The sequence below is a fragment of the Actinoallomurus sp. NPDC050550 genome, from assembly GCF_040655075.1.
Taxonomy (GTDB): domain Bacteria; phylum Actinomycetota; class Actinomycetes; order Streptosporangiales; family Streptosporangiaceae; genus Actinoallomurus.
Genome location: NZ_JBFAJC010000009.1, coordinates 227,736 through 271,785, shown reverse-complemented (window position 1 = coordinate 271,785; position 44,050 = coordinate 227,736). Strand labels below are relative to the sequence as shown.

At 72.5% G+C, this 44,050-nt stretch carries 32 protein-coding genes (1 of these 32 running past the window's edge); 15 read left to right on the top strand and 17 right to left on the bottom strand.

From position 1 onward, the window contains the following. Positions 1–94: 94 nt before the first annotated feature. Positions 95–1,360 (bottom strand): GNAT family N-acetyltransferase, encoded by a 1,266-nt coding sequence (locus AB0I04_RS15880; RefSeq protein WP_360884569.1) that lies wholly within the window; start codon positions 1,358–1,360, stop codon positions 95–97. A 275-nt stretch (positions 1,361–1,635) separates the two neighbouring features. Between AB0I04_RS15880 and AB0I04_RS15875 the strand changes: the two genes are divergently transcribed. Together AB0I04_RS15875 and AB0I04_RS15870 are read left to right on the top strand one after the other, a co-directional pair. Continuing rightward, positions 1,636–2,082 carry an enediyne antibiotic chromoprotein gene (locus AB0I04_RS15875; RefSeq protein WP_360884566.1) on the top strand — a complete coding sequence of 149 codons (447 nt, stop codon included), beginning with the start codon at positions 1,636–1,638 and terminating at the stop codon, positions 2,080–2,082. A 158-nt stretch (positions 2,083–2,240) separates the two neighbouring features. Then, positions 2,241–3,200 (top strand): hypothetical protein, encoded by a 960-nt coding sequence (locus AB0I04_RS15870; protein ID WP_360884563.1) that lies wholly within the window; start codon positions 2,241–2,243, stop codon positions 3,198–3,200. Between the two features lie 146 nt (positions 3,201–3,346). On the opposite strand, the gene AB0I04_RS15865 is transcribed toward AB0I04_RS15870, so the two are convergent. The 3 genes from AB0I04_RS15865 to AB0I04_RS15855 all read right to left on the bottom strand — a co-directional run bounded on the left by AB0I04_RS15865 (position 3,347) and on the right by AB0I04_RS15855 (position 8,852). Next, positions 3,347–4,612, bottom strand: a complete 1,266-nt coding sequence (locus AB0I04_RS15865) for a nucleotide disphospho-sugar-binding domain-containing protein (RefSeq protein WP_360884561.1) — start codon at positions 4,610–4,612, stop codon at positions 3,347–3,349. 169 nt (positions 4,613–4,781) lie between these two features. After that, on the bottom strand, positions 4,782–7,130 hold the full coding sequence (locus tag AB0I04_RS15860; RefSeq protein WP_360884559.1) for an excinuclease ABC subunit UvrA: 2,349 nt from the start codon (positions 7,128–7,130) through the stop codon (positions 4,782–4,784). A gap of 66 nt (positions 7,131–7,196) precedes the next feature. Continuing rightward, entirely contained in the window at positions 7,197–8,852 is a 1,656-nt protein-coding gene (locus AB0I04_RS15855; protein ID WP_360884556.1) for an MFS transporter, read from the bottom strand. A gap of 186 nt (positions 8,853–9,038) precedes the next feature. Here AB0I04_RS15855 and AB0I04_RS15850 point away from each other — a divergent pair, with 186 nt between their 5' ends. Continuing rightward, complete coding sequence (locus AB0I04_RS15850; RefSeq protein WP_360884553.1) at positions 9,039–12,320, top strand: BTAD domain-containing putative transcriptional regulator; 3,282 nt, start codon at positions 9,039–9,041, stop codon at positions 12,318–12,320. Here AB0I04_RS15850 and AB0I04_RS15845 read toward each other — a convergent pair. After that, positions 12,304–12,972, bottom strand: a complete 669-nt coding sequence (locus AB0I04_RS15845) for a response regulator transcription factor (protein ID WP_360884550.1) — start codon at positions 12,970–12,972, stop codon at positions 12,304–12,306. The two genes, AB0I04_RS15850 and AB0I04_RS15845, sit on opposite strands and share 17 nt — an antisense overlap. A gap of 242 nt (positions 12,973–13,214) precedes the next feature. On the opposite strand from AB0I04_RS15845, the gene AB0I04_RS15840 reads away from it, so the two are divergent. The 3 genes from AB0I04_RS15840 to AB0I04_RS15830 all read left to right on the top strand — a co-directional run bounded on the left by AB0I04_RS15840 (position 13,215) and on the right by AB0I04_RS15830 (position 16,840). Then, on the top strand, positions 13,215–14,369 hold the full coding sequence (locus AB0I04_RS15840) for an epoxide hydrolase family protein (RefSeq protein ID WP_360884548.1): 1,155 nt from the start codon (positions 13,215–13,217) through the stop codon (positions 14,367–14,369). Between the two features lie 30 nt (positions 14,370–14,399). Continuing rightward, on the top strand, positions 14,400–15,629 hold the full coding sequence (locus AB0I04_RS15835; RefSeq protein ID WP_360884545.1) for a cytochrome P450: 1,230 nt from the start codon (positions 14,400–14,402) through the stop codon (positions 15,627–15,629). A 188-nt stretch (positions 15,630–15,817) separates the two neighbouring features. Then, complete coding sequence (locus AB0I04_RS15830) at positions 15,818–16,840, top strand: alpha/beta hydrolase (RefSeq protein WP_360884542.1); 1,023 nt, start codon at positions 15,818–15,820, stop codon at positions 16,838–16,840. A gap of 100 nt (positions 16,841–16,940) precedes the next feature. Here AB0I04_RS15830 and AB0I04_RS15825 read toward each other — a convergent pair whose 3' ends face one another. Then, complete coding sequence (locus tag AB0I04_RS15825; RefSeq protein ID WP_360884539.1) at positions 16,941–18,122, bottom strand: acyl-CoA dehydrogenase family protein; 1,182 nt, start codon at positions 18,120–18,122, stop codon at positions 16,941–16,943. Between the two features lie 195 nt (positions 18,123–18,317). Here AB0I04_RS15825 and AB0I04_RS15820 point away from each other — a divergent pair, with 195 nt between their 5' ends. Both AB0I04_RS15820 and AB0I04_RS15815 read left to right on the top strand, forming a co-directional pair. Then, entirely contained in the window at positions 18,318–18,743 is a 426-nt protein-coding gene (locus AB0I04_RS15820) for an SgcJ/EcaC family oxidoreductase (RefSeq protein WP_360884536.1), read from the top strand. Continuing rightward, the gene (locus AB0I04_RS15815; RefSeq protein WP_360884533.1) at positions 18,733–20,100 is read left to right on the top strand and encodes an FAD-dependent oxidoreductase; all 1,368 of its coding nucleotides are present in this window, start codon (positions 18,733–18,735) and stop codon (positions 20,098–20,100) included. Before AB0I04_RS15820 ends, AB0I04_RS15815 begins: the two co-directional genes overlap by 11 nt. A 44-nt stretch (positions 20,101–20,144) precedes the next feature. Here AB0I04_RS15815 and AB0I04_RS15810 read toward each other — a convergent pair whose 3' ends face one another. Then, entirely contained in the window at positions 20,145–20,786 is a 642-nt protein-coding gene (locus tag AB0I04_RS15810) for a ScbR family autoregulator-binding transcription factor (protein ID WP_360884530.1), read from the bottom strand. Positions 20,787–20,933: 147 nt separating this feature from the next. Here AB0I04_RS15810 and AB0I04_RS15805 point away from each other — a divergent pair, with 147 nt between their 5' ends. The 5 genes from AB0I04_RS15805 (at position 20,934) to AB0I04_RS15785 (ending at position 26,795) form a co-directional block, all read left to right on the top strand. Beyond that, the gene (locus AB0I04_RS15805) at positions 20,934–21,503 is read left to right on the top strand and encodes a DUF5987 family protein (protein ID WP_360884526.1); all 570 of its coding nucleotides are present in this window, start codon (positions 20,934–20,936) and stop codon (positions 21,501–21,503) included. Next, the gene (locus AB0I04_RS15800) at positions 21,500–23,200 is read left to right on the top strand and encodes a GMC family oxidoreductase (RefSeq protein ID WP_360884523.1); all 1,701 of its coding nucleotides are present in this window, start codon (positions 21,500–21,502) and stop codon (positions 23,198–23,200) included. The genes AB0I04_RS15805 and AB0I04_RS15800 overlap by 4 nt, the downstream gene beginning before the upstream one ends. Beyond that, the gene (locus tag AB0I04_RS15795) at positions 23,197–24,315 is read left to right on the top strand and encodes a carboxymuconolactone decarboxylase family protein (protein ID WP_360884520.1); all 1,119 of its coding nucleotides are present in this window, start codon (positions 23,197–23,199) and stop codon (positions 24,313–24,315) included. Before AB0I04_RS15800 ends, AB0I04_RS15795 begins: the two co-directional genes overlap by 4 nt. Positions 24,316–24,677: 362 nt before the next feature. Beyond that, entirely contained in the window at positions 24,678–25,739 is a 1,062-nt protein-coding gene (locus AB0I04_RS15790; protein ID WP_360884517.1) for a ParB N-terminal domain-containing protein, read from the top strand. A gap of 282 nt (positions 25,740–26,021) precedes the next feature. Further along, entirely contained in the window at positions 26,022–26,795 is a 774-nt protein-coding gene (locus AB0I04_RS15785; protein WP_360884514.1) for an AraC family transcriptional regulator, read from the top strand. Between the two features lie 94 nt (positions 26,796–26,889). Here the strand turns inward: AB0I04_RS15785 and AB0I04_RS15780 are convergent, their stop codons facing one another. From AB0I04_RS15780 to AB0I04_RS15735, 10 genes are all read right to left on the bottom strand, one after another. Continuing rightward, a complete protein-coding gene (locus AB0I04_RS15780) occupies positions 26,890–28,263 on the bottom strand; it encodes a cytochrome P450 (RefSeq protein ID WP_360884511.1) in 1,374 nt (457 codons plus the stop codon). Positions 28,264–28,285: 22 nt separating this feature from the next. Next, entirely contained in the window at positions 28,286–28,795 is a 510-nt protein-coding gene (locus tag AB0I04_RS15775; RefSeq protein ID WP_360884509.1) for a flavin reductase family protein, read from the bottom strand. Next, positions 28,792–29,250 (bottom strand): acyl-CoA thioesterase, encoded by a 459-nt coding sequence (locus AB0I04_RS15770; protein ID WP_360884506.1) that lies wholly within the window; start codon positions 29,248–29,250, stop codon positions 28,792–28,794. The genes AB0I04_RS15775 and AB0I04_RS15770 overlap by 4 nt, the downstream gene beginning before the upstream one ends. Before the next feature lie 3 nt (positions 29,251–29,253). Next, entirely contained in the window at positions 29,254–35,034 is a 5,781-nt protein-coding gene (locus tag AB0I04_RS15765) for a type I polyketide synthase (protein ID WP_360884503.1), read from the bottom strand. Positions 35,035–35,102: 68 nt separating this feature from the next. Then, complete coding sequence (locus AB0I04_RS15760; RefSeq protein WP_360884500.1) at positions 35,103–36,080, bottom strand: DUF1702 family protein; 978 nt, start codon at positions 36,078–36,080, stop codon at positions 35,103–35,105. Positions 36,081–36,282: 202 nt separating this feature from the next. After that, entirely contained in the window at positions 36,283–37,272 is a 990-nt protein-coding gene (locus tag AB0I04_RS15755; protein ID WP_360884496.1) for an enediyne biosynthesis protein, read from the bottom strand. After that, a complete protein-coding gene (locus AB0I04_RS15750) occupies positions 37,269–39,257 on the bottom strand; it encodes a CRTAC1 family protein (RefSeq protein ID WP_360884493.1) in 1,989 nt (662 codons plus the stop codon). Before AB0I04_RS15750 ends, AB0I04_RS15755 begins: the two co-directional genes overlap by 4 nt. Before the next feature lie 503 nt (positions 39,258–39,760). After that, positions 39,761–40,741 carry a DUF1702 family protein gene (locus AB0I04_RS15745; protein WP_360884490.1) on the bottom strand — a complete coding sequence of 327 codons (981 nt, stop codon included), beginning with the start codon at positions 40,739–40,741 and terminating at the stop codon, positions 39,761–39,763. Between the two features lie 349 nt (positions 40,742–41,090). Next, positions 41,091–41,897, bottom strand: coding sequence for an amino acid ABC transporter ATP-binding protein (locus AB0I04_RS15740; protein ID WP_360884488.1), 807 nt, complete (start codon positions 41,895–41,897; stop codon positions 41,091–41,093). Further along, complete coding sequence (locus tag AB0I04_RS15735) at positions 41,894–42,862, bottom strand: amino acid ABC transporter permease (protein WP_360884485.1); 969 nt, start codon at positions 42,860–42,862, stop codon at positions 41,894–41,896. Before AB0I04_RS15735 ends, AB0I04_RS15740 begins: the two co-directional genes overlap by 4 nt. A 158-nt stretch (positions 42,863–43,020) precedes the next feature. On the opposite strand from AB0I04_RS15735, the gene AB0I04_RS15730 reads away from it, so the two are divergent. Then, positions 43,021–43,812, top strand: coding sequence for a GNAT family N-acetyltransferase (locus AB0I04_RS15730; protein WP_360884482.1), 792 nt, complete (start codon positions 43,021–43,023; stop codon positions 43,810–43,812). 1 nt (position 43,813) lies between these two features. Beyond that, positions 43,814–44,050, top strand: the 5' end (the start) of a protein-coding gene (gene menC / locus AB0I04_RS15725) for an o-succinylbenzoate synthase (protein ID WP_360884479.1). It continues 888 nt past the right edge of the window; only the first 237 of its 1,125 coding nucleotides appear in the window; it begins with the start codon at positions 43,814–43,816; the stop codon falls past the right edge of the window.

The following is a 44,050-nucleotide window of genomic DNA, read 5'->3' as shown; positions in this document are numbered from 1 at the left end:
GACGACCTCCCGCCCGGGGCGGATCGCGCCGCGGCCGCTCCGCCCGCCGACGGTCCCCTGGGGGGGTGCGGCGGCCGTGGACACGCGGCGGGCGTCAGAACCAGTACGAGATGAAGGGGGCTCGCTCGGGGGTGGCCATGGTGTCCCAGAGGCGCACGTGGCGCGGGTCCTTGGCCTGGATTCGGCCGCTGCGGGCCATTCCGGCGGCGGACGTGCCACCGAGCAGGATCGCGCCCAGCGCGGACACATCCATCTCCAGGTCGGGTGTGGCGGTGTCGCGAGCGCACGAGCCGGTCCCGGCGCCGGCCTCCAGGCGGTAGGTGCCCTCGGCGTACCCCTGGTCGTCGTGGACCCGCAGCGTCAGCGCACCGTCGGCCGACCAGGTGCGCGCCGAGAGCAGCCGGGGCACGTCGATCAACCGCAGCCACATCCCGTCCTTGGGCCGGGTCCGGATCCACCGCGCGTCCACCGCCCACCAGCGCAGCGGGTCGTCCACCGGCAGCCGCCACACGTGGATCTCGCCGATCATGTCGATGGAGAACAGGTGTCGCCAGAGCGCCCCGGCGGTCTCGTCGTCGGCGGCGAGGAAGTCGATGACCTGGAGCACGTTGTTGGGGGCCTGCTCGTCCGTCCAGTCCGGCATGATCCGGTAGGACACCAGGCCGCGGTCCCCGATCGCGGCGCAGTGGCGGGGGCCGCCCGGCCCGCTGAGCGCGAGCATCATCTCCAGCTCGGGCGAGCCCGGGTCCATCGCCAGCCGGTCCCAGAAGCAGTCCGGCGGGACGACCTCGCCCGGGGTCGTCGCGGCCTGCCGGGTGTAGACCCGCCGGGCCACCTCCCGCGCCTCCGCGCCCTCGACCCGGCGCGGCCGGACGCCCTCGCCCGGCACGTCGTCGCGCAGCCGGGTCCGGCGCACGTCGATCTCGACCGAGTCGTACCAGGTCGCGGGCCCGTAGCCGAACCGCCGGTAGATGGGCCACTCCGAAACGCCCCCGGCGCACAGTGCCTTGCCCTCCTCGGCGGCCCGGCGGTGCAGCCGGTCCAGCGTGACGCTCATCAGGCCGCGCCGGGTGAGCGTCGGATGGCAGGAGCCCCCGGTGCAGGCGGCCATCGGCACGGTGGCCCCGCCCGGCAGGACGAAGTCCCGGTGCAGGGAGGTGTTCGTCGCCACGTACCCGCCGTCGTCGTAGATCGCGATGGCCCGTTCCGGCGGATGCGTCCGGCGGTAGAAGCCGACCATCGCCTCGTCCGCGCCGGGCGGGCTGCCGAACGCGCCGAGCCAGCAGTCGAGCCATTCCTGGTAGCGCTCTTCGGGAACTCCTTCGACCATGCCGAATCCGGCGGGCAGCGTCGGGCTCATGGGTGCTTCGTTCCTTTCAGTGGGCACTGGCGTTCGGGGGGCGCTTCCGCCCGTAGCCTCACATTTCAGAAAGTCCCATGCATCTTCGGAATTGCGCCCCGGTCGAGCCATCCGGAGCCGATGCCGGACGCCCAGCGTCATCCCTAGCAGCAGGCCTGACGGAACTCCTGACAAAAACGGACCGGAACAAGTCCGGAACTCATGGAGCGCAGTGTGGAACGCGCCAACCGGGACCGGCGGACCGCCGGTCCAAGCGATCCAGAAGGAGCTCTCACATGTCCCCGACGCGAGTCCGTCTCACCGCCAGGCTGGCCACGGCGACCTGCCTGGCGACCTGCCTGGCGACGGCCGCCGCCCTGCCCGCCTCCGCCGCGTCCCCCGCCCTCGCGCCCGCGGTCACCGCCTCGCCGTCCACCGGACTGTCGGACGGCGCGACCGTGAACGTCTCGGCGAGCGGCTTCGCCGGCGACTCGAACGTCGGCGTGGTCGAGTGCGCCGAGGTCCAGTCCGGGCAGTGGGCCTGCAACCTGTCCGACATGACGCAGGTGACCCTGGACGCCGGCGGCTCCGGCGCCACCACCAAGATCGTGCACAGCACCTTCGACGGCCGCCTCGGTGACGGCACCGCCTGGGGAACCGTCGACTGCGCCAAGATCCAGTGCACCATCAACGCCGGGAACGCCGACGGCGTCTTCGGCAGCGCGCCGATCTCCTTCGCCTGATCGGACACACTCCGGCGAAACCGCGGAGCCGCTCTCATTCCTCCCCCCACCGCGGCTCTGCGGTTTCTCCGTTATTGCGCCATTTCTTCGGACCAGTGAAAATGTCGAGATAAACGGCTAACATCGGGCGCATCACCATCGATGAAAAGGGGAACGGAATGGAATTCTCCGCCGCCGGAACTCCAGGCGAATCGCTGTCGGGTGCGTTCGAGTACCACGGGAACGTGAATTATTGCTATGCCGACGCGGCCGCCATGTTCGTGTCCGGTCAGGGCGTCCAGGGCATCAGCTCCGGGCTGATCGAGGTGCTCACCGGCATCTCACTGATGGGCGGCCACCTGGTCTCGGAACCGGAGTGCGAGAAGCTCTACTTCAGCCTCGTCCCGTCGCCGGACCGGCTCGTCCGGGCGCTGGACCTGCTCGGGCTCGACTGCATGGCGCGCTCGGGCCCGGCGGATGCCGACGTCGCTGCCATCCTGCGCGCGGAGTTGACCACCGGCCCGGTCCTGCTCGGCCCGCTCGACATGGGGTACCTGCGCTACTTCCCCTACCACCAGCACGCGCGCGGCGCGGACCACTACGTGGTGGCGTACGCGATCGACGACGAGCGGGTCTACCTGCACGACCCGCTGGGATTCCCGGCGGCGTCGATGGCCCTGTCCGACCTGGAACGATCCTGGCGGGCGGACGACCTGCCCTGCCCCGGAGGGCCGTTCCACCGCTGGCTCGACCTGCGGGTGCGGAGCACGCCGACGCCGGACGAGCGGTACATGGCGGCGATGGCCTACTTCGACTCGATCCGCCGGGAGACGCCGTCCGGCGGCGAGGTGATCCGCGACTTCGCCAAGCGGCTGCGCAACGACGAGCTCCCCCCGCGCAGCCACGCCTTCCTGACCATCTTCACCTTCCCGGCCCAGGCGCGGCGTGGCATGGACTACGCGGCGTTCTTCAAGGCGGGCGGCGACCTGACGATGGCCCGGTACAAGCAGCGGCAGGCCCGCCTGTTCGGCGAGTGCCTCGTGGCCGGCAACGCGGGCGACTGGGATCCGGTCTGCGACCGCTTCCTCGAACTCGCCGACATCGAGGACGCCATGCACGAGCACACCTTCACCGCCTGACCGGGAACATGAGGGGGCGGGACCGCGCGCGGCGGTCCCGCCCCCTCGTCACTTCGCGCACCCGTTCCGGGCGGTCCGGGCGACGCACTCGCGGCGCACGACCGCCACCCCCTCGGACGTCCGAACGGGCCCGCCCCGGAACGGATTCAGGCCCCGCGCCCGCGGTGCTCGGCCGTCAGCTCCTCCAGCAGGCGGACGATCCCGTTCGGGGTGGGCAGGGCCATCAGGGTGGTGCGCAGGCGGGCGGCGTTCGCCGCGTAGCCGGGGTCGTCCAGGACGGTCCGCAGCGCCTCGCGCAACGCGTCCGCGGTGAGCCGGTCGGAGTCGGCGACGTAGATCCCCGCGCCCTCTTGTTCCAGGCCGCTTGCCTGCGCCACCGGGCCGAACCACTTGTCGGACCAGTAGACGCTCGGCACGAGCAACTGCGGGACGCCGTACTCGTAGCCCGCCGCGAAGGTCCCGGTGCCGCCCTGGTGCACGACCGCGGCGCAACTCGGCAGTAGCGCGTTCAGCGGGACGAAGTCGACGACGCGCACGTTGTCCGGCACGGCGGACGCCCCGTCCGGGACACCGCCGATCGCGGCCACCACCTCCGCGTCCACGTCCGCCACCGCGTCGAGCAGCTCGGCGGTCGAGGCGTGCGCGACCCCCGACTCCTGGTGGGACAGGCCGAGGGTGAGCGCCACGCGGGGCCGGTCCGGGGCATCGAGCACCCAGTCCGGGACGACGGACGGGCCGTTGAACGCCAGGTGCCGGACCGGCAGGTACGCCGGGCCCTCCGGTCGCCAGACCCACGGCGGCATGGTGTCGATCGTCCAGTGCCCGGTCACGGCGTCGTCGGCGTACTCGGCGCCGTACCGGCCGAGCAGCGCGGCCAGCCAGTCCTGCATCGGGTCGGCGTCCGGCTTCTGCCGCCGTGCGCCCGACCGGAGCTGCACCAGGGCGTCCGCGCCGAACAGCATCCGCGCGTGCGCCGCGCCGCACGCGCGCGCCGCCACCGCCCCGGCATAGCAGAGCTGGTCCCAGATGACCAGGTCGGGCTTCCAGCGGCGGGCGAAGTCGACCATGTCGGCAACGATTCGCTCGTCGCACAGCCTGCTCAGGAACTTGTCGACCAGGTAGTCCAGCTCGGCGTGCGGGTCGTCGGCGGCGTAGTCGGTCTGCACGGGCGTCGGCGCGCCGGGCGGGCGGGGCTCCGTCGGCGGCTCGGCCTCGTCGATCTCGGTCAGCCGGTCGAGCATGTTCTCACCCGCCACCACCGCGGTCAGCCCGGTGCCCTGGACGGCCTCGGCCAGGTCGGGCTGGACGGCGACGCGCACCTCATGGCCCGCCGTCCGCAGCGCCCACGCGAGCGGCGTCTGCACGTACATATGGGACTTGAGCGCGGGCGGGGTCACGAACAGGACACGCATGGGGACTCCTCTCGCGATGCCTCCCTGAAGTCTCACGAGCGCCCGCTCGCCCCGCATCTCCGCACTTGCCCATTCGCCCGAACGGCCGCCGCGCCCGCGCGGGAGACACCGCCCCGCGCGGGAGACACCGCCCCGCGCGGGAGACACCGCCCCGCGCGGGCGCGCCGGCTCAGCCGACGCGGGAGGCCACCCGGCGGCGGAGGTATTCGGCGGTGACCGAGTCCTGGGCGTCCAGCAGGGCCGTCGGGGGGCCGGTGAAGACCACGTTGCCGCCCTCGTGGCCGGGGCCGGGGCCCAGGTCGATGATCCAGTCAGCACGGGAGACGACGTCCAGGTCGTGTTCGATGACGATGACCGTGCTGCCGCCGTCCACCAGGCGGTCGAACAGGTCGATGAGCTGGTCGACGTCGTTCATGTGGAGGCCGGTGGTCGGCTCGTCCAGGACGTAGAGGCGGCCGGACTTCCCGAGTTCGTTGGCGAGCTTGAGGCGCTGCCGCTCGCCGCCGGACAGCGTGCTGACGGGCTGGGAGAGGGTGACATAGCCGAGGCCCACGTCGATCAGACGGCGCAGCGGCGCGGTGATGTCGGGCTCGGTAAAGAAGTCGGCGGCCTCGGCGGCCGTCATCTCCAGCACCTGGCTGATGTCCCGGCCGCGCAGGCGGTAGCCGAGCACCTCGTCATTGAACCGGCGGCCGTCGCAGGAGTCGCAGGTGGTCACCACCGGGTCCAGGTGCGCCAGGTCGGTGTAGATCACGCCCAGACCCTGGCAGTCCGGGCAGGCGCCCTCGGAGTTGGCGCTGAACAGCGCCCGGTCCACCCGGTTGACCTTGGCGAAGGCGGTCCGGACGGGGTCGAGCATGCCGGTGTAGGTCGCGGGGGTGGACCGCCGCGAGCCGCGCGGGATGCTCTGGTCGATGAAGACCGCGTCGGGCCGGTGGCGCGGCAGGCACCCCTGGATCAGCGCGCTCTTGCCCGCGCCCGCCACTCCGGTCACGACCGTCAGGACGCCCTCGGGGACGTCGACCGTCACGTCCTTCAGGTTGTGCAGCCGGGCGCGCTCGATGCGCAGCCACCCGCGCGGCTCGCGGGGCTCGTCCTTGATCCGCTGGTGGCGGTCCAGGTGGCCGCCGGTGAGGGTGCAGGACGCGCGCAGGCCCGCGAAGTCGCCCTGGTAGACGATCTCGCCGCCGTCCCGTCCCGCGCCCGGTCCCAGGTCCACCACGTGGTCGGCGATCTCCATGACCTCGGGCTTGTGCTCCACGACGAGCACGGTGTTGCCCTTGTCCCGTAGCCGGACGAGCAGCTCGTTGAGCCGGTGCACGTCGAACGGGTGCAGGCCCGCCGTCGGCTCGTCGAAGACGTAGGTCATGTCGGTGAGGCTCGACCCGAGGTGGCGGACCATCTTGACTCGCTGGGACTCGCCGCCGGACAGCGTGACGCTCTCCCGGTCCAGGCTCAGGTAGCCCAGGCCGATGCCGGTGAGGCCGCCCAGGCGGTGGGTCAGCGCGGAGACGACCGGCGCCACCTCCGGCTCCTCGACCGCCGCGACGAACCGGGAGAGGTCGGCGACCTCCATGGCCATGCACTCGCCGATGTTCTTCCCGTCGACGCGGCAGGCGAGCGCCTCCGGGTTGAGCCGGGTTCCGCCGCAGCTCATGCAGCGGCCCGTCGTCACCACGCGCTCGTAGGGCTCGCGCAGCCGGGCCGCGATGCGGTCCGCGCCCTTGGCCATCCACAACCGCCGGAACTTCGGCAGCAGCCCCTCGTAGGTGAAGTTGGAGACCTTGTCGCCGCGCTCGATGCTCACCTTCCGGCTGGGGCCGTTGAGCAGCAGGTCCCATTCCTCGTCGTCGTAGTCGGCGAGCTTCTTGTCGTTGTCGAAGAAGCCGGAGCTGACGAAGAAGTTCCAGTGCGCGGACCCCGGCTCGAGCGTGGGGAACCGGAAGGCCCCCTCGTTGAGCGACCGGTCCCGGTCCACCAGGGCGTCGATGTCGACGGCCGCCGCCCGGCCCAGGCCCTCGCACTCCTCGCACATGCCCTGCGGGTCGTTGAACGACAGCTTCTTCGGATGGCTCACGGCGGGCCGTCCCACCCTGGAGTACAGCAGCCGCAGCAGCGTGTACGCGTCGGTGGCCGTGCCGACGGTGGAGCGCGCGTTGCCGCCCATCCGCTGCTGGTCCACGACGATCGCGGCCGACAGCCCGGCGATCGAGTCCGCGTCCGGCTGCCCGTACTTCGGCAGGGCGGCCTGGACGTGCGCCGGGTAGGTCTCGTTGATCAGCCGCTGCGACTCGGCCGCGATGGTGCCGAACGCCAGCGAGGACTTGCCGGAGCCCGAGGCCCCAGTGAACACGGTGATCTTCTGCTTCGGGATGTCCAGCGAGACGTTCCGCAGGTTGTTCACCCGCGCCCGCCGGATCTCCAGGTTGCCGTAGATGATGCTGCTCCGTCCTGTCGCGGGGCCGGTACGCCCGGCCCGGATGGTCGGGGGACGACAAGGGGCCGCCCCGCCGATCATCGCGCGGAGCGGCCGCCTCGTGTGGGGACTCGGAGACTCCCCCGATGGTTCGTCGGTCCGGTCCGGTTACTCCCCCGGTGGCTCTTCGGCCCCGGCGCCCGACGACGGCTCGCCCGCCGTCGTGGCGTGCTGCTCACCTGGACCGCCGGGGCCTCCGGGCGGGCCCCCGGGCATTCCGGGCGGGGTGGGCAGCATGTGCCGCAGCACGGTACCGGTCACGACCGCCAGGCACACCATGACGACGGCGGCCACGATGGCGACCGTGTGCAGGCCCGAGGTGAAGGCCTCCCGCGACGCGCGGAGCACGTCGTCCCCGACCTTGCCGGGAATGCTCTTGGCCACGTTCACGGCCCCGGCGATGCTCTGCATGGCCCCGTCGTGGGCCTGCTTGGGCAGCCCGTCCGGCAGCTTCCCACCGAGATCGCTCCGGTAGACGGCGGTGCCGATGCTGCCCAGCAGTGCGATACCCACGGCGACGCCCAGCTCGTTGCAGGTCTGCATCAGCGAGGACGCCGCGCCGACCTTCTGCGGCGGCGCCGTGCTCATGCCGAGCCCGGTGCCGAGCCCCATCGGGATGCCGACGCCGAACAGCGTGACCGCGAAGCCGATCAGCACCAGCGCCAGCCCGCCGTGCGCGCCGACCTGGGTCAGCAGGACGTAGCCGACGGCGGCGATGGGCAGCCCCGCCGAGATCACGTAGCCGGGCTTGACCTTCTGCGCGATGCCGGGCCCCATCATCAGGCCGAGGATCATCGCCAGGAAGGTCGGCAGCAGCCACAGCCCGGTCTTCAGCGGCGACAGCCCCTCGACCATCTGCAGGTGCAGGTTCACCATGAACGCGCTGCCGCCCTGCACCGCGCCGCCGAGCAGGCCGAGCACCAGCGAGACGGCGAACGCCGGGATGCCGAACAGCGACAGGTCCAGAAGCGGCACGTCCATCCGGTGCTGCCGGTACACGAACAGCGCGCCGAGCAGCAGCCCCGCGACGACGATGCCGATGGGCAGCGCCTCCCAGCCGTCCACCGCGAGCCGTTTGAACCCGTAGGCGACGCCCAGCACCGCGCCGAGCGACAGCACGACGCTGAGCGGGTCGATCCGTCCCGCCTGGTCCGACCGGCTCTCGGGCAGCACCCGGGGCGCGACGACCAGCAGCACCAGCACCACCGGCACGCCGATCAGGAAGACCGATCCCCACCAGAAGAAGTGCAGCATGATGCCGCCGACCACCGGGCCGAGCAGCATCCCGATCATGAAGCAGCTCATCCACGAGGAGATCGCCATGCCGCGCTGCACCGGGTTGACGAACATGGTGGCGATCAGCGCCATGCCGGACGGCATGACGGTGGCAGCCGCGAGGCCCATCACCGCGCGCGCCGCGATCAGCGCCTCGGGGCTCTGCGAGTAGGCGGCGGCGACCGAGGCGACCGCGAACACCGCGGTGCCGATCATCAGCAGCCGGCGGCGGCCGACCCGGTCCCCCACGGTGCCCATGGTGATCAGGAAGCCCGCGGTCATGAACCCGTAGATGTCCATGATCCACAACTGCTGGATGCCGCTCGCGCCGAGATCCTCGGCCAGGTGCGGCAGCGCGAGGCTCAGCACGCTCAGGTCCAGCGAGAGGACCAGCGTGGCGAGGGCCAGCACGAGGAGGCCGGTCCACTCCGCGCGCCCCGCTGTCGGGCCCCCCTCGACCGGCGGGGCGTTGGTGGCGTTCGCGGACATGATCAGTCCTTCCTCTCGGTATGCGGTCTGTGCGGTACGAGGCAGGTGCCGTCCGCGACCGGTCGGGCCGACGGGCCTGCGAGGTGGCGCGGCGGGCCTGCCCGCGCAGTGTCCGTCCGCGACGTTCCGGATACGTTCCGGTGCCGTTCCGGATGCCGGACGGCCCGCTGGTCTACGGTGGTCGTCATGCGATTCGGCATCCTCGGTCCCCTCCAGGTGTGGGCCCCGGACGGCCAGCCGGTCCGGATCCCGGAGCTGAAGGTCCGGCGGCTGCTGGCCGTCCTGCTGCTGCACCGCGGGTTCCCGGTGTCCGCCGACCGACTGGTGGACGACCTGTGGGGCGACCGGCTGCCCGGCAACCCGGGCGCCGTGCTGCGCAGCAAGGTCTCCCAGCTGCGCCGGGTGCTGGACGAGGCGGAGCCGGGCGGCCGGGATCTGATCGTCCACCGCAGCCCCGGCTACCTGCTCGCGGTCCCGGGCGAGGCGACCGACGCCGAGCGGTTCCGGGCGCTGGTCGCCGAGGCCGAGCGGACCGACGACCTGCGGTCCCGGGCCACCCTGCTGGGAGAGGCGCTGGAGCTCTGGCGGGGCCCCGCGCTGGCGGACTTCGCCGACGAGGAGTTCGCCCGCGCCACGATCGCAGGCCTGGAGGAGCAGCGGCTTGCCGCGCTGGAGCTGCTCGCCGAGGCCCGGATGGACCTGGGCGAGCACAACCTGCTCGTCGGCGAGCTCGCCGACCTGGTCGAGCGGCACCCGCACCGGGAGCGGCTCCGCGCCGTCCACATGCGGGCGCTGTACCGGGCCGGACGGCAGCGGGACGCGCTGGACGGCTTCCACCGGCTGCGCGAGGAGCTGCGCGAGTCGCTCGGCGTGGACCCGAGCCCCGAGCTGGCCGCCCTGCACGCGGCGATCCTCGACCACGACCCGGCCCTGTCGGGCGAGCCCGCGCCCGCCCCGGCCCCGCGCGCCACGACCAACCTGGCCGTGCCGCTCACCGAGCTGATCGGGCGGGAGGCGGCGATCCGCGAGGCCGAGGAGCTGCTCGACGCCGCCCGCCTGGTGACGCTGACCGGGCCGGGCGGCGTGGGCAAGACCCGGCTCGCGACGGCCACGGCGGCGACGCTGACCGACCGGTTCCGGGACGGCGTCTGGCTCGTGGAACTGGCCGGGCTGGACGGCTCCCCCTCCGCCCCCGGCTCCGGCCCCGCGGCGGCCGACGCGGCGGCCGCGATCGCGGAGATGATCACGACCGTGCTCGGCGTGCCTGGCCCGGTCCCGTCCGGCGCGCCCGACGCCGGCGGGTCTCCGCTGGACCGGCTGGCCGCGGTGCTGCGCGGGCGGCGGCTGCTGATCGTGCTGGACAACTGCGAGCACGTGGTGGAGGCCGCCGCCGAGGTGGTGGACCGGCTGCTGCGGGCCGCTCCAGAGCTGCGCGTGCTGGCCGCGAGCCGCGAGCCGTTGGGCGTGGCGGGCGAACGGCTGTGGAGCGTGCCGCCGCTCGCGGTGCCCGGCCCGGACGCCCCGGAGCGGGACGCGGCGGCGCTGCTCGGCTACAGCGCGGTGCGGCTGTTCGTGACGCGGGCGCAGGCGGCGTCCGCCGGGTTCGCCCTCGACGCCGGGAACGCCCCCGCCGTGCTGACGATCTGCCGCAGGCTGGACGGCCTGCCCCTCGCGCTGGAACTGGCCGCCACCCGCGTCCGGACGCTGGGGGTGGAGCAGCTGGCGGCCCGGCTGGACGACCGGTTCCGGTTGCTGGGCGCGGGCACCCGCGGTGCGCCCGCCCGGCAGCGGACTCTCCGGGCGATGATCGACTGGAGCTGGGAGCTGCTGTCGGCGGACGAGCGGACCGTGCTGCGGCGGCTGGCGGTGCACTCGGGCGGCTGCACGCTGGAGTCGGCCGAGGCGGTCTGCTCAGGCGGCGCGGTGCCCGTCGAGGACGTCCTGGCGACCCTGGCGACCCTCGTCGACCGGTCGCTGGTCGTGCTGGAGGAGACCCCGGACGGCGCGCGGTACCGGCTGCTGGAGTCGGTGGCGGCGTACTGCCTTGAGCGGCTGCGGGAGGCCGACGAGCTGGACCGGGTCCGGCTCCGGCACGCCGCGCACTACACCGAGCTCGCCGAGCGCGCCGACCCGAACCTGCGCGGCCCGGAGCAGCGAGCCTGGTTGCGGCGGCTGGACCTGGAGACCCTGAACCTGCGGGCCGCGCTCGACGCCGCCGTCCGGCAGGGCGAGCAGGGCCTGGCGGTCCGGCTGGCCTGCGCGCTCGCCTGGTACTGGACGGTGCGCGGACGGCTGGACGAGGGGACCCGCTCGCTGTCGCGGGCGCTGGCCGTCCCGGGCGAGGCCGCGCCGGGCCTCCGGCTCACGGCGCTGACCTGGCAGTGCGCCCTGTCGGCGATGGCGGGCCGCACGGCCGGGCCCGCCGCGCTGCCGTCGGAGGTGCTCGGCCCGCTCCCCGCCGACGTCGCCGACCCGCGCGCGCTGACCCGGGCGCGCGGGCTGCTGGCGGTGGTGATCCCGAGCGGCCCGGACGCCCCGCCCGGCGAAACGCTGCCGGCCCAGGTGCTCGCCGACGCCCGCGCGCTCGGCGACGAGTGGGGTGTGGCGGCGGCCCTGAGCACGCTGGCCTGGGGGGCGCTGCTGCGTGGCGACCACGCCGCGCTGCGGCGCGACGCCGAGCGGAGCGCGGCGCTGTTCCGGAGCCTCGGCGACCAATGGGGCGTGCTGAACGCGACCGATCCGCTGGCGACGCTCGCCCGCCTCAACGGGGACTGGGCCCGCGCGCGGACGCTGCATCTGGAGAACCTGCGCGTCGCCCAGGAGCTGGGGCTCTGGCCCAAGGTCGCCTTCACGCTGTGCGAGCTGGGCCGGATCGCCGTGCTGACCGGCGACTACTCCGAGGCCGACGAGCTGTACGAGCGGGCCCGCAAGCTGGCCGTCGAGCAGTCCAACCCGGTGATCGAGCAGTCCGCCGAGGTGGGGATGGCGGTCGCCGACCGGCGCCGGAACCGGCTCGACCCGTCCGTCAAGCGGCTGTTGCCCTGGCTGGACTGGAACCGGCAGATGGCGTGGCCGGACGGCCTCGCCACGGTGCAGACCGAGCTCGGCTTCGTCGCCGAGCAGCGCGGCGACGCCGAGGAGGCCCTGGCCCGGCACCGGGACGGCTACGCCGCGGCCCGGGAGACCGGCGAGCCGAGGGCGGTCGCGCTGGCGCTGGAGGGGCTCTCGGGCGCGTACTCGCTGGACGGCGCGCCCCGGCGGGCCGCCCGCCTGCTGGGCGCGGCCGCGGCCGTCCGGGACGCGGCGGGCACCCCGTTGCTGGGCTCGGAACGCGCGGACGCCGACCGGGTCCGGGCCCGGACGCTGGCGGCGCTGGGCGAGCCGGACTTCGCGGCCGAGTTCGCGCGCGGGCGGTCGCTGCCGCCGGACGAGTGCCCGGCCGGTCCCGCCCTCACCGGGATTCGATGATCCCCTCCCCGAGGGCGGTCGCGACCGCGGCCGTGCGGTTGGGCGCGTCCAGCTTCAGCATGATGGCGGTGACCAGCCGCTTCGCGCCGTGGCTGGAGATCGACAGGCGGCGCGCGATCTGCTGGTTGGTCAGCCCCTCGGCGAGCAGTTCCAGCGCCTGCCGCTCCCGGTCGGTGAGCCGCGTCGCGCGAGCCCGCCGCGGGGCGGGCGGCCGGGCCCCGTCGAGCAGCGCGTGCGCGAGGCCGAACGGCATGGGCAGCTCGCCCCGCCCTACCCGGCGCAGACAGTCGTCCAGCGTCTCGGCGGACAGGTCCTGCTGGGCGAGGTAGCCGTCGGCGCGGATGACGGTCCGGGCGAGGACGTCGGGCGCCGCGTGGATGTCCACGATCAGCAGGATCTTGGCGCGGGTGCCCGCCGCCGCGGCGGCGACGCCGTCCAGCCAGCCGGGATCGCCCGCCGCCAGGACGTAGTCGGCCGGTTCGCGGCGCAGCGCGAGGGCCGCGTCCGCGCCGTGCTGGAGACGCCGCACGACCGGGACCCCGGCGGACCGGAGCACCGCCTCGAGGCCGTGTGCCAGGACCTCGTTCGGGACGGCGATGACGACGCTCGGCGCCGGGACCTCCGATGCGGAACTCTCCAGGGACGCGGTCACGGACTCGGCCTCCGTTTCGCTCGGGGTTCCGGACGGCCACCGCGTCATCGTCGGACGTGTCCAGCCCGGCGCGCATCTCCGAGTGTGCCGTCCGTGGCGGCCGGTGCCGGCGGGGTGCGCAATGCGGAAGATGCGGCGTCCTGATCGGCGATGCGACCGTCGGTCGTGGCTCCGCCGGTGTGCGCGCCTTCGGCGACGAGTCGTCCGCCGTCCGTCTCCGCCGACAGGAATGGGGTTGGGCCATGCGCCCGTTCAAAATCGAGATCCCGCAGGCCGACATCGACGATCTGAAGCACCGCATCGCCGCGACCCGGTGGGCGGACGAACTGCCCGGCGTCGGGTGGCGGCGCGGCGTGCCGCGCGGCTGGCTGAAGGAGCTGGCCGGGTACTGGCGGGACGGCTACGACTGGCGCGCGGCCGAGTCTCGGCTGAACGAGATCCCGCAGTTCACCACCGAGATCGAGGGCCAGACCATCCATTTCGCGCACGTCCGGTCGCCCGAGCGAGACGCGCTGCCGCTGCTCCTCACGCACGGCTGGCCCGGGTCGGTGGCCGAATTCGAGCGGGTCGTCGGCCCGCTGTCCGACCCGCGTGCGCACGGCGGCGCCCCCGCCGACGCGTTCCATCTGGTGATCCCGTCGCTACCGGGCTACGGATTCTCCAGCCCGCTGCGTGAGACCGGCTGGGACGTGCCGCGCATCGCCGCCGCCTGGGCCGAGCTGATGCGCCGCCTGGGCTACGACGCCTACGCGGCGCAGGGTGGCGACGCCGGGTCGCCGATCTCGCTCCAGCTCGGACGGCACGACTCTGAGCACGTGCTCGGCGTGCACGTCAACATGCTGATGACCTTCCCGTCCGGGGACCCGGCCGAGATGGCCGGGCTGGACGAGGCGGACCAGGCGCGGCTCGGCGCGCTCGCCCGCTTCGACGCCGAGCTGTCCGGCTACATGAAGGTGATGGCCACCCGGCCGCAGACGCTCGCCTACGCGCTGCACGACTCCCCGGTGGGCCAGCTCGCCTGGATCGCGGAGAAGTTCGCCGAGTGGACGGACAACGGCGGCGCACCCGAGCCCGCCGTGGACCGCGACGCACTGCTCACCCAGGCCTCGATCTACTGGTTCACCAAGACGATCGGCTCGTCCGCCCACTTCTATTACGAGGGCGCGGCGGCGGTCGCACAGGCGATCTCTGGCGTGGTTCCGCCGCCGGTGCCGGTGCCGGTCGGCGTCGCGGTCTTCCCGCACGACGTCTTCCTGCCGGTGCGCCGGTTCGCCGACCGCGACCTGCCGTCCATCACGCACTGGACCGAGTTCGACGAGGGCGGCCATTTCGCCGCCATGGAGCGGCCCGGGGCGCTCGTCGACGACGTCCGGACGTTCTTCCGCACCCTCCGCTGACTCTCACGTACGGACAAGGAGACCACTCCGATGGACCAACGCTGCCCGGTGAGCCTCGACCCGTCCGGCCACGACCTCCACGGCGAGGCCGCCGCGCTCCGCGCGCGGGGCCCCGCCGTTCTGGTGGGCCTGCCCGGCGGGGTATGCGCCTGGTCGGTCAACCGGCACGACGCCGTCCGCCGCGTGCTCACCGACCCCCGGGTCACCAAGAGCGCACGCAACCACTGGCCCGCGTTCATCAACGGCGAGATCCCGCCCGACTGGGAGATGATCAGCTGGATCGCGATGGACAACATGGTCACCGCGTACGGCAAGGACCACGTTCGGCTGCGCCGGCTGGTCGGCAAGGCGTTCACGCCGCGCCGCACCGAGGCGATCCGGCCGCGTGTGGTGGAGCTGACGAACCAGCTCCTGGACGGCCTGGCGCAGACCCCGCCCGGTGAGGTGGTGGATCTGCGCGAGCGGTTCGCCTACCCGCTGCCCGCGCGGCTGGTGGCCGACCTCATCGGCATGTCCGAGGAGGCGCGGGCGCAGACCGCCAAGGTCATCGACATGATGGTGGACACCACCGTGACGCCCGAGCAGGCGCAGGCCGTGCTCGCCGGATGGCGCGGCGCGATGGCCGACCTGATCGAGGAGAAGCGGCGCACGCCCGGCGAGGACATCACCAGCGACCTGATCGCGGCCCGCGACGAGGACGGCACCCGGCTCAGCGAGCAGGAGCTCGCCGACACCATCTTCGCGATTCTCGGCGCGGGGTCGGAGACGACCATCAACTTCTTCGACAACGCGATCACCGCGCTGCTCACCCACCCGGAGCAGCGCGCGCTGGTCACCACCGGCGAGGCGAGCTGGGACGACGTCATCGACGAGACGCTGCGGGTCGAGTCGCCGCTCGCGCACCTGCCGCTGCGGTACGCGGTGGAGGACATCGAACTGGACGGCGTCAAAATCCCCAAGGGCGACCCGATCCTGGTCAACTACAGCGCGATCGGACGGGACCCGGCCCTGCACGGCGAGGACGCCGGGCGGTTCGACATCACCCGGGAGAACAAGGAGCATCTGTCCTTCGGGCACGGCCCGCACTACTGCCTCGGCGCGGGCATCGCGCGGATGGTGGCCACTGTCGGCCTGTCGAGCCTGTTCGGCCGGTTCCCCGACCTCGCGCTCGCGGTGCCGCACGAGGAACTGCAGCCGCTCCCGACCTTCATCATGAACGGCCACCGCACGCTGCCCGTGCGGCTGACCAGGACGTCCTGACCCACGCCCTCCGCCCCGCGTCCTGACCCACGCCCTCCGCCCCGCGTCCTGACCGACCCGCTCCGAACCGCACTTCCGACCAGCACGTGCGAACCAGTCCAACCGGACCGGTCGGCGACCGATGAGTCCCGCGTCGCCGACCGGTCTTAGTGATCGACGAGTTGTCGGCCACGACGAAGGGAAGCACGATGCAGCAGGACCACTCCCCCATCCACCGTCCGCGCCGCTCCCGGCGGTGGCGCGGACGGCTGGCCGCCGCGGCGACCGCGGCGGCCGTACTGTTCGCCTCGACCTCCAGCGCGCAGGCGGGCGCACGCCTCGCCGACCAGACCGTGGACCTGTCGGCCTTCCAGGACGGCACCGTCTCGGTGGACGGCGGCACCCTGCACTACGTCAAGGGCGGTTCCGGCCCCGTTCTCGTGCTGCTGCACGGCTGGCCGGAGACCTGGCGCGAGTGGCGCAAGGTCATGCCGGAGCTCGCCAAGACCCACACGGTCGTCGCCTTCGACCTGCCGGGGCTGGGCGCGTCCAGCGTGCCGTCCGGCGGCTTCGACAGCGCGCACACCGCCGCGCGCATCCACCAGGGCGTGGCGGCGCTGGGGCTCGGCAAGGTCGCCATCCTGGCGCACGACCTCGGCGTGTCCGTGGCCTACGCCTACGCGCACGACTTCGCGTCCGACGTCTCCCGAATGGCCGTTCTGGAGTCGCCGCTCAACGGATTCGGCCTGGAGAACGCCTACGGCGTGAGCTGGCACCTGCTGTTCAACCAGACCGCCAAGCCCGTCCCGGAGAACCTGATCAACGACGCCGCGCACACCCGGACCTACCTGACCTGGCTGTTCAGCTCCGCGCGATACCCCGACCGGATCGACCAGGACGGCAACGTCCGCGCGTACTCCGAGGCCGACCACCGCAGCGCGGGCTTCGAGTACTACCGGGCGTTCCCGGCCAACGCCGTGTACAACAAGGCCGCTTCGAGCACCAAGGTGACGGTCCCGATCCTCGCCATGGGCTCGCAGTACGTCTTCGGCGCGGGCGTGGCGCAGTCGTTCCAGGCGGTCGCCAGCGACGTCCGGACCGTCGTCGCGCCCGACACCGGGCACTGGATCCCCGAGGAGAACCCGACCTTCCTCCAGCAGTGCGCGGGCCTGTTCTTCGGCCCGACCCCGTCGACCCCGCCGACCGGCGACCTCGCGTCCTGCGCCCCCTGATCCGCCGATGACAGGAACCGCGGCCTGACAGGAACCGAGCCGTGAAATGAACCGCCGCCCGCGTCGGACACGGGCGGCGGTTCCTGCGAAAGGGAGAAGGTCAGATATAGAGCGTGTTGGGCTCCATGCCGCACAGCACGCGGCCGTAAAGCTCGTCGTTGGTGTCCGGGTTCATCAGGGCGTGCATGGTGATCGCGTGCAGGTCGCGGGCGATCCGCTGGATGGGCTCGCCGGCGTAGATGGACGACCCGCCGCTCGCGTCGTTGAGCAGATCCCCGGCCTCGCGCGCGAGCCGGACGGCGCGTCCCATGTCGGCGCGGGCGCGGGCCCGCTCCACCGGGGTCCAGGGCTCGGCCGCGGCTCCCTTGGCGTCCAGGGTGTCGGCGAGCCGGTGCGCGTGGAAGAACGCCTCGTCGATCTTCATGTCGGCCTCGGCGAGGCGCAGGTGCGTCACCGGGGCCTCGGCCTGGTTCTCGTACGCGGTGTAGGTGATCTTGCGGGTGGGCAGCCGGTCCAGGAACCGGTCGCGGATCGCGACGGCGAGCCCGACGGCGGTGCCGACGGACAGCGCGGAGGCGGTCGGCAGCAGCGGCGCGCGCCAGACCGGGGACGCGGCGTTCGCCTCCGACGCGTACCGCTCGGCGAGCACCAGCGGCAGCGGCAGGACGCGGTGCTGCGGGACGACCACGTTCTCGGCGACGGTGCTGACGCTGCCGGTGCCGCGTAGCCCGGAGGTGTCCCAGTCGTCCACGACGGTCAGGTCGGACATCGGCACCACGGTCATGATCGGCCAGAACGAGCCGTCCGGCGCGGGGGCCATCGCGACGATCACCTGCCACCGGGCGTGCAGCGCGCCGCTGATGAACGTCCACTTACCGTTCAGCACCAGCCCGCCCTCGGCGGGCACGCACATACCGGTCGGGCTGAGCGTCCCGCAGATCCGGGTGTCGGGGTCGGCGAACACCTCGTCCTGGACGGCGTCGGGCAGCAGCCCGGTCATCCAGGTCGTGATGGCGTTGACCCCGGCGATCCAGGCCGCCGAGCCGTCGGCCCGGGCGACCTCGGCGAGCACGTCCACGACGGTGCGGGCGTCCGCTTCCAGGCCGCCGTACCGGGCGGGCAGCCGCAGCCGGAAGATCCCGGCCTCGGAGAGGGTCCGCACGGTGTCGTCGTGCAGCCGCCGGTTCTGTTCGTTCCAGGACGCGTGCTCCGCGAGCGCCGGCGCCAGCGCCGCCGCGGCGGCGACCAGGTCGGCCCGCGGGGTTGCGTGGGCGATTGTCACCCTGTCCTCCTTCGATGAAACGGCCGTGATCCAGCGAGAATTCTGGCAACTGGGCGGGTCGAGGAGCATCCGCTCGATTGCCTTACCGAAGGACCGGTGAGCAATCCGGGATATTGTCCGGCACGGGTCTCGGTGGAAGGTTTAAAAAGCGCATGGCAGGGGCCGCCGACAATGGCGCTGAATTAGGGAGTCGAAGTGACAGAGAGCCCGTCCATCAGCACCCATCCCTCTCCCGCCGACCACGAGGCCGTGGCGGCGCTGCCCAGGAAGCTCGTCGAGGTCTGGGCGGCGCACGACGCCGACGGCTTCGGTGATCTGTTCGTCAAGGACGGCACGATGGTGCTGCCCGGCGTATACGTCGCCGGGAACAATGCGATCGCCGCGTTCATGCGGGACGCCTTCGCCGGGGTCTTCAAGGGGACGCGGGTGACCGGCAAGCCGGTGAACGTGCGGTTCTTCGGCCCCAAGGTCGGCCTGGTCATCACCGAGGGCGGCGTGATCGCCGCGGACCGGACCGAACTGGCCGACGAGGACGCCATCCGCGCGTCCTGGCTGGTGGTCAAGCGCGACGGCGAGTGGCGGCTCGCGTCCTACCAGAACAGCCCCCGCGATGCGCGCTGACGTGGGGGAGGGCCGCATGGGCGAGCGGGCGGTGGTGCTCGGCGGGAGCATGGCGGGCCTGCTGGCGGCCCGGGTGCTGGCCGATGCGTACGCCGAAGTGGTGATCGTGGACCGGGACCGGCTGACCGGGGTGACCACGGCCCGGCGCGGCGTGCCGCAGGGACGGCACGTGCACGGGCTGCTCGCGCGCGGGCAGCAGATCCTGGACGAGCTGTTCCCCGGCTTCACCGAGCGCGCGGTCGCGGCCGGCGTGCCGACCGCCGACCTCGGCGAGCTGCGCTGGTTCTTCGGCGGGCGGCGCACCCGGCCGTCCCCGACCGGGCTGATCTGCGTCTCGGCGGACCGGCCGGTCCTGGAGAACCTCGTCCGCGAATCGGTGGCGGGCTGGAAGAACATCGCGTTCGCCGAGGAGACCGACATCCTCGAACTGCTCACCGCGGACGGCGACGGTCGGGTCACCGGCGTCCGCGTCCAGGACCGGACGGCGGCGGACTCCGCGTCCCGGGCCATCGCGGCCGACCTGGTCGTGGACTGCACCGGACGCGGCTCCCGGACTCCGGCGTGGCTGGAGGAGCACGGCTTCTCCCGGCCGGTCGAGCAGCGGATCAAGATCGACCTGACCTACACCACGCGGCACTACCGGCTGCCGGACGAGTCGATCCTGTGCGGCGACCTGTCCATCAACCCGGTGTCCACGCCGTCGCACCCGCGCGGCGCGTTCTTCTCCCGGGTCGACGGCGGGCGCTGCATCGTCTCGCTCACCGGCGTGCTGGGCGACGCCGCGCCCACCGACCCCGAGGGCTTCCTCGACTGGGCGAGGTCGCTCGCGGTGCCGGACGTGTACGAGGTGATCAAGGACGCCGAGCCGCTGGACGACCCGGTCTCGTTCACCTATCCGGCCAGTATCCGCCGCCACTACGAGCATCTGGAGCGGTTCCCGGACCGGCTGCTCGTGATGGGCGACGCGTTCTGCAGCTTCAACCCCGTCTACGGCCAGGGCATGACGGTGGCCGCGCTGGAGGCACTGACGCTGCGCGCGCACCTCGAGCGCGGCGTGCCCGAACCGCTGCCGTTCCTCAAGGACGTGGCCGGGGTGGTCGAGGCCCCGTGGCAGATCTCGGCGGGCGGTGACCTGGCGTTCCCGCAGGTGGAGGGGCCGCGTCCGCCCGAGCTGGAGATGACGAACGCCTACATGGGCCTGCTCCAGTCCGCCATGACCAGGGACCCCGCGGTGACCCGTGCGTTCATGCGGGTGGCCGGGCTGGTCGATCCCGCGCCCGGCCTCATGAGCCCGGAGATGATCTACCGGGTGCTCAAGAGCGGCAGCCCACCCGTGCCGGCCCCGGCGGCGGGCTGACCGTCCGGTGCGGCCCGAGGGCACCCGCCCCCGGCCGCACCGGATCAGCCGTGGTCCGGCATGCCGGCGCGCGCGTCGAGCCGGCCGACGAGGTCGGGCAGGCGCTCGGGGCGCACGAGTCCGGGGAGCAGGCAGCGCCACATCGTGGTCACGCAGCTCACCGGGTCGGACGGCCCGCCGTCCAGGATGACGATCTGCTGCAGCCCGGTGAAGGTCGCGACGATGAACCGGGCGACGTCGGCGGTCCTCACGCCGGGCGCGATGTCGCCCTGGCGGTCCGCCTCCGCCAGCAGGTCCGCGATCTCCGCGATCCAGCCCGCGTGCGGGGGGCGCATGTACGACTCGTAGAGCCGGGTCTCCAGCAGCAGCCGGATCCCGGCGCGGGCCGCGGGGTTGTCGCGAAAGGCGAGGCCCGCCGCCCAGGAGAACTCCACCAGCTGGACGAGTGCGCGTGGATGCCGGGAACGCAGTTCCACGAGCAGTCCACGACAGAGCGCGTCGTGCTCTGCCACGATCGCCGCAGCGAGCGCCTCCTTGTCCTGAAAGTGAAAATAAAGCGCCCCTTTACTGACGTCCTCAAGACTGGTGATTTTCTGCAGTGTCGTCGCACCGTAGCCGTTGGCCTCGAAGGCGGCGGCGGCCGCCCGAAGAATGGTCTCTCGCGTACGCCGTGCGCGTTCCTGCATGAGTCAACACCCACCCTTTCGCGGAGAATGATCATTCTATGACAGAATCTTTGACAGGTCAATTATCAGCTGGCAATCCTGAAGATGACTGTGCTCGCCAGGACCACCGATCCTTTTTGTGAATTCACCATGGCGAGGAGGATACGGGTGGAAACATCTGCCTCGGCCGGTCGGGACACGGCGACGGCCACCCTGGAGGCGTTCGCGGACACCATCGTCCCGGGCGAGCGGCGCGACCCCGGCGACCGGGCCGTGGCGGGGGCCGCCCCGGGACCGGGCGCGGTCGCGGCCGGCGCGTTGGCCCTGCTGCGGAACCCTGCCACCGGCGTGACGGACGGCCTGGACGGCTATGTCGAGGCGCTCAACCGGCACGCTGTGGCGCATGCCCGCGAGCACGGCCGCGTCCTGGACGAGACCGTCCCGCCGTTCGTGGCGCTGGACTTCGCCGACCGCACCGCGCTCGTGCGCACGCTGACCTCGCCCGAGCACCCGGAGAAGGAGCTGTGGGTGCTGCTGGCGCTGTTCTGCAACATGGCCTTCGACACCGCCGCGCACCTGCCCACCCTGGATGCGATCAGGGCAGGTCATCCCGGTCTGGCGACCATGGGCTTCGCCCCGCCGGACCGGGACGGCCTGTGGCGTTTCCCGGCCTTCTCCTACCGGCGCGAACTGGCCCCCATCCACCCTGGCACGACCTCCACCGGGAGTCCCGCATGAGCACCACGGACAACATCACGGCGGGCCGGGGCGGCGGCGTGGCCGGCGCGGTCGAACGCACCGACGTCGTCATCATCGGCAGCGGCTTCGGCGGCGCGATCGCCGCGTACCACCTGGCGGCGGGCGGGGCCCGCGTCACCGTGCTGGAGCGCGGGCCGTGGGTGGCCAGCGACGAGTTCGACCACGACTTCCTGCTCGGCTCGTCCTACACCCGGATCTTCGACTTCGTCGTCGGCGACGGGATGAGCGTGCTCGGCGGCAACTGCGTCGGCGGCGGCAGCGTCGTCTACTTCGCCGCGATGCCGCGCGCCCCGCGATTCGTGTTCGACCGCCGAGGCGGGATCGGCCGCCGCATGTGGCCCGCCGCGATCACGCGGGACACCCTGGACCCCTGGTACGACCGGGTCGCCGAGGCGCTGCCGATCACTCGGCAGGACTGGAACGACGTCACCTACTCGGGCGGGCTGTTCGCGGCGGCGTGCGCGCACGCCGGGCGCACCGCCAACCCGGCCCCGGCCGCGATCGACCGGGAGAAGTGCACCAACTGCAACTGGATGATGTCGGGCTGCCGGTTCGACGCCAAGCGGTCGCTGCTGCTGAACTACCTGCCCGCCGCCGTCGCACACGGCGCAGAGATCCGTCCGCTGCACGAGGTGCAGCACCTGTCCCGCACAGGCGACGGCGGCTACCGGGTGCACTACAACGTCATCGACGGCGAGGACTACCGGGTGACCGCCGGGAGCGGCACGCTCGACGCCAGGCTCGTGGTGGTCGCGGCCGGGGCGGGCGCGACGCCGGCGATCCTCAAGCGCTCCGAGCCCGCGCTCGGGCCGATGCCGCACAGCGTGGGCCGCTACTTCTCCGGCAACGGCGAACGCCTCAACACCGCCGTGTTCGACGAGGAACGTGTCCGGACCGTGCTCGGCCTGTCGCGCGGCGACGCCGCGTACGCCGCGTCCCAGATCGGGAAGGGGCCGTGCGTGGCGAGCTGGGACCGGCTCGACCCCGATCTGCCGGAGTTCTCCCGGTTCTCCCTGGAGCAGCTGTACTTCCCTCCCGGCTTTGGCACGATCCTCGCGCAGGTGCCCGGCGCGGACGGCCGTCTCACCTGGTTCGGCCCGGAGAAGAAGGAGATGCTGAGCCGCTGGCAGTCCTGGCTGACCGTGTTCACGATGAGCGAGGACGACAACGAGGGCGTGTTCGGCGACCTCCCGCCCACCGGCAACGCGGTGCGGATCTCCCAGCAGATGCTCGGCCGGGGCCCGCTACGCTACGTGCCGAGCGCCAACACGCTGCGCGGCTGGGCAGAGGCGGACGCCGAGGTCAAGGACATTCTGGATCGCGACGGCCTGGCCCGCGTGCTGCCCTGGACGAACGACCTGGTCGGCGCGTACACCGTGCACCCGCTGGCGTCCTGCCGGATCGGCGACGATCCCGCCACCTCCGCGCTGGACGACCGGCACCAGTTGCGCGGCCACCCGGGCATCTTCGTCACCGACGGCTCGGCCGTGCCCGGCGCGCTGACCGTCAACCCCGCCCTCACCATCGCCGCGCTCGCCGAACGCGCCATGCCGGGGATCGTCCAGGCCGCCCGCGACCGGGGCGTCGAGGTCCGCTACGGCGCGCCCGCGCCCGAGGGCGCCACCAGCGCCCGCCGCGCCGTGCTCCCGCTCGTCCCCGGCCTGGTCCGCCGATGACCCGCCCCGACGCGAACCCCTCGGACCTGCCTCCCGGGGCCGGGGCGCCAAGAGGCCGGGCGACGCCGCGGCTCGTCCGGCGCGCCCTGCACCGAACGCTGGACCGGGTCGCCTACGTCGAGCCGGTCCGCCCCGACGCGGCCCAGGGTCTGGTCGCCCGGGTATACGCGCAGGTCGAACACGACTTCGGCATGCTCGCGCCGCCGGTGGCCCTGCACTCCCCCGCGCCCGAGGTCCTCGCCGCCTCCTGGCTCATGCTCCGCGAGACGCTGGTCGCCGGTCCCGCTTCGGGCCGCCCGGACGCCGAGACCGTGGCGGCCTCCGTCTCCCGTGCCAACGCCTGCCCGTACTGCGTGGCCGTCCACGACGCCACCCTCCACGGCCTCGTCCCCGCCCGGGCGGCGGGCGAGGACGACCGGGGGACGCTCGCAGCGTGGGCCGCCGGCACGGGGCGGTGTGGGCCGGGCGAGCCGGCGGCCGCGCCGTTCGACGCTACGCGGGCTCCCCGCCTGGTCGGGGTGGCGGTCACGTTCCACTACCTCAACCGGATGGTCAACGTCTTCCTGGACGACTCGCCCGTCCCACCGCGGGTGCCCGCGCAGGTGCGCGCGCCCATGCTGCGCGTGCTCGGCCGCCTGCTGCGCTCGGCAGCGCGGCGGGGGGCCGAGCCGGGAGCGGCGCTGGGGCTGCTCTCGGAGGCGTCGCCGCCCGGCGATCTGGCGTGGGCCGCCGCCGATCCGGTGATCGAGGACGCCTTCGCACGGGCGGTGGAGGCGATCGAGCGGGCCGGGCGGCGGGCGCTGCCGGCGCCGGTGCGCGCCCTGGTGCTCGAGCGGCTGGCGGACCGGGACGGCACGCACCCGGCGGCCGGGCGCGGCTGGCTGGACGAGGCGGTGGCCGCGCTGCCCGACGCGGAGCGTCCGGCGGCCCGGCTGGCGCTGCTCACCGCGCTGGCGTCCCACCGCGTCGGTCCGGCGGACGTGGCGGCGTTCCGGCACGCCGACCCCGACGACGCGGCGCTGCTCGGGCTCACGGCGTGGGCCAGTCTCGCGGCGGCCCGCAGAATCGGCGAGACGGCGGTTTATCTAAGCGCTCCCACGGAAAGGAAATACTGAATCCGCACCTTGCATTCGGCCACCCCTCTCGACTGGGTGGTGATCTACGTCACAGTGCACAGTATGCGCGGACCTCGGCCACTCCAGACGTTCGCAATTCAGCTACCTAGCGTGACGCATCAGATCGTTTGGTGATATTCGCGCCACGGCTTGCGTAAACGCCGTCCAGTTCACCGCCCCAGGCCGTCCGGAGGATTCACGACGGCCCGAACACCGGGTGCCCAGGGTTGCAACAAACCGACCAATCGGTTTGCAATGGGGGCGCGTGCCCCCGGAACGACGATCGACGGAGCCCGTCTTCGCGTTCGTTCCGCGGGGTCACGGGGGGGATCGTTCCGTTCCGGACGACGGGGAGGAAGTCCATGGCACGCGGCACCGCGCATCGGCCGGGACCGGAGACGGCCGAAGCGCACTTCCCCGGCGGTGCGGGCACCTCCGGCGCCGATGTCCACCGCGTCCTGATCGGCTCGCTGCGCCCCGCCGACTCCCCCCGCCTGCGGGGAGAGGACCGCGAGCACGTGGTCCGCCTCGCCGGCGTCGAGACGCCGCTGCCCCCGATCCTGGTGCACCGTCCGACCATGCGGGTGATCGACGGGATGCACCGGCTGCGCGCCGCGATGCTGCGCGGCGACACCGAGATCGAGGCGGTCTTCTTCGACGGCAGCGCCGCCGAGGCGTTCGCCCGCGCGGTGGAGCTGAACGTCGCGCACGGCCTCCCGCTGACCCTCGCCGACCGCCGGGCCGCTGCCGCGCGCATCCTGGCCGCCGAGCCACAGGCGTCGGACCGCAGGATCGCCGCCCGGACCGGTCTGTCGGCCCGGACGGTCGCGTCCGTACGGCGTTCGACCCCGCAGATTCCGCAGACGAACGCGCGCGTCGGCACGGACGGCCGGGCGCGTCCGGTGAGCGGGGCGGGCGGACGGCAGCTCGCCGCGCAGATCATCAGCGCCCGCCCCGAAGCCTCCCTGCGCGAGGTCGCCCGCGCGGCGGGCATCTCGCTGTCCACCGCCCATGACGTCCGCAAACGCCTCCTCCAGGGCCGAGACCCGGTCCCGCGCGGCGCGACGACCCGTTCCGCCGCGCCCCCCGCCCCCACGGCCCGCCCGGACGACCCGATCCGGCCCGGCGCCGCACCGCGGCCCGCCGGGGCCGCCCGGACGAACGCGGACGCCCGATCCGGACCGGACGCCGGACCGGCGCAGGCGCGGGAGGTTCTGGTCAGGCTGATGAAGGATCCGGCGCTGCGGCACACCGACTCCGGCCGCGAGTTGCTCCGGGTGCTCAACGCCCAGACCCTCACGGAGGACGACTGGACCGGCCTGGTCGCGGCCGTGCCGAGCCACTGCCGCGAGGCGGTGGCCGGGCTGGCGCGTGAGACCGCGACCGCGTGGGCGTTGTTCGCCGCCGTCCTCGACTCGGACTGACGGATTATCCGCGGAAAGACTCCGGCCCCCTTCCATGCCTTTCGGCCGCGCGCATGCCCGGCCGACGCTCCCGAACGTGACTCGAAAATCACGGAGCGCACCTTTCCTTTAGTCTCAGCTAAGGGCGCATCGACCTTCCGTCATCACGTCGTTATTGTTCGACCACGACTTATTGACCCACCACACGCGGCATTTAAGATTGTGTTATCAATCTCACCGAGAACGGTGTAAATGCGCGAGTCCGCCCCAGGGGGACGGCCACAACACAAAAGGTTTTCAAAGATGGCAGACGTTTCGGAAGAGGCGGTCGAGCGGGTCGTCCGGGCCATGTACGAGAACTTCGGCGAGCAGCTCACCATCGACGACATGGCGCGCACTGCGCTGTTCAGCAAATTCCATTTCTCGCGAATTTTCCGGCAGATCACCGGCATCTCGCCGGGCCGCTTCCTGTCCGCGGTCCGGCTGCAGGCGGCCAAGCGGTTGCTGATCTCGACCTCGCTGACCGTCGCGGATATCAGCAACCAGGTCGGCTACACCAGCGTGGGGACATTCAGCTCCCGGTTCAAGAGCAGCGTGGGCGTCGCGCCGACGCTCTACCGGCAGAACGGGGGGTTCCGGCCGCTCATCCCGAACGACAACCGGCGCAACGGCTGGGGCAGCCGGTCGGTGCCGGTCCGCGGCGAGGTCCTCCCGTCCCCGGACCAGGCGGACGGCCTGGTGTTCGTCGGCCTGTTCCCAGAGCCGATCCCGCAGGGCTCGCCCGTCCGCTGCACCGTCCTGGACGGCCCCGGCCACTACGAGCTGCCGAACGTCCCCCAGGGCACCTGGTACGTCCTGGCCCACTCGGTGGCCCCCGGCAGAGGCCCGGTGGTCCCCGACCCGACCGCCGCCGACGCCGTGCCGTGGGTCGGCTCGTCCGGCCCCATCGCCATCGGCTCCCGAACCGAGCTCGACACCGTTAACGTCCGGCTGCGCCCGATGCGCATCATCGACCCCCCGCTCCTGCTCGCCCTCCTCGACACCGGCCTGGACCGCGTGGACGCCACCGGCACCTGAACCGCCCGCGGCCCCGGAACGACGGTGCGGTCCGGGGCCTCAGGACGGAAGCGGGCGAGATCAGGGCACATGAACCGTCAGTCGTCGGGGACGGTCAGGCCTCGTGGACGGTCATGTGGAGCCCACCGCGGATACGCAGCGACAGCATCGGTTCCGGCACCACCGCCCGTCCCGGCACCGCCCTGAGGCGCAGGTCGCGCGCGATCAGGGCGAGGACGAACACGGCCTCCATCATCCCCAGGTTGTTGCCGACGCAGAACCGCGGCCCCGCGCCGAACGGGATGTAGGCGTACCGCGGCCGCTCGTTGGGACGCGCCGGGTCGAACCGCTCGGGGTCGAACCGGTCAGGCTCGTCCCAGTAGGCCGCGTTGCGGTGCAACGTGTAGGGGCTGACCAGGACGTCCGAGCCCGCCGGGACGCGGTAGCCGCCGACCTCGTCGTCGCGCAGCGCCTGCCGGGTCAGGATCCAGACCGGCGGGTACAGCCGCATCGCCTCCTGGACGACCATGGCCGTGTACGTCAGCCGGCGCAGGTCGTCGTGGACGGGCGGACGGTCGCCCAGCACCGTGCGGGCCTCGTCGCGCAGCCGCCGCGCCACCTCGGGATGCCGGTCCACCAGATACAGCGACCAGCCGAGCGTGCTCGCGGTGGTCTCGTGCCCGGCGAGCAGCAGCGTGACCAGCTCGTCGTGCAGCCGCCGCGCGCCGACCGCCGGGTCGGCCTCCGCCCGGGTGGAGGCCACCAGTCGGGACACCACGTCGTCGGCCTCCGGGGACCAGCCCGGGCCGCGGTCGGCCACCAGCTGGTCCACGACGCGGCGCAGCTCGCCTTTGGCCCGGCGGAACCGCAGCTGCTTCGGCAGCGGCACCCAGGTCGGCACCATGCTCAGCGAGACCATTTCGAACATGGCCTGGTCCTGGACGGCCTCGAAGGCGTGCCCGACCGTCGCGAACGCACCGAGGTCGGCGTCCAGCAGGGTGCGGCCGAGCACGCCGAGGGTCAGCCCGGTCAACGCGCCCGTCACGTCCACCGGACCCGTGCCGCAGCGCTCCCGCAGCCGGGCGACCAGCGCAGTCGCCTCCTCGGCCACGGCTCCCGCCTGTGCGGCGATCCGGGCGCTCTGGAAGGCGGGCTGTATCGTCCGGCGCTGCTTGCGCCACAGCTCGCCCTCGCTCGTCAGCAGCCCGTCCCCAAGGGCGCGGCGGGCCTGCTGGAGCCCGAGGCCCTTGTGGTAGTTCGCGGCGTTGTCGGCGAGGACGTGCTTGGCGTGGTCGGGGTGATTGAAGATGTACATCGTCCGGGGGCCCGCGGCGACCCGCACCGCGTCCCCGTACTCGGTCACCGCCGAGGTCATCAGCCCGAGCCGGTCCCGGACGAGCCGGAGGAGCACTCCCGGCATCGCGCGCCGGGGCGGGCCGGGCGGCACCCGGTCCGCCACGGCGGCGGGCCGCACACGCGGCACGGTCATCGCGATCTCCTTCCTCTCTCGGTCACAGCGGCACCTGCGTCGGCTCGGGGCTGAGCCTGCGGAACCGCCCGTCGTGGAACACCAGGGCGTCGGGATCGCGCCGGCTCGCCGACAGCAGCCGCCCGACGAAGATGGTGTGGTCGCCGCCGTCGTAGCCGCGCCATCTGCGGCACTCGAAGGCCGCGAGCGCGTCCGCGATGAGCGGCACGCCGGTGCGCTCGCCCGGCACCCAGTCGACCGACTCGAACTGGGTCATGCCGAGCGGACGGCGGCGGTCGGCGAAGTGCCGCGCCACCGCCTCCTGGTCGGCGGCGAGCACCGAGACCCCGAAGAACTCCGCGTCGAACAGCGACCTGTGCATCACGGCGGCGCGATCCACGCACACCAGGACGAGCGGCGGGTCGAGCGACACCGAGCTGAACGCGTTCGCCGTCATCCCGTGCGGTGTCGGGCCGCCGCAGGTGACGACGGTGACACCCGTCGCGAACGCGCTGAACATCCTGCGCAGCGTCCGCGCGTCCAGCTCCGTCACGGCGTCTCTCCCACGTCGGCGAGGGCGGCGGGTTGGTAGGGGCGCAGGGCACGGACCAGGGACTCGGGCACGCGGGACGGGATGGTGCGGGTATTGGGGCCGCGCATGCACGCCACGCGCTGCCGGCCCCGGGCGACGAGGGTCTCCCCGCCGCCCGGGTCCAGGCGGACGTAGTCGAAGCCGAACTCCAGCTGGGTCTGCGCGAGCTCGACCAGCCGCATCCGGACCGACAGCTCGTCGAACGCGGTGATCTCGACGAAGAACTCACAGTCCACCTTGAGGGTGAACAGCTTGAGGTCCGCGTACAGCTCGGCGAGCACGTCCGGGGCGAGCTCCTTGAGGAACATCTCCCGGCAGCGGCCCTGCCAGCGCAGGTAGTTCACGTAGTAGACGTTGCCGACGAGGTTGGTCTCCTCGAAGCCGACCGTGTGCCGGTACTCGAAGTAGTCGCTCATGGATTACGACCGTCCTTCTCCGGTCAGGACTGCGAACACAACGGGTCCGGGACGGTCCCGCAGGGTCGTGGCGAACGTGGCGACGCGCGAGCTTCCGGAGGCGAGCAGCACCCAGCCCGGCCGGGGCCGCCCGGCGGCGGTCAGCGGCGCGTCCTCGGGCAGGCCCGCCTTGCGCAGGCACTCGGCGGCGGCCCAGACGCGGGTCGCCGCGGTGTCGGGATCCTCGTCGAGGTCGCGGGCGAGCACCCCGGCGAGCCCGTAACGCGCGCCGAGCAGTCCGGCCCAGTCGCGCTCCGGCCGGGCCGCCACGGCCTCGACGTCGCAGCTCACCGTGGCGTCGGACGCGACGCACAGGGTGAGCCCCGCGCCGTGCGCGGCCGAGAGCGCGCCCGCCGCGTCCGTCTCGGGCCGCCCGTCCGCGCGGTACCGGACCGTGACCGGACGCCCCAGCGCCCGCCCGGCCGCCAGCGCCGTCCGCGCCCGCCGCGCGTCCACGCCCGCGCCCGGACCGCCGGGCTCGTCCGGTTCCACAGCGACGGCGGCGTCCAGGTCGAGCAGGTCCTCGACGGCTCGTTCCAGGAAGGGGCCGAGCAGCGCGGGTGCCCAGGGGCCCCGGCCGTCCGTGCGACGGACGGCCTGGAGACGCAGGCCCTCCCAGCGTTCGACGGTACGGCCGTCGGCGTCCCGGACGGCAATGTCGTAGACGTAGGTGTCTCCCTCGCGCAGCCGCTCGGTCGCGCAGTACCGCAGAGCGCCTTCGCCGGACGCGCGGTCGCCCGCCGGGTACAGCCGCTCGATGCCGGTGGGCAGCAGTGTGGCGTCGGGGACGCAGACCTGGTTGCCGTGCATGAGGGCGTCCCGCATGCCGGGGTCGCCGAGCAACAGGCGGTCCGGGAGGAATCCGGCGAACCAGTCGGTGGGCTCGATCGCGACGTCGGCGTCCACGTACCGGGCCCCCGCGCGGTGATAGCCGCGCAGCCGATGGAAGCGCCCGCCCTGGAACAGCACCCGCCCGTACAGGTCGGCGGCCGGGTCCAGGGCGACGCCGGGCAGGCCCTCGGCGACCTGCTCCGGCGGCCCGTCCGCAACGGGGTCGGCGTCGAAGCGGAGGCGAGCGCGGAAGTGGTCGGTCGCGAAGCCGGTCTCCGCGCTGCGCAGCGCGACCTCGACGGTCCCGTCGCCCGTGACCGCCGCCGCGACCCGGACGGTCGCGGTGCCCTCCGGCGGGACGACCACCGGACGGTCGAACTCGACGGCCTCGATCACCGGCAGGTCGGTGCGTCCGGCGGCGGCGGTGCCCGCCTGGACCATCGCCTCCATCCCGAACACGGCCGGCAGCAGCAGGTTGCCGTCCAGCAGGTGGTCGGCCAGGTAGCGGTCGGTGCCCGCGTTCAGCTCGACCTCGGTGACCAGCTCAACTCCCGGGTAGTGGACGAGCGGACGGCCCAGGAACCGCAGCAGCGGCAGTTCCTCCGCCGCGCGCCGGACGGTGTCGACGCGCCCGGTGCGTCCGCTGACGACGACCACGCGTGGGGCGTCCGGGTCGGCCAGCAGCCGCCGCATGAGCGCGACGCCCTGGTCCGGCGGGATCGCGGTGATCCCGTCCCGGGCGAGGGACTCGACGACCGACAGCCGCTCACCCATCCCGACACCCGACCAGACCGACCATTCCAGGCAGATGCAGCGGCAGTCCGGGTGCCATCCGGCGACCGACTCGGTCAGCTCGGCGAGCCACTCGTTGGCCAGCGCGTAGTGCGCCTCACCCGCGAGCCCAGCGCGTCCGATGATGCTGCCGAAGCTGAGGAGCAGCCGCAGCCGGTCGGTGTCCACGGCCGACAGGACGGCCTGGAGCCCGCCGACCTTGGGGGCGAGCGCGCCCCGCAGGTCCGCCTCGTCCAGGCCGGCCAGCGCAGCGGGCTCGTTGCGCCCAGCCCCGTGCAGAACGCCCGTCACCGGGCCGAGGTCGCGCTCCGCCTCCGCGACGGCCGCGCGCACCTGGCCGCTGTCGGTGACGTCCGCGCGGACGTAGCGGACCCGCACGCCGCGATCGGCCATCCGGGCGAGGTTGGCGGACAGTTCGGCGTCCGCGTCCGGGTCGGAGCGGCCGAGCACGGCCAGCGCCGCCCCGGTGTCCTCGGCGACCGCGAGCGCGCACTCGGCCGTGATGCCCTTGCCGCCGCCCGTGACCAGCACGACGTCGTCCGCGCCGAGCGGCGCGACGGTCCGGGCGGGCCGCACGGGCAGTGGACGCAGGGTCGGCACGCGCCGCACCCCTGCCGGGTCGTACCGGGCCTCGCTGAACCCCGCGGTCGCCGCTGCCTCGGCGACGATCCATGGCACCGCCTCGGCATCCCACGGAACGGTCACGACGGTGACGCGGACGCGCGGATCCTCCAGCCGCAGCGTCTTGGCGATCGCCGCCGCGCCCCGGCCGTGCTGGACGAGCACCAGTCGCGACCCGTCCAGCGCGGCCCTGGCCCCGGCGAGCACCGTCCCGAGATCGGTCTCGGTGCAGTCCCGCGGCAGGCAGACCAGCACGCCGTCGCCGATCCGAGCCTCCCGCAACGCCCGCGCCAGCAGCGCGGCGAACGGGTGCCCGTCCGGCGCGAACACCCGCCACTCCCCCGCCGCTCCGGCCGGCTCCTCGTCCCGGGCGGGGAGGGCGATTTCGTCCAGGTCGATCGAGAAGGCGCGGACCCAGGAGGCCGCTCCCTCGACGACGGGCATCTCCGGGGCGCCGCCGCCCGACTCGGCGAGGGTGTCGAGGACGTCGGCGAGCTCGGTGAGGGTGGCGGTGGCGAAGTTGGTGGCGGCGCTACCCGGCTGGACGCCCAGGGCGAGCGCGGCCTGGTTCATGATCTGGCCGACGGTGATGGAGCTGAGATGCAGGTCGTCCAGGAGGCGGCTGCCGTCGCGGACGGTCTCCAGCGGCAGTTCGGCGCGCTCGGCGGCGAGGCGGCGAAGGATCTCCAGGCCGCCGCCCTCCGCCGGTTCGGCGGGCGCGGCGTCCGCCGGACCGGGCCCGGCGGGACCGGCCACGGGTTCCAGGGTCACCTCGGGGGCGCGCTCGCAGGGGCTGGCGAAGAAGGAGAACTCCGCTCCGATCTCCAAGGGCCGGACGAGCCGGCCCCGGAACAGCGCGCCGTGGTCCACCGGCGCGCCGCGCACGAACGCGGTCCCGACCACGCGCAGCAGCGAGGTCAGCGACTCGTCGTCGGTGTCCAGGGCGACAGCCGGGACGTCCAGGACGGCCGAGGCGAGCGCGCTGAGCGTCCGGCCCGGGCCGACCTCGACGAACAGGTCCACCTCCTTGCCGGCCAGCTCGAGCGCCTGGCTGAACCGGACCGGGTCGGCGATCTGGCGGCGCAGCAGTGCGCGCAGGTCGGTGCCGGGGGCCAGCGGCTCGCCGGTCACCGTGGACACCACGCGGCCCTCGACCGGGCCGAGCTCGCGTCCGGCCAGCCAGGCGTCGAACACCTCGGCGGCGGGAGCGACCAGCGGCGAGTGGAAGGCGTGCGAGACGGCGAGGCGGGTGCAGTCGATCCCGGCGCGCTCCGCGCGGAGGATGACCGCGTCCACGGCGGCCACCGGCCCGGCGACGACGGTCTGGTTCGGGCCGTTGTACCCGGCGATGACGACGGGACCGTCCACGACCAGCGGCGCGACCACGTCCGCCGGGGCGGCGAGGCCCGCCATGGTCCCGGTTCCGGTGCTGTGCTCGGCCATCGCGCGGCCGCGCGCGGCGGCGAGCTCGGGCAGCGCGTCCGCGCCGACCGCGCCCGCCCAGTGCAGCGCGGTGATCTCGCCGAGGCTGTGCCCGACCGCGACGTCCGCTTGCAGGTCGAGGCCCGCGAGCACGCGCAGCCCGGCGAGCGAGCCGGTGGCGATGCGGGGTTGCGCGACCTCGGTCGCGGCCATGTCCCCGGTCGCCGGGAGCCGAACCCGGGAGTACACCTCGTCCGCCTCGGCGAACCGGCGGCGGAGCGCGCCGCCGGTCGTGGAGCGGCCCGCGCCTTGGCCTGGGAACAGGTACCCGACCCGAGCCGGTCGGGTGACGTGGCCGAGGAATGCGGTGCCGTTCGGGGTGAGCAGCGCGGTCTCGCCCGCGTCCAGCGCCTCCAGCAGCCGCCGCAAGTCGCGCTCGGCCCCGGCGGGCGAGGTCGCGATCACCGCCGCCCGGTAGCGGCGTCCGGCCAGCCGCCGCCGCGCCGTGTCGGCCAGGTCGGCGAGCTGCGCGTACGACAGGGACGGCACCCAGTCGGCCAGCTCGGCGACACGGGCGCGCAGTTCGTCCGCGGACGCGGCGTCGAGCAGCAGCAGCTCGGCGTCCTGCGCGGACGCGGCGAGCGCGCGGACCGTGGCGTCCGGCCCGGTCCTGCGGGCCGCCGCGCCCTCAAGGACGATGTGGGTGTTGATGCCGCCGAAGCCCATGGCGGTGACCCCGGCGCGCACCGGTGCGTCCTGCGGCCACGGCTCGGCCTTTCGCAGTGTCCGCAGCGCCGCGCCGTCCTCGGTGATCACCGGGTGCGGGTCCACGCAGCCGGTGCTCGGCGGCAGCATCTGGGCGTCCAGGGCGAGTACCGCCTTGATGAACCCGGCCACCCCGGCGGCTGCCTTGGTGTGCCCGATCATCCCCTTGATCGAGCCGATCGCGGCGAGCCGCGGGGCCGTGCCGGCGGAGGCGGCGGCCTCGGTCCGCGCCTCGGACAGCGCGGTCAGCTCGGTGGCGTCGCCGACAGCGGTTCCCGTGCCGTGCCCCTCGAACAGCGGGACGGTCTCGACGCCGAACCCGGCCCGCTCGTAGGCGCGCCGGAGCGCCAGCCGGTACCCGCTCACCTCGGGACGGGTGATGCCGCCCTTGCCATCGGACGAAATGCCCCACCCGGCGACGGTCGCGTAAACGCGGCGGTTCCGCGCGCGGGCCTCGTCCTCCCGCATCAGGACGACCATGCCGCAGCCCTCGCCCGGCCAGAAGCCGTTGGAGTCGCGGTCGTACACCCGCATCTCGCGGCGGGCGAGCGCACCGGTCTTGGCGAACCCGATGATCTCGAACGGGTCGATGGACAAGTCCACGCCTCCGGCGACCGCGACGTCCAACTCGCCCTCCAGCAGCGCCCGGCACGCGGTCGCCACCGACAGCAGCGAGGACGAGCAGGCCCCGTCCACGGTGTAGCCGCCGCCCTTGAGGTCGTAGTAGTTGCAGACGCGGCCCGCGATCGTGTTGGACAGGCCACCCGCGAGAGTGTCCTCGTCGATGGCCGGGAACGGCTCCTTGTACCGTTCCTCCACGTCGGCCATGAACCGGCCGAGCCGGTCGTCATCCCAGCCCTGCTCGCGCAGCGCGCCGGCGAGGGTCCGGCGGACGTACGGCCAGCGCAGCCGCATGAGGTTCGCGCGGGCGAACTCGCCGGTGAGGGTGTTGCCCACGACGACGCCGGTCCGCTCACGCGGCAGGCCGTCGCCCTCGGGAAAGCCCGCGTCGGCGAGCGCCTGCCCGGCCATGTCCAGCGCCAGCCAGTGGGTCAGGTCGGTGGAGCGGTAGGTGCTCCCGGCGATCCGGTGACCGACCCGGTCGAACTCGTAGCCCTCGATGACGGCCGCGTTGGTGGCGTAGAAGCGATCCGGCGCGGCGGGGTCGGGGTCCCAGTAGTCCGCCAGCCGCATCCGCTCGTCCGGCAGCCGCCGGAAGGCGCGCCGCCCGGCCAAGACGTTCTCCCACAGCTCGCGCGGCGAGGCGGCATCGGGGTACCGGCACGCCAGGCCGACGACGGCGATCCTGCTCATGCGAATTCCCTGTTCTCCCTGCTCATCCGAATCGCTGCTCATCCGGACGCCGCTCGTCCGGAGGCCGCTCATGCGAGCTCGGCGGCGATGCGCTGCCGCCACGTCTCGTAGGCGGGGACAAGGCCGGTCGGCCCCGGGACGGCGCGGTCGACGTCGTCCGGCAGTTGCTCGGCACACACCATGGCGGCCCGCTCCGGGGTCATCCCGCAGAACACCTGGGTGGCCAGGCCGACGTGCGGGACCATCAGGTCGGCGCGGAGCCGGGCCTCGGCGGCGAACGCGCTGCCCTGCGCGAGGAGCGGCCGGTGCGCCCGGGCGCGGTCGCACAGTACGGTGAGCTCCTTCTCCTCGGCCCCGCCCGCGTAGGTGGCGGCCAGCCCGACGCCGCTGTACAGGTCGCCGCGACGATCCTCAGCGAAGCCCTCGACGGTGTCCGCGACGAGTTCGGCGTTGGTGCCGCACACGAACCACAGCGCGCGGCCGATGCCCTGGTCGATCACCCGCGGTGGGTAACCGTCCGGCCCCGAGCGCGGCCACGGGAAGGACGCCTCGCGGAACTGCAGCCGGACGTACCGGTCGGTGTGGAAGTACGCCTGGTGGAAGCCGTAGCCGTCCAGCGCGAGCCAGCGCAGCAACGGGTCCGGCGCGTGCAGCGTCCGCCACCGGAACCGGGGCAGCCTGGCCATCGCCCAGCCGATCCCCACGTAGGCCATATAGACGTGCGGGTCGGCGGGACCGGCGAGGAACTCCTCGACCCGGCCCCCGCCGCCGAACGGTAGCCCGTCCAGGACCGCGAGGCCCATCGTCGCGCCCTCGTAGGCGAATCCGCGAAAGCGCGTGGGCACCTGGTCGAGCCGCGTCTTCACGGCGGCGGCCGAGGGGGCCGCCATCGCGTCCGCGTAGCCGTCCAGAAAGGTGCCGCCGATCGTCTCCAGCATGCCCCGCGCCTCGGGGTTTTTCACATGGAAACCACGGACGTCGAGATGCGTCTCCGACTTCTTCGGCGTGAGAATTCGGCTACGGAGACTGCGCCATTTATTCGCCAATATGTGCTCCCGGATTCGGTGCCCGGTTGGGCCTTCCTCTGCTTCGAATCTGCCGTGCCGCGCACCCGGCGGCTACTTCGCGTGTGCTTGAGGGGCGTCCCGCACTATCGGAGAGCCCCGGAAAGCACAGGAGAAGAAACGCGCATGAGGAAACCGGAACGCGTCCCCCGCCGTTCGCGGGAGACGCTCGTTCCGGTTTCCCTCAGGCCGCCGGGCCGCCGGGACGGGCGCCGGGGAGGGGCCCCGTCGCCGCCTCGGCGCGCCGCCTGCGCAGGTGGGCCGCCCACCAGCCGAGTCCGCGCAGGCCACAGACGATTGTGGTGGCGTAGAACAGCGTGTAGGTGACGTTGCAGACCATGAGCACGGCGTAGACCGTCGCGATCCCCGCCCCGAAGACGAACTGCGAGCGGGGCTTGGACGGCGTCGTGCCCGGGTCGGTGATCATGTAGTTGGTGAACAGAACGAACGCGACGCCGCTCATCGCGCCGAGAGCGGAGAAGAGCGCGACGTGCCAGATCCAGTGCCGAACCAGGGCCTGGATCGCAAAGCCGCCCATCCAGCCCATGATGAGCATCACGCGGCGGGTGAGGACGGCGTTGATGACCGTCCCGGCGGTCGCGATGACCAGCGGGATCAGGATGCGGAACAGATTGTTGGCGTACTCGGTGAACTGGTACGGCGGCGCGATGCTGACCCACGTCCCGAACAAAAGCAGGGTCATCGTGATGCCGAAGTTGGAGGGGTTCATGAAATGCCGCCAGCGCCCCGCGACCGGGGCCTTGAGCACGTGCTTCTGGCCGACCGCGACGACCACCGCGAACATGATCGGCCACCACTGGTCGTTCGCGTACAGCAGCATGTTGGCGGCCAGGCTGGTGATGTGCGCCGGGAGTAGGAACTCGTAGAGGCCTCGCGGGCCGTTGCCCCGGAACCGCGGCGCGCGGCGCTCGGCCCACGCGCCGATCGTCTCCAGGACGAGTTCGGTGGTGTATCCGGTGGCGAGCGCCAGGAACGGCCACAGCCAGGGCTGCTCGAAGCCGAGCACCGTGTAGCCGAGGGTGTTGAAGATGGTCAGCGAGATGGCGAAGTTGCGCAGCGCCAGATAGCGCGGGTCCCGCTTGGCCTTCGCCGGGTTCGCGGCCTCCGGCGCGGGGGCCGGTGCACTGCCGGCGGGATGGACGGTGGTGGTCATCGGGTCGCGACCTCCTCGGCCGTGCGGTCCAGGGACAAAGTGTGCGTGCCCGGGGCGAGGGTCAGCGTCTGCTCGCGCATCTGGCCGTCCGTGCACCACTCGACGCGCACGCTGACCGGACGGGCGTCCGCGCCGAGCCCGAAGTGCACCTGGAAGCTGCGCTTGCCGCTGTGCCCGCCGCCGCCGTCGAGCCGGGAGACCTGGGTGCGGCCGTCGGGCGTGCGGATCTCCACCTGCGCGCCGTACGCGGGCGTGCCGACGCCGGCCAGGTTCCGCCCCGGCTTGCCGCCCGCGACCGGACGGACGAGATTCAGCTCCAGGTAGTTGCCACGGCCGGGGCTGTTGTTGACGAAGAAGGCAGGCGGCCCCCACTGCCGGGCGACGGCGAAGTCGAGGGTCCCGTCGCCGCGTGTGTCGCCGACGGCGATGCCCCGGCTCGGGATGCGCGCGTCCAGGCCGAGCTGCGAGGTGACGTTGACGAACTTGCCGGACGGACGGTCGGTGCGCCGGGTGTAGAACGCCATCGGCTGGTCCCCCGCGAGGTCGTCGCCGGGCCGAAGGTTCGGCCACATCGCGGGGTTGGTGTAGACCTGATCGTTGGTCATGGCCATCTCCTGCAGCCACGGCCACCGGCTGATGTCGCCCTTGACGAACCCCTCGGCCTGCAGGATCTCCAGGCTGCCGTCGTTGCGGAAGTCGCCGGTCTTGACGTCCCAGCCCCAGCCTGTCCAGGCCAGGCCGTACTGCTGGGCCTTCTGTGCAAACGGCGCGTCGCCGTCGGCCATCCTCCGGGCCGCCTCCGCCGGACTCTTCGCCTGGTTGATCCAGGCGAAGTTGCTCTCCTCCAGGCCCCACGCGGTGGTGATGTTGCTGACCACCATGTCGAAGCGGCCCTTGCCGTCCAGGTCGCCGAAGTCGACGCCCATGCCCTTGAACGAGCTCTTGCCCATCACGAACGACTTGGGCGTGGTGAGACCGCGCTTGCCGACCGCCTCGGTGAAGCTGATGCGGCCGGGCTTGGAGGTGTTGTAGAGCAGGTGGTCCTTGCCGAAGTCGTTGGCGAGGTACAGCTCGGGCCGTCCGTCGCCGGTGAGGTCGGCGCTGGACGCGGCGAGGGTCCAGCCGGTCGCGGCCTTGCGCGGGATCGCGCCGGGCTCCTCAACGTAGCGGGCCGCCGGACGGTCCCCGGCTGCGCCGCCGTACCAGCGCATGACGTGCGAGCCGCCTCCGTTCTTGGCGTTGGACATCGAGGAGTTCATCGTCACGTTGTTCTCGGCGTGCGGGTTGAGCACGTCGGAGTCCGGAAAGTAGTTGCTGACCAGGATGTCCGGGTGGCCGGTGCCGTCGAAGTCCGCGACGTTCACCGCGTTGGTGTTCCAGCGCGGCCCGTGATACCGGCCGTCCGGGGACTGGTTGGGGACGAGCTCGACCGGCTCGTAGGCGGCCGGGCCGGGCGCGGTGGCGCCCGCCTTGGCCAGGAACAGGATCGGCGTCCGGCCCCAGTAGTAGACCATCAGGTCCATCCGGCCGTCCTGGTTGTAGTCGCCTGGCGCGCAGCCCATCGGGGCCATGGACGAGTCCATCGGCAGTGGCGCTCCGGCCAGAGTGAACGGCGTGAACCGGTCCGTCGTGGGCGCGGTGGGCGCGTACGTCACGACCACCTGGTCGCTGCGAGGGTCCACCAGGCAGAGCGCGTCCGCGCGTCCGCGCCCCCACAGATCGGTCATCGCGACGGCCGCGCCCACCGACGAGATCCACGACCTGATGTGCTGGTAGGCCGGGTTCACCTGCCGGACGGTGTGGTCGGGGTGGTAGCCCGCCGGCATCGCGATGGGCTGCTCGGCGAAGGAGTACCGGGAGGCGATCCGCTCCCGTTCCGCCCCCGACGCCGACGGGAGCCGGGCGACGAAGTAGAGCACCAGGATCACGGCCAGCGCGACGGCGCCGGGGACCAGTCCTCTCGTCCGGGCGTTAGAAGATGACATCGTTTCCTTTTCCCTCGGGGGACGGGAGACCGACGGTCATGCGTCCGCCGGCCGGACGCGGTGACATCCCGGGAGTCACAGAATGGCTCGGTCATGCGAACAGCCGTTTGCCCGCGCCAATCTGATCACAATTTTGGGCAGCAATTTCGCGGAGGTCCACTCCGAGCGTGCTCCGCGACCGGCGCACACGAAACGGCCCGGGAAACGGCGCGCCGTTTCCCGGGCCGTCCGGAGCGACCCCGTCATCCCTCGGCCGCGGGTTCGGGAAGGACGCGGAGGTAGCCGTGCTCGCGATGTCGCCCGCCATCGCCGCTTACATGGCCGGGCCTGCCGGCGTGAGCGTCGGCGCGCCCGGCTTGACGGTCCCAACCTTCGCGAGGAACGGCACCGTGCAAGATAATTGAAAAGACAAGCCGATCGGAAAAGGCGGGGGCACGCAAAATCGGGCCCGCCGGGGAGACGAGCCTTTCGGCAGCGGTGAGTGCGACTGTATTGTCGCAAGGTCAGCGGGACGGCGTCACGTCGAAGTGGTCGCGCACCCGCAATCGCCAGAGTTCGTATGCCGGAACGGTCGTACCCGCCTCGACCTCCGTCGCGTCGGCGAGCTTCGCCGCGGTCTCGATGGACATCCCGGCGAGCGCGTCGAGGGTGGTCCGGGAGTACTCCGGCACGGCTCCCGAGTAATCCCGTGCCTTGGCCGCGAAGACCGCGCCCTGGGCGAGTTCCGGCCGGTACTGCCCGGCTCGCTCCTTCAGGTCGGCCAGCGCGGCCCGTCCGGCACCCCCGGCGAATGTCGCGGCGAGACCGACCCCACTCCACAGGTCCGGCCGCCGGGAGACATCGAAGCGTTCCACGGCGGCGGCAACGGCGGGCACGTCGGCCGCGTGGATGAACCACAGCGCCCGCCCGATGCCCTGATCCGCTGCCCGGTGGAAGTACTCCGGCATGCCCAGCCACGGGTAGGGCCGGGGCCGCTCCTGACGGCCGACGAACCGGTCGGTGTCGAAGTAGGCCCGGTCGAAGCCGTACCCGTCCACGGCCAGCCAACTCATCGTCGGGTGATAGGGGATGTCGCCCAGGTCGGGCAGTACCTTCTTCCAGAGCGGACGAGGCAGCCGGGCCATCGCGAACCCGATCCCGATGTAGGCGAGGAAGATGTGCGACCGGCCGGGGCCGAGCAGCAGGTCCCGGGTCCGCCGCCCGCGTCGCGGCCCCATGGCGTCCAGGACCGTGAACGCCATGGTCACCCCCTCGTAGGCGAACCCGCGCAGGTCCTCGCGGACCAGCCCGACCCGGTGCTCGACCTCCCGCTGGTCCCTGGTGTCGATCCCCCACTCGAACCCGCAGATGACCGACTGTGGGATGGCCTCAAGGTGCCGGGTGACCTCCGAGGCCGCCACGGGGAAGCCGCGGTGGGCGAATCCGACCTCGGCCAGCGACGGCGTCAGCGCAACCCTGCGCAGTGACCCGAGAAGGGTCGGCATGGTTCTCTCCTTGCATGATGCACAGTCCCTCACGTACTCCTATCGTCGGTTTCATGCCTGCTTGACCTCATCTCCTGGGATGCTGTGATCCGCCCGGTCGAGACGGGGACATGCCGCTCAATCGGTCCGCCTGAACCGGACGACCGCGGCGCCCAGCAGCACGCCCCCCAGCGCCAGGACGATGAGGACTTCCAGGGCGGGCGGTACGTGCCGGCCGAACCAGGTGACGCCGGGGTTTTACCGGTGAACAGCGCGGGGCCGGCGATGATGTGGGCGAACACCACGTGCCGCAGCCGCGGGCATCCTACGGCCGGCGGCGATCTCGGTCGCCGGCCACGTTCGGGGCACCTCAACGAACGGCGGAGAGGAATGCTCGCGTCCGGTTGTGCCGCGGGTTGGTGATGACCTGGTCGGCCGGCCCTTCTTCGACGACCTGACCGTTGTCGAAGAACAGGACGCGGTCGGCGACCTCACGGGCGAACCCCATCTCGTGGGTGACGACGATCATCGTCATGCCCGACGCGGCGAGATCGCGCATGACCGTGAGCACCTCACCGACGAGTTCCGGGTCGAGAGCCGACGTGGGCTCGTCGAACAGGAGCAGTTTCGGCCGCATGCACAGCGCACGAGCGATCGCGACGCGCTGCTGCTGGCCGCCGGACAGCTGACGGGGATAGGCACCCGCCTTGTCCGCGAGGCCGACGCGGTCGAGCAGCTCCAGCGCGCGGCCGGTGGCCGACTCCTTCTTCTCCCCCAACGCCCGGCGTGGGGCCTCGATGAGGTTCTGCAAGGCGGTCATGTGCGGGAAGAGGTTGAAATGCTGAAAGACCATGCCGATCTCGGTCCGCCGCTTGCATATCTCCTTGTCGCTCAGCTCATGGAGCCTGCCGCCACGCTGGGCGTACCCGACGACCTTGCCGTCGACCCAGATGCGTCCGCCGTCGACCCGCTCCAGGTGATTGATGCAGCGTAGGAAGGTGCTCTTGCCGGAGCCGGACGGCCCGATGAGACAGACGACTTCGCCTTCTGCCACATCGAGGGTGATATCGCGCAGGACCTCGAGGCGCCCGAACGACTTGCGGACCCGTTCGGCCCGGACCATGGGTGATGCGGGCGTTCCCGGCGATATCACCGGGACGATCGTGTCGCCGCTCATGCGGTCCTCCCCGCGATGCCCGACGCATGTGTCCTGAAGAAGGTCCGTACCCGTTGCAGCGGTGTCGGCGGCAGGCTGCGGTTGCCTCGCGCGAAGCGCCGCTCGATGTAGAACTGAATGATCGTGAGGATCGTCGTGACGACGAGATACCAGATGCTCGCGACGATGAGCAGGGGGATCGTCTGGAAGCTCCGCGAGTAGATGAGCTGCGCCGAATAGAGCAGGTCCGGGACGGCCAGGACGCTGACGAGCGAGGTCATCTTGAGCATCCCGATGGTCTCGTTGCCGGTCGGCGGCACGATGACGCGCATGGCCTGCGGCAGGATGATGCGCCGCATCGTCTGCATTCTCGTCAGGCCCAGCGAGGCGGCCGCCTCCGACTGGCCCTGCTCCACGGACAGGATGCCCGCGCGCACGATCTCGGACATGTACGCCGCCTCGTTGAGGCCCAGTCCGAGGATCGCGGCGGTGGTCGGTGTGATGAGCTGGTTGGCGTTGAGCGCGACCCCGGGCAGCCCGAAGGTGATCTTCGGATAGAGCGCGGCGAGGTTGTACCAGAACAAGAGCTGGACGAGCAGGGGCGTACCGCGGAACAGCGTGATGTAGCCGAAGGCGATCCCGTTGACGACGGGGTTGTTCGAGAGCCGTAGCACCGCGAGGACGAGACCGAGGACGACGCCGATCAGCATGCACACGATGGTCAGCTTGAGTGTGATCCACAGGCCACCACCGATGGACACGTCCCGTAGGTAGGCGCCGACGACATTCCACTGGAACCGCGGATTCGTGAAGACCGACTTCAGCGCCAGCGCCGCCAGAGCGAGGAGAATCACGGCGACGATGAGGCGGCCGGTGTGCCTGCGCGGGACGACGGTCAGCTCGTCGTCGGCGAACGTCCCGGCCGTGGACGGGGCGGCCGGGTCCCGAGCCGCATCCGCCGTCGATGTTTCGGCCGCCTTCTCCATGCTTCTCGCCATCCTCTGTTCACCGGTCGGTCTCGGCCAATCACCCAATGATGTGGACATTGGCACGTACGACCGTTGTCGGCTCGACCAAAGTTCGGCGGGAAACTCTGGTCTACACCTCAATGACCTGGAGGGATCGGCTCACAACCCTTGGCACCATGCCTGCTTCCGTCCGCCCCGAGGTCGTCGAACTCGCCGGCCATGAGGAACATGTCGCCGCCGCTCGACTGCTCGCCGACATCTGGGGGACCGCCCCGGAATCGTCCCCCATCCCGGCCGACCTACTGGCGTCCATCGCGCATGCCGGCGGTTGCGTCCTCGGAGCGTTCACGGCGGGCGGCGACCTCGCCGGGGTCACCGTCGGCGTCGCCGGCGGACCCGGGAGGGATTCGATCTACTCGCTCATCGCCGCGGTCAGCTCCGTGGAGGCGGGCAAAGGCGTCGGGCGCGCGCTGAAGTTCGGGCAGCGTGACTGGGCGCTCGAGCGGGGCGCGAACCGGATCCTCTGGACGTTCGACCCGCTCATCCGGCGCAACGCACACTTCAACCTGAACAAACTGGGCGCACGGGTCGCCGAATACATCCGCGACTACTACCCCCCGATGCACGACGCCATCAACCGAGGGGATCGGCCGGACCGCTTCTACGCCGAGTGGCGCCTCGACGAGGCTCCGCCCGCCCAGGAGATTCCCGGTACGGAAGACGCCGTCCCAGCCGCTCTCGAGCAGGGCCCGCACGGCGCCCCATCGATTCCGGCGTTTCCCGAATCGGATGCGGTCCGGGTCTGGATCCCCGAGGACATCGAGGCGATGCGCCGAGCCGACGCCGAGCTCGCCCTCCAGTGGCGACTCGCGGCCCGCCAGGTGTTCGAACACGCATTCACGCTGGGTTACCGCCCGAACCGCCTCGGCTCGGACGGCGCCTATCGACTGACCAGAACAGGTGACTGACATGCCTCGCGTGACGCTCGAGATCCGCACGCTCGCCATGCCGCTCGTACGGCCGTTCCGGACGTCGAAGGGCGTGGACGACACACGGCACGTCATGGTGTTGCGCTGGTCCGAGGACGGCGTCGACGGCTGGTCGGAATCGGCCGCCGACCCAGAGCCGACGTACTTCCCTGAGTACATGGCGAGCGTTCGTACCGCGCTCCTGGAGGTGATCGTGCCGGCGATGGAGAGCAGCCCG

Coding starts and splice junctions, on each gene's coding strand:
- AB0I04_RS15880 (WP_360884569.1), bottom strand. CDS start 1,360: ATGAGCCCGACGCTGCCCGCCGGATTCGGCATGGTCGAAGGAGTTCCC.
- AB0I04_RS15875 (WP_360884566.1), top strand. CDS start 1,636: ATGTCCCCGACGCGAGTCCGTCTCACCGCCAGGCTGGCCACGGCGACC.
- AB0I04_RS15870 (WP_360884563.1), top strand. CDS start 2,241: ATGGAATTCTCCGCCGCCGGAACTCCAGGCGAATCGCTGTCGGGTGCG.
- AB0I04_RS15865 (WP_360884561.1), bottom strand. CDS start 4,612: ATGCGTGTCCTGTTCGTGACCCCGCCCGCGCTCAAGTCCCATATGTAC.
- AB0I04_RS15860 (WP_360884559.1), bottom strand. CDS start 7,130: ATGATCGGCGGGGCGGCCCCTTGTCGTCCCCCGACCATCCGGGCCGGG.
- AB0I04_RS15855 (WP_360884556.1), bottom strand. CDS start 8,852: ATGTCCGCGAACGCCACCAACGCCCCGCCGGTCGAGGGGGGCCCGACA.
- AB0I04_RS15850 (WP_360884553.1), top strand. CDS start 9,039: ATGCGATTCGGCATCCTCGGTCCCCTCCAGGTGTGGGCCCCGGACGGC.
- AB0I04_RS15840 (WP_360884548.1), top strand. CDS start 13,215: ATGCGCCCGTTCAAAATCGAGATCCCGCAGGCCGACATCGACGATCTG.
- AB0I04_RS15835 (WP_360884545.1), top strand. CDS start 14,400: ATGGACCAACGCTGCCCGGTGAGCCTCGACCCGTCCGGCCACGACCTC.
- AB0I04_RS15830 (WP_360884542.1), top strand. CDS start 15,818: ATGCAGCAGGACCACTCCCCCATCCACCGTCCGCGCCGCTCCCGGCGG.
- AB0I04_RS15815 (WP_360884533.1), top strand. CDS start 18,733: ATGCGCGCTGACGTGGGGGAGGGCCGCATGGGCGAGCGGGCGGTGGTG.
- AB0I04_RS15810 (WP_360884530.1), bottom strand. CDS start 20,786: ATGCAGGAACGCGCACGGCGTACGCGAGAGACCATTCTTCGGGCGGCC.
- AB0I04_RS15800 (WP_360884523.1), top strand. CDS start 21,500: ATGAGCACCACGGACAACATCACGGCGGGCCGGGGCGGCGGCGTGGCC.
- AB0I04_RS15795 (WP_360884520.1), top strand. CDS start 23,197: ATGACCCGCCCCGACGCGAACCCCTCGGACCTGCCTCCCGGGGCCGGG.
- AB0I04_RS15790 (WP_360884517.1), top strand. CDS start 24,678: ATGGCACGCGGCACCGCGCATCGGCCGGGACCGGAGACGGCCGAAGCG.
- AB0I04_RS15785 (WP_360884514.1), top strand. CDS start 26,022: ATGGCAGACGTTTCGGAAGAGGCGGTCGAGCGGGTCGTCCGGGCCATG.
- AB0I04_RS15780 (WP_360884511.1), bottom strand. CDS start 28,263: ATGACCGTGCCGCGTGTGCGGCCCGCCGCCGTGGCGGACCGGGTGCCG.
- AB0I04_RS15770 (WP_360884506.1), bottom strand. CDS start 29,250: ATGAGCGACTACTTCGAGTACCGGCACACGGTCGGCTTCGAGGAGACC.
- AB0I04_RS15765 (WP_360884503.1), bottom strand. CDS start 35,034: ATGAGCAGGATCGCCGTCGTCGGCCTGGCGTGCCGGTACCCCGATGCC.
- AB0I04_RS15755 (WP_360884496.1), bottom strand. CDS start 37,272: ATGACCACCACCGTCCATCCCGCCGGCAGTGCACCGGCCCCCGCGCCG.
- AB0I04_RS15750 (WP_360884493.1), bottom strand. CDS start 39,257: ATGTCATCTTCTAACGCCCGGACGAGAGGACTGGTCCCCGGCGCCGTC.
- AB0I04_RS15745 (WP_360884490.1), bottom strand. CDS start 40,741: ATGCCGACCCTTCTCGGGTCACTGCGCAGGGTTGCGCTGACGCCGTCG.
- AB0I04_RS15740 (WP_360884488.1), bottom strand. CDS start 41,897: ATGAGCGGCGACACGATCGTCCCGGTGATATCGCCGGGAACGCCCGCA.
- AB0I04_RS15735 (WP_360884485.1), bottom strand. CDS start 42,862: ATGGAGAAGGCGGCCGAAACATCGACGGCGGATGCGGCTCGGGACCCG.
- AB0I04_RS15730 (WP_360884482.1), top strand. CDS start 43,021: ATGCCTGCTTCCGTCCGCCCCGAGGTCGTCGAACTCGCCGGCCATGAG.